Origin of the sequence: Streptomyces achromogenes subsp. achromogenes, from assembly GCF_000720835.1 — a bacterium.
Lineage (GTDB): Bacteria > Actinomycetota > Actinomycetes > Streptomycetales > Streptomycetaceae > Streptomyces > Streptomyces achromogenes.
Window position 1 is genome coordinate 169,142 of record NZ_JODT01000005.1, and the last position, 56,436, is coordinate 225,577.

54 protein-coding genes and 2 pseudogenes (2 of these 56 only partly in view) are annotated in these 56,436 nt (G+C 72.3%); 21 read left to right on the forward strand and 35 right to left on the reverse strand.

Annotation, left to right across the window (positions count from 1 at the left end; translation table 11 throughout):
• Positions 1-151: the end of an MFS transporter gene (locus IH25_RS0107120; RefSeq protein WP_030604824.1), read on the forward strand. The gene continues 1,304 nt to the left of window position 1, outside the view; the window shows 151 of its 1,455 coding nt (coding positions 1,305-1,455); its start codon lies beyond the left edge, outside the window; its stop codon occupies positions 149-151.
• Between the two features lie 9 nt (positions 152-160).
• Here IH25_RS0107120 and IH25_RS0107125 read toward each other — a convergent pair whose 3' ends face one another.
• Both IH25_RS0107125 and IH25_RS37410 read right to left on the reverse strand, forming a co-directional pair.
• Positions 161-787, reverse strand: a complete 627-nt coding sequence (locus tag IH25_RS0107125) for a DUF2690 domain-containing protein (protein ID WP_030604827.1) — start codon at positions 785-787, stop codon at positions 161-163.
• 126 nt (positions 788-913) lie between these two features.
• Positions 914-1,376: pseudogene (locus IH25_RS37410) on the reverse strand (GNAT family N-acetyltransferase).
• 71 nt (positions 1,377-1,447) lie between these two features.
• Between IH25_RS37410 and IH25_RS0107135 the strand changes: the two are divergent.
• The 3 genes from IH25_RS0107135 (at position 1,448) to IH25_RS43285 (ending at position 3,322) form a co-directional block, all read left to right on the forward strand.
• Positions 1,448-2,662: a helix-turn-helix domain-containing protein gene (locus tag IH25_RS0107135; RefSeq protein WP_030604830.1), complete on the forward strand. Its 1,215-nt coding sequence runs from the start codon at positions 1,448-1,450 to the stop codon at positions 2,660-2,662.
• Positions 2,663-2,792: 130 nt separating this feature from the next.
• Positions 2,793-3,122 (forward strand): hypothetical protein, encoded by a 330-nt coding sequence (locus IH25_RS0107140; protein ID WP_245172721.1) that lies wholly within the window; start codon positions 2,793-2,795, stop codon positions 3,120-3,122.
• A 65-nt stretch (positions 3,123-3,187) separates the two neighbouring features.
• The gene (locus IH25_RS43285; protein ID WP_457852762.1) at positions 3,188-3,322 is read left to right on the forward strand and encodes a DUF7848 domain-containing protein; all 135 of its coding nucleotides are present in this window, start codon (positions 3,188-3,190) and stop codon (positions 3,320-3,322) included.
• 61 nt (positions 3,323-3,383) lie between these two features.
• On the opposite strand, the gene IH25_RS0107145 is transcribed toward IH25_RS43285, so the two are convergent.
• On the reverse strand, positions 3,384-3,980 hold the full coding sequence (locus tag IH25_RS0107145) for a TetR family transcriptional regulator (protein WP_030604833.1): 597 nt from the start codon (positions 3,978-3,980) through the stop codon (positions 3,384-3,386).
• 25 nt (positions 3,981-4,005) lie between these two features.
• Positions 4,006-5,016 (reverse strand): aldo/keto reductase, encoded by a 1,011-nt coding sequence (locus IH25_RS0107150; RefSeq protein ID WP_030604836.1) that lies wholly within the window; start codon positions 5,014-5,016, stop codon positions 4,006-4,008.
• 183 nt (positions 5,017-5,199) lie between these two features.
• On the opposite strand from IH25_RS0107150, the gene IH25_RS0107155 reads away from it, so the two are divergent.
• Complete coding sequence (locus IH25_RS0107155; protein ID WP_030604838.1) at positions 5,200-6,261, forward strand: chitinase; 1,062 nt, start codon at positions 5,200-5,202, stop codon at positions 6,259-6,261.
• A gap of 83 nt (positions 6,262-6,344) precedes the next feature.
• Here the strand turns inward: IH25_RS0107155 and IH25_RS0107160 are convergent, their stop codons facing one another.
• A complete protein-coding gene (locus tag IH25_RS0107160) occupies positions 6,345-7,727 on the reverse strand; it encodes a glycine--tRNA ligase (RefSeq protein WP_030604840.1) in 1,383 nt (460 codons plus the stop codon).
• Between the two features lie 161 nt (positions 7,728-7,888).
• On the opposite strand from IH25_RS0107160, the gene IH25_RS0107165 reads away from it, so the two are divergent.
• The 4 genes from IH25_RS0107165 to IH25_RS0107180 all read left to right on the forward strand — a co-directional run bounded on the left by IH25_RS0107165 (position 7,889) and on the right by IH25_RS0107180 (position 11,017).
• Entirely contained in the window at positions 7,889-8,848 is a 960-nt protein-coding gene (locus tag IH25_RS0107165; RefSeq protein WP_030604843.1) for a metal ABC transporter substrate-binding protein, read from the forward strand.
• 17 nt (positions 8,849-8,865) lie between these two features.
• On the forward strand, positions 8,866-9,639 hold the full coding sequence (locus tag IH25_RS0107170) for a metal ABC transporter ATP-binding protein (RefSeq protein WP_030604846.1): 774 nt from the start codon (positions 8,866-8,868) through the stop codon (positions 9,637-9,639).
• The gene (locus IH25_RS0107175; protein ID WP_030604850.1) at positions 9,639-10,541 is read left to right on the forward strand and encodes a metal ABC transporter permease; all 903 of its coding nucleotides are present in this window, start codon (positions 9,639-9,641) and stop codon (positions 10,539-10,541) included. Before IH25_RS0107170 ends, IH25_RS0107175 begins: the two co-directional genes overlap by 1 nt.
• Before the next feature lie 62 nt (positions 10,542-10,603).
• A complete protein-coding gene (locus tag IH25_RS0107180) occupies positions 10,604-11,017 on the forward strand; it encodes a Fur family transcriptional regulator (protein ID WP_030604852.1) in 414 nt (137 codons plus the stop codon).
• Between the two features lie 82 nt (positions 11,018-11,099).
• Here the strand turns inward: IH25_RS0107180 and IH25_RS0107185 are convergent, their stop codons facing one another.
• The 4 genes from IH25_RS0107185 to IH25_RS0107200 are packed head-to-tail and all read right to left on the reverse strand — an operon-like array spanning position 11,100 to position 13,162.
• Complete coding sequence (locus tag IH25_RS0107185) at positions 11,100-11,942, reverse strand: isoprenyl transferase (protein WP_030604854.1); 843 nt, start codon at positions 11,940-11,942, stop codon at positions 11,100-11,102.
• A gap of 31 nt (positions 11,943-11,973) precedes the next feature.
• On the reverse strand, positions 11,974-12,720 hold the full coding sequence (gene recO, locus IH25_RS0107190) for a DNA repair protein RecO (RefSeq protein ID WP_030604856.1): 747 nt from the start codon (positions 12,718-12,720) through the stop codon (positions 11,974-11,976).
• Positions 12,721-12,749: 29 nt separating this feature from the next.
• Positions 12,750-12,965, reverse strand: a complete 216-nt coding sequence (locus tag IH25_RS0107195; RefSeq protein ID WP_030604859.1) for a hypothetical protein — start codon at positions 12,963-12,965, stop codon at positions 12,750-12,752.
• A complete protein-coding gene (locus IH25_RS0107200) occupies positions 12,962-13,162 on the reverse strand; it encodes a hypothetical protein (protein WP_030604862.1) in 201 nt (66 codons plus the stop codon). The genes IH25_RS0107195 and IH25_RS0107200 overlap by 4 nt, the downstream gene beginning before the upstream one ends.
• A gap of 360 nt (positions 13,163-13,522) precedes the next feature.
• Between IH25_RS0107200 and IH25_RS0107205 the strand changes: the two genes are divergently transcribed.
• Genes IH25_RS0107205 through IH25_RS0107225 form a run of 5 tightly spaced genes read left to right on the forward strand, consistent with a single transcriptional unit; the run spans position 13,523 to position 20,030 of the window.
• Complete coding sequence (locus IH25_RS0107205) at positions 13,523-15,145, forward strand: ABC transporter substrate-binding protein (RefSeq protein WP_030604865.1); 1,623 nt, start codon at positions 13,523-13,525, stop codon at positions 15,143-15,145.
• Positions 15,146-15,148: 3 nt separating this feature from the next.
• Positions 15,149-16,105: an ABC transporter permease gene (locus IH25_RS0107210; protein ID WP_030604868.1), complete on the forward strand. Its 957-nt coding sequence runs from the start codon at positions 15,149-15,151 to the stop codon at positions 16,103-16,105.
• Positions 16,105-18,081, forward strand: coding sequence for a dipeptide/oligopeptide/nickel ABC transporter permease/ATP-binding protein (locus tag IH25_RS0107215; RefSeq protein WP_030604871.1), 1,977 nt, complete (start codon positions 16,105-16,107; stop codon positions 18,079-18,081). The genes IH25_RS0107210 and IH25_RS0107215 overlap by 1 nt, the downstream gene beginning before the upstream one ends.
• On the forward strand, positions 18,078-19,082 hold the full coding sequence (locus IH25_RS0107220; RefSeq protein ID WP_030604874.1) for an oligopeptide/dipeptide ABC transporter ATP-binding protein: 1,005 nt from the start codon (positions 18,078-18,080) through the stop codon (positions 19,080-19,082). The genes IH25_RS0107215 and IH25_RS0107220 overlap by 4 nt, the downstream gene beginning before the upstream one ends.
• Positions 19,083-20,030, forward strand: a complete 948-nt coding sequence (locus tag IH25_RS0107225) for a dihydrodipicolinate synthase family protein (protein WP_030604876.1) — start codon at positions 19,083-19,085, stop codon at positions 20,028-20,030. It begins immediately after the preceding gene.
• Between the two features lie 43 nt (positions 20,031-20,073).
• Here IH25_RS0107225 and IH25_RS0107230 read toward each other — a convergent pair whose 3' ends face one another.
• The 4 genes from IH25_RS0107230 to leuA all read right to left on the reverse strand — a co-directional run bounded on the left by IH25_RS0107230 (position 20,074) and on the right by leuA (position 24,912).
• Positions 20,074-21,021, reverse strand: coding sequence for an RNA polymerase sigma-70 factor (locus IH25_RS0107230; RefSeq protein ID WP_030604879.1), 948 nt, complete (start codon positions 21,019-21,021; stop codon positions 20,074-20,076).
• Between the two features lie 46 nt (positions 21,022-21,067).
• Entirely contained in the window at positions 21,068-22,267 is a 1,200-nt protein-coding gene (locus IH25_RS0107235) for a sialidase family protein (RefSeq protein ID WP_030604882.1), read from the reverse strand.
• Between the two features lie 50 nt (positions 22,268-22,317).
• Positions 22,318-23,013 carry a TerB family tellurite resistance protein gene (locus IH25_RS0107240; protein ID WP_030604884.1) on the reverse strand — a complete coding sequence of 232 codons (696 nt, stop codon included), beginning with the start codon at positions 23,011-23,013 and terminating at the stop codon, positions 22,318-22,320.
• A gap of 177 nt (positions 23,014-23,190) precedes the next feature.
• Positions 23,191-24,912: a 2-isopropylmalate synthase gene (leuA, locus tag IH25_RS0107245; protein ID WP_030604888.1), complete on the reverse strand. Its 1,722-nt coding sequence runs from the start codon at positions 24,910-24,912 to the stop codon at positions 23,191-23,193.
• 342 nt (positions 24,913-25,254) lie between these two features.
• Between leuA and IH25_RS0107250 the strand changes: the two genes are divergently transcribed.
• Genes IH25_RS0107250 through IH25_RS0107260 form a run of 3 tightly spaced genes read left to right on the forward strand, consistent with a single transcriptional unit; the run spans position 25,255 to position 27,974 of the window.
• Positions 25,255-26,325, forward strand: coding sequence for a M4 family metallopeptidase (locus IH25_RS0107250; RefSeq protein WP_030604891.1), 1,071 nt, complete (start codon positions 25,255-25,257; stop codon positions 26,323-26,325).
• A 21-nt stretch (positions 26,326-26,346) separates the two neighbouring features.
• Positions 26,347-26,613 (forward strand): protealysin inhibitor emfourin, encoded by a 267-nt coding sequence (locus tag IH25_RS0107255; protein ID WP_030604894.1) that lies wholly within the window; start codon positions 26,347-26,349, stop codon positions 26,611-26,613.
• Between the two features lie 44 nt (positions 26,614-26,657).
• Positions 26,658-27,974 (forward strand): GH1 family beta-glucosidase, encoded by a 1,317-nt coding sequence (locus IH25_RS0107260; RefSeq protein WP_030604899.1) that lies wholly within the window; start codon positions 26,658-26,660, stop codon positions 27,972-27,974.
• A gap of 4 nt (positions 27,975-27,978) precedes the next feature.
• Here the strand turns inward: IH25_RS0107260 and era are convergent, their stop codons facing one another.
• Positions 27,979-28,932: a GTPase Era gene (gene era / locus IH25_RS0107265; RefSeq protein WP_030604902.1), complete on the reverse strand. Its 954-nt coding sequence runs from the start codon at positions 28,930-28,932 to the stop codon at positions 27,979-27,981.
• A gap of 175 nt (positions 28,933-29,107) precedes the next feature.
• Here era and IH25_RS0107270 point away from each other — a divergent pair, with 175 nt between their 5' ends.
• The gene (locus IH25_RS0107270; protein WP_030604905.1) at positions 29,108-30,418 is read left to right on the forward strand and encodes an ammonium transporter; all 1,311 of its coding nucleotides are present in this window, start codon (positions 29,108-29,110) and stop codon (positions 30,416-30,418) included.
• Entirely contained in the window at positions 30,415-30,753 is a 339-nt protein-coding gene (locus IH25_RS0107275) for a P-II family nitrogen regulator (RefSeq protein WP_030604907.1), read from the forward strand. The genes IH25_RS0107270 and IH25_RS0107275 overlap by 4 nt, the downstream gene beginning before the upstream one ends.
• A gap of 16 nt (positions 30,754-30,769) precedes the next feature.
• Here the strand turns inward: IH25_RS0107275 and IH25_RS42165 are convergent.
• The 16 genes and pseudogenes from IH25_RS42165 to hrcA form a co-directional block, all read right to left on the reverse strand.
• A pseudogene (locus IH25_RS42165) lies at positions 30,770-31,111 on the reverse strand (cytidine deaminase); the annotation flags it as partial.
• 47 nt (positions 31,112-31,158) lie between these two features.
• Positions 31,159-31,518 (reverse strand): MmcQ/YjbR family DNA-binding protein, encoded by a 360-nt coding sequence (locus tag IH25_RS0107280; protein ID WP_030604909.1) that lies wholly within the window; start codon positions 31,516-31,518, stop codon positions 31,159-31,161.
• Complete coding sequence (locus IH25_RS0107285; protein ID WP_030604912.1) at positions 31,515-32,816, reverse strand: hemolysin family protein; 1,302 nt, start codon at positions 32,814-32,816, stop codon at positions 31,515-31,517. The genes IH25_RS0107280 and IH25_RS0107285 overlap by 4 nt, the downstream gene beginning before the upstream one ends.
• 9 nt (positions 32,817-32,825) lie before the next feature.
• Positions 32,826-33,323, reverse strand: coding sequence for an rRNA maturation RNase YbeY (gene ybeY, locus IH25_RS0107290; RefSeq protein ID WP_030604915.1), 498 nt, complete (start codon positions 33,321-33,323; stop codon positions 32,826-32,828).
• A gap of 12 nt (positions 33,324-33,335) precedes the next feature.
• Positions 33,336-34,415: a PhoH family protein gene (locus IH25_RS0107295; RefSeq protein WP_078844162.1), complete on the reverse strand. Its 1,080-nt coding sequence runs from the start codon at positions 34,413-34,415 to the stop codon at positions 33,336-33,338.
• A 157-nt stretch (positions 34,416-34,572) separates the two neighbouring features.
• Positions 34,573-35,730, reverse strand: a complete 1,158-nt coding sequence (locus IH25_RS0107300; protein WP_030604921.1) for a carbohydrate kinase family protein — start codon at positions 35,728-35,730, stop codon at positions 34,573-34,575.
• Positions 35,731-35,821: 91 nt separating this feature from the next.
• Positions 35,822-37,111 carry a glucarate dehydratase family protein gene (locus IH25_RS0107305; RefSeq protein ID WP_030604924.1) on the reverse strand — a complete coding sequence of 430 codons (1,290 nt, stop codon included), beginning with the start codon at positions 37,109-37,111 and terminating at the stop codon, positions 35,822-35,824.
• A gap of 140 nt (positions 37,112-37,251) precedes the next feature.
• Positions 37,252-38,256 (reverse strand): adenosine deaminase, encoded by a 1,005-nt coding sequence (locus IH25_RS0107310; protein ID WP_030604928.1) that lies wholly within the window; start codon positions 38,254-38,256, stop codon positions 37,252-37,254.
• A 20-nt stretch (positions 38,257-38,276) separates the two neighbouring features.
• On the reverse strand, positions 38,277-39,182 hold the full coding sequence (locus IH25_RS0107315) for a ribonuclease Z (protein ID WP_030604932.1): 906 nt from the start codon (positions 39,180-39,182) through the stop codon (positions 38,277-38,279).
• Between the two features lie 6 nt (positions 39,183-39,188).
• Positions 39,189-39,542 carry a histidine triad nucleotide-binding protein gene (locus IH25_RS0107320; protein WP_030604935.1) on the reverse strand — a complete coding sequence of 118 codons (354 nt, stop codon included), beginning with the start codon at positions 39,540-39,542 and terminating at the stop codon, positions 39,189-39,191.
• 113 nt (positions 39,543-39,655) lie between these two features.
• Positions 39,656-42,886, reverse strand: a complete 3,231-nt coding sequence (locus IH25_RS0107325) for a S41 family peptidase (protein ID WP_209445280.1) — start codon at positions 42,884-42,886, stop codon at positions 39,656-39,658.
• Positions 42,887-42,943: 57 nt separating this feature from the next.
• Positions 42,944-43,336, reverse strand: a complete 393-nt coding sequence (locus IH25_RS0107330) for a VOC family protein (protein ID WP_030604941.1) — start codon at positions 43,334-43,336, stop codon at positions 42,944-42,946.
• Positions 43,337-43,356: 20 nt separating this feature from the next.
• A complete protein-coding gene (locus IH25_RS0107335) occupies positions 43,357-44,094 on the reverse strand; it encodes a 16S rRNA (uracil(1498)-N(3))-methyltransferase (RefSeq protein WP_030604943.1) in 738 nt (245 codons plus the stop codon).
• Positions 44,091-45,179, reverse strand: coding sequence for a nitronate monooxygenase (locus IH25_RS0107340; protein ID WP_030604946.1), 1,089 nt, complete (start codon positions 45,177-45,179; stop codon positions 44,091-44,093). Before IH25_RS0107340 ends, IH25_RS0107335 begins: the two co-directional genes overlap by 4 nt.
• 99 nt (positions 45,180-45,278) lie before the next feature.
• Complete coding sequence (dnaJ, locus tag IH25_RS0107345; RefSeq protein ID WP_030604949.1) at positions 45,279-46,415, reverse strand: molecular chaperone DnaJ; 1,137 nt, start codon at positions 46,413-46,415, stop codon at positions 45,279-45,281.
• On the reverse strand, positions 46,416-47,432 hold the full coding sequence (hrcA, locus tag IH25_RS0107350; protein WP_030604953.1) for a heat-inducible transcriptional repressor HrcA: 1,017 nt from the start codon (positions 47,430-47,432) through the stop codon (positions 46,416-46,418).
• 161 nt (positions 47,433-47,593) lie between these two features.
• Between hrcA and IH25_RS0107355 the strand changes: the two genes are divergently transcribed.
• Positions 47,594-48,316, forward strand: a complete 723-nt coding sequence (locus tag IH25_RS0107355) for an MBL fold metallo-hydrolase (RefSeq protein WP_030604956.1) — start codon at positions 47,594-47,596, stop codon at positions 48,314-48,316.
• Between the two features lie 68 nt (positions 48,317-48,384).
• Positions 48,385-49,200, forward strand: coding sequence for a DUF3097 domain-containing protein (locus IH25_RS0107360; protein WP_030604958.1), 816 nt, complete (start codon positions 48,385-48,387; stop codon positions 49,198-49,200).
• Here IH25_RS0107360 and IH25_RS0107365 read toward each other — a convergent pair.
• The 5 genes from IH25_RS0107365 to lepA form a co-directional block, all read right to left on the reverse strand.
• Positions 49,178-49,756: a Uma2 family endonuclease gene (locus IH25_RS0107365; protein WP_030604962.1), complete on the reverse strand. Its 579-nt coding sequence runs from the start codon at positions 49,754-49,756 to the stop codon at positions 49,178-49,180. The genes IH25_RS0107360 and IH25_RS0107365 overlap by 23 nt on opposite strands.
• 99 nt (positions 49,757-49,855) lie before the next feature.
• Positions 49,856-51,088 (reverse strand): radical SAM family heme chaperone HemW, encoded by a 1,233-nt coding sequence (hemW, locus tag IH25_RS0107370; RefSeq protein ID WP_030604965.1) that lies wholly within the window; start codon positions 51,086-51,088, stop codon positions 49,856-49,858.
• 56 nt (positions 51,089-51,144) lie between these two features.
• A complete protein-coding gene (locus tag IH25_RS0107375) occupies positions 51,145-52,965 on the reverse strand; it encodes a SpoIIE family protein phosphatase (RefSeq protein ID WP_030604967.1) in 1,821 nt (606 codons plus the stop codon).
• Between the two features lie 196 nt (positions 52,966-53,161).
• Entirely contained in the window at positions 53,162-55,036 is a 1,875-nt protein-coding gene (locus tag IH25_RS0107380) for an AMP-dependent synthetase/ligase (protein ID WP_030604970.1), read from the reverse strand.
• Between the two features lie 264 nt (positions 55,037-55,300).
• Positions 55,301-56,436: the 3' portion of a translation elongation factor 4 gene (gene lepA / locus IH25_RS0107385; RefSeq protein WP_030604973.1), read on the reverse strand. 739 nt of this gene lie beyond the right edge of the window; the window shows 1,136 of its 1,875 coding nt (coding positions 740-1,875); the start codon falls outside the window, past its right edge; it ends in the stop codon at positions 55,301-55,303.

A 56,436-nucleotide genomic window follows, 5' to 3' on the forward strand; every position in this document is an offset into this window, starting at 1 on the left:
GTGGATCCTCGCCGGCTGCGGCCTGGCCGTCCTGGTCCTCGGCCTGCTGTCCAGCGGCCGCTGGGCCCGCCGGACGGCCGAGCGGACGGCGGCGAGCCTGGAGACGGCGGAGATACGGCCGGTGGTGGAAACGGCGTCGAAGGGGGCGTGACCGGCGCGGTCACCGCCAGGCGGTGGCCTCGGTCGCCTGGATGCAGTACCGCTCGAAGGTGCTCTTGCCGCCGGGCTTCGGCACCGCGCATGCGGTGACCTGGAACTCGCCGTCGGGGACCGCCACCATGTGGGTGAACTGGTCGTTGCCGTAAGCGATCTCGGCGGTCCGCGTCTTACCGCCCGTGACACTGACGGTCACCTGGTCTCCGGGGCTCCCCTTCTCGATCTTCGCCCAGACCGCCTCGCAGTCCTCGCTGTAGCGGATCTGGAGATGCGCGGGATTGCCCGCGGTGGGCTTGAAGGTGCCCGCGTCCTCGGCACACCCCTGGTTCTGCGGGTTCTTGCCGTCGCAGGCCGCTCCGTCGCCTGGGCAGGACGGCTCGTCGAACAGCGAGTTCAGCACGTGGTCCCCGACCGGGGTCACCACGGCGGTGACCACCGCCCCCACGATGGCGACCGCGTAGGCGAGCGCCGCCGGCCCACTGAGCCATTTCTTCCACCAAGGGGGCCGCGCCGGGGAGTTCGGCGGGTCACCCGGTGTTGGGGAGTTGTCGCCGGGGTCGGCTGGTGCCGGGGAGTTGCCACTCGGACCGGCCGGTGCCGTGGAGTTGTCGTCAGGGTTGGCCGTAGTCATGAGAACACTCACCTTGATGTGCCGCTCCTGACGGCCAGGATCGCCCTGCCCCCGCCGAGGCCGTAAGGCGCACACGGGAGCAAGGGAGCGCGACGGCCCCCACCACATGCGCCCCTGTGCGCGCGGTCAGCGGATCGTCAGCTGCCATCCGACCTCTCCGTCGTGCCACCGGTCGGTGGGGGCGAGGCCGGCCGCGGTGGCGACGGCGGCGGATGCCCCGTGCTCCGGGTGGACGTGGGCGACGACCGTGTGCACCGGGTGCTCCCGGAGCCAGGCGACGAGACTCCGGGCGGCTTCGGAGGCGATACCGCGCCGCTGCCAGGGGATCCCCACCACCCAGGCGATCTCCGCGACGGCTCCGCGTTCGTCGGCGGTGACCGTCGCCTGGACATAGCCGGTCAGGCAGGCCGCGTCGCGGAGCCGGACGACCCAGTTGCACCGGCTCCTGGACGGTGCTCGGCGTGCCGCCGACGAAGGCGTGCAGCTCGCGATCGGACAGCGCCACGGCCATCTCCTCGGCGTAGCCGACCCGCAGGGGAAGCAAGTCCAGCCGGCCGGTACGGATGGTCTCGGGCGCGAGGGCGATCACACTGCCTGCTGGTCGGGACGTCCGAGGAGTATTCCCTTCTCGAAGAGGGCGCCGGCGGTAGCTTGGTCGGCATGGTGAGTGAACACCTGGGGGACCGGATCGCCCGCTTACGACGGCTCGCCGACCTCACCCAGGAGGCGCTGGCGGAACGGTCCGGAGTATCCGTGGATCTGGTGCGGAAGCTGGAGCAGAAGCGGAAGCACAGTGCCCGGCTGCCGACACTGCACGCCCTGTCCGGGGGCCTGGGAGTGGAACTGACCGCGCTCTTGGGAGACCCTCCCGCCATACCGTCGACGGGCGAGCCCGACCCACCGCAGATGGTCGCTCTGCGTCGCGCGATCATGCCTCCGCTGTTCGTTCCTCCTCAGGAGCCGAAGGGGGTCGAAAGGCTGTCCCTGCCCCTCCTGCGGCGTGAGATCGCCGACGGCTGGACGCTGTACCACGACGCGCAGTTCGGGCGCCTCATGGAGGTGCTGCCCGGCATGATCGATGACGCCCGGTTCGCCGCCGCGGTCGGCACCGCCGACGAGAGGGCGGCCGGTGAATCCGCCCTGGGCAAGACCCTCCAGCTGGCGGGGCACCTTGCCATCCGCCTCGGCAAGACCGACCTCGCGTTGAGCGCCCTGGAACGCGCCATGAACGCCGCCCAGAGGTCCTCCGACCCGCTGCTGGCCCGCATGATCAGCAACTCTGTCGCCTGGAACTACCAGCGCCAGAACCGCTTGGACGACGCCGAGCACCTTGCCGTCCGCACGGCCGACGGCCTGGAACGCGAACGCGGCAGGAGTGCCGAGCACTTGCGCGTCTGGGGCGGCTTGATCATGTCGGCCGCCACGTCCGCCGCCCGCTCCGGCGACTACGACACCGCCAGCGACATGATGCGCACCGCCGAGGACGCCACCCGCCGGCTCACGGCGCTCGCGCCCCCGGCGGACGGCAGGATGGTCTCCGTCTTCAGCGGATCGTCCGTCCGCATCGAACGCGTCCGCCTCGCCGTCCAGCACGCGCGCCCGGAAGAGGCGTTGAGCCTCGCGAAGGGGATGCGGCTCGGTGCGGACATCCCGCCGTCGTGGCGTACATGGCTGCTCCTGGACGTGGCTCGGGCCCACACGGACATGGGGGACGCCGAGGGCGCCGTCAAGACACTTGAGAAGCTGCGGCGGACCGCCCCCACATGGATGCGGCACCATACGCACGCCGTGGCCATCGTGACCGACCTCTGGGCCGTCCCGCACCGGCCACCAGGGCTGCGAAAGCTCGCCGAGTTTCTGGGAGTCGCGACTTAGCGTGACAAAAGTGGGACGCTCCGTCCCTGTTGTCGGCCGACGCCCGGCGGGAGGGTCTTCCTGCAAGGACCCCCCGCGACCGGACGACCGGCCGGGGGTATGGCCACCAACCCCGTGGAGGTTGCTGACAGTGCCCAAAGCCACAGCGAACCGCCCCCGTTTGCTGCCCTGGTCCGAGAACGGCAAGCGTGTGTATCTGCACGCCGGTGATCCCAAGGGCGTCATCAGCCGGCTCGCCGACGAGATGGAGGAAGCCCAACTCGGCGCCGGGCGGGAGGTTCTGGGAGCGGCCCGGACGCTGCTGGACGACCCGGACGCGTCCCGGCCGGAGCTGCGCTTCACCGCGACACGGCTGACGGAGTGCCTCTTCGACGCCCTCCGCATCGCCGAGTCACGCGGCGAACGCCTCGCCGACGACGAAGACGACGACGAAGGCGAGGGCGAGGCGGGGGGCCGGTGAGCCGCGCGGTGCTCCGCTTCGGCCCGCACACGCTACGAAGTCTTCTGCGCGGCCAAGCCGAGCGAGTGCGCGGAGACGTCAGGTCCGGAGGACGACCGGACGCCGTCCAGGACTGGTGCCTGCGCCACACCGGCCGTACCGGGCACGGCCTGTTCCGCCGCGTCGTCACGGATCACGCGCGGGTGACACGCGACGCGTGACGCTCGGCTCACCGGACAACCCCGTGCCGGTCCGGCGCCCCCGCGGCGGATAGCCAGGGACCTACCCCGCCGCCCTCAATCCCCGCACCAGCAACCCCACCACCGCCTCGAACTCCTCCTCGATGCCCGGCTCCGTCCACTCGCGGGCGTACCCCGGGTCGTGGAAGCGGCCCGTCGCGTGGAAGACGGCGCGGGCCGCCGTGGCCGGGTCGGGGACGGTGAAGTCGCCCGACTCCGCGCCCGCCGCGATGATGCGGGTCAGCTGGCCGGTGAGGTCGGCGATGTGGTCGTGGACCACGCCCCCGAGGCCGTCGACGAGCACGGTGTACGTGGCGAACAGCTCGGGGTCGTCGCCCGCCTTGTGCCGCTTGGCCTCGAAGAGGGCGGCGAGCCAGTCCCGCAGCCGCTGCTCGGGGGAGCGGTCCTCGGCCGTGACGATCCCGGCCAGCCGCTCCGAGGTGCGGTCCAGCCAGCGCTTGGTCACCGCCTCGCGCAGCGCCGCCTTGGTGCGGAAGTGCCGGTAGACGCTGCCATGGCTGACGCCGAGCGCGCGGGCCACGTCGACCACGGTGGCCTTGGCCGGGCCGTGGCGGCGCAGCACCTCCTCGGTGGCTTCGAGGATGCGCTCGGCGGTCAGGGTCTCGGTGGTCGAAGGCATGCCTAGACGGTACCCGGCACGACTGTCAGCGTTCGCTGTCGAGCATCGCCATCTGCTCCGCCGCGTACCGCTCGCCGGCCGCCGCGTCCGCCGGCACCGCGGCCTCGATGGCGGCGAGGTCGGCCTCCTCCAGGGTCACGTCCAGCGCGCCGAGCGCCTCACCGAGCCGCTGCCGGGTGCGCGCGCCGACCAGCGGCACGATGTCCTCGCCCCGGGAGAGCACCCAGGCGATGGCGATCTGCGCGACGGAGACGCCCTTCTCCTCCGCGATCTTGCGCAGGGACTCGACCAGGGTGAGGTTGTGCCGGAGGTTGTCGCCCTGGAAGCGGGGCGAGTGGGCGCGGAAGTCGTTCGCGGCGAATCCCTGGTCGGGCGTGACGTGGCCGGAGATCAGGCCGCGCGAGAGCACGCCGTACGCGGTGACGGCGATGCCCAGCTCCCGCAGGATGGGCAGGATCTCCCGCTCGGGGCCCCGGGAGATGAGCGCGTACTCGATCTGGAGGTCCGCGATGGGCGCGGTGGCGGCGGCCCGGCGGATGGTGTCCGCGCCGACCTCGCTCAGCCCGATGTGCCGCACCCAGCCCTTCTCGACCAGTTCGGCGATGGCGCCGACGGTCTCCTCGATGGGCACGTCCGGGTCGAGCCGGGACGGGCGGTAGACGTCGATGTGGTCGACGCCGAGGCGCTGGAGGGAGTAGGCGGCGAAGTTCTTCACGGCGGCCGGGCGGCCGTCGAAGCCGTACCAGTCGCCGTCCGGGCCGCGCAGGGCGCCGAACTTCACGCTGACCAGCGCGTTCTCGCGCAGCGCGGCGGGGGCGGTGCGCAGCGCCTCGTTGATCAGCAGTTCGTTGTGGCCCATGCCGTAGAAGTCGCCGGTGTCGAGCAGGGTGACGCCGGCTTCCAGGGCCGCGTGGATGGTCGCGATGGACTCGGCGCGGTCCGCCTCGCCGTACATGCCGGACATGCCCATGCAGCCGAGGCCGAGGGCGGAGACCTGGGGGCCGGTGGTGCCGAGCTTTCGGGTTCGCATCGTCATGCCACTACTGTGACATGACAGCTGACAGATTTCAATATCTGTCACTCCAATCCTGTTCCGTGGACCTCTTTCGCGTGGTCCAGACCTCTTGACGAATGGTCTGGACCAGCGCACTGTCATGTCTGCGACATCCCGCTCCTGAGAACGACCCGACCCGTCACCGAACCCCCGCCGGGAGGCCCGATGCTCCGCCGCACCCTGCGCCTGCTCACCGCCGCCCTGACCGGCGCCGTCCTCGCCCCGCTCGCCCTCGCCAGCGCGCCCTCCGCCTCCGCGACCGCCGCCGCCGACACCTGCGCGGTGAAGTCGAGGCCGGCGGGCAAGGTGCTCCAGGGCTACTGGGAGAACTGGGACGGCTCCGCCAACGGGGTCCACCCGCCCTTCGGCTGGACCCCGATCACCGACTCCCGCATCCCCGCCCACGGCTACAACGTGATCAACGCGGCCTTCCCGGTGATCCGCTCCGACGGCACCGCGCTGTGGGAGGACGGCATGGACGCCGGCGTGAAGGTGGCCACGCCCGCCGAGATGTGCCAGGCCAAGGCGTCCGGCCAGACGATCCTGCTGTCCATCGGCGGTGCGGCGGCCGGGATCGACCTGTCGTCCCAGACCGTCGCCGACCGCTTCGTGGCGACGATCGTGCCGATCCTGAAGAAGTACAACTTCGACGGCATCGACATCGACATCGAGACCGGCCTCGTCGGCAGCGGCACCATCAACCAGCTGTCCGCGTCCCAGGCCAACCTGATCCGGATCATCGACGGAATCCTCGCCCAGATGCCCTCGAACTTCGGGCTGACGATGGCCCCGGAGACGGCGTACGTCACCGGCGGCAGCGTCACCTACGGCTCGATCTGGGGCGCGTACCTGCCGGTCATCAAGAAGTACGCGGACAACGGCCGGCTGTGGTGGCTGAACATGCAGTACTACAACGGCAGCATGTACGGCTGCTCCGGCGACTCCTACTCGGCGGGCACCGTACAGGGCTTCACCGCGCAGACCGACTGTCTGAACAAGGGCCTGGTGGTACAGGGCACGACGGTCAAGGTGCCCTACGACAAGCAGGTCCCGGGGCTGCCCGCCCAGCCCGGCGCGGGCGGCGGCTACATGTCCCCGTCCCTGGTCGCCCAGGCCTGGCGGAACTACGGCACCTCGCTCAAGGGCCTGATGACCTGGTCCGTCAACTGGGACGGCGCGAAGAACTGGACGTTCGGCGACAACGTCAAGGCGCTCCAGGGCCGTTGAGCGGGCGCGGGCACACGAATGCCCGCGGACACACGAATGCCGGGCGGGCCGACAACGGCCCGCCCGGCATCACGCGGTCGTGACTAGGCGCCCAGCAGACGCGAGGCCAGGTAGCCCTCGATCTGGTCGAGCGACACCCGCTCCTGCTTCATCGAGTCGCGCTCACGCACGGTGACGGCGTTGTCCTCGAGGGTGTCGAAGTCGACGGTCACGCAGTACGGCGTGCCGATCTCGTCCTGACGGCGGTAGCGGCGGCCGATGGCGCCGGCGTCGTCGAACTCGATGTTCCAGTGCTGGCGCAGCGCCTGGGCGAGACCCTTGGCCTTCGGGGACAGCTCCGGGTTGCGGGACAGCGGGAGCACCGCGACCTTCACCGGGGCGAGGCGGTGGTCGAGCCGCAGCACGGTCCGCTTCTCCATCTTGCCCTTGGCGTTGGGCGCCTCGTCCTCGACGTAGGCGTCCAGGAGGAAGGCCAGCATGGTGCGGCCGACACCCGCCGCCGGCTCGATGACGTACGGCGTCCAGCGCTCGCCGGCCTCCTGGTCGAAGTAGGAGAGGTCCTGGCCGGAGGCCTTGGCGTGCGCGGAGAGGTCGTAGTCGGTGCGGTTGGCGACGCCCTCCAGCTCGCCCCACTCGCTGCCGCCGAACTGGAAGCGGTACTCGATGTCGGCGGTGCGCTTGGAGTAGTGGGAGAGCTTCTCCTTCGGGTGCTCGTACCAGCGCATGTTCTCCTCACGGAGACCCAGGCCGGTGTACCAGTTCCAGCGCTGCTCCATCCAGTATTCCTGCCACTGCTCGTCCTCGCCGGGCTTGACGAAGAACTCCATCTCCATCTGCTCGAACTCGCGGGTGCGGAAGATGAAGTTGCCCGGCGTGATCTCGTTGCGGAACGACTTGCCCATCTGGGCGATGCCGAACGGCGGCTTGCGGCGCGAGGTGGTCTGCACCTGGGCGAAGTTGGTGAAGATGCCCTGGGCGGTCTCGGGGCGCAGGTAGGCGACGGAGCCGGAGTCCTGGGTCGGGCCGAGGTGGGTGGACAGCAGGCCGGAGAACTGCTTGGGCTCGGTGAACTGGCCCTTGTTGCCGCAGTTCGGGCAGTTGACGTCCGCGAGGCCGTTGGCCGGGGCGTGGCCCTTCTTCTCCTCGTACGCCTCCTCCAGGTGGTCGGCGCGGAACCGCTTGTGACACGAGGTGCACTCGGTCAGCGGGTCCGTGAAGGTGGCGACGTGGCCGGAGGCCACCCAGACCTCGGACGCCAGGATGACGGACGAGTCGATACCGACGACGTCCTCGCGCGACGTCACCATGTAGCGCCACCACTGGCGCTTGATGTTCTCCTTGAGCTCGACACCCAGCGGTCCGTAGTCCCAGGCGGCACGCTGGCCGCCGTAGATCTCACTGCAGGGGAAAACGAAGCCACGGCGCTTGCTCAGGCTGACGATGGTGTCGATCTTGTCGGCGGCCACGGTGCTCTCTTCATTAACGACGACGGGCGTTGAAGCGAGATGCTTCCAGCGAATGATTCAGGTTACCGGCGCAGGCTCCCCCACGACCAAATCGGCCCCTGTCCAGACCGTATGACGAGCGTTGTTGACAACGGTTTCCATATTTGTTGAAAATGACTGTCATGAACGTACGACGACGCCTCATACCCACCGCCGCCCTCGCGGCGGTCACCGCCCTCGGCACCGCCACCCTCGCCGGCTGCTCCGGCGACGCGGCGGGAGCGGGCAACACGTCCAAGTTCGACGTCGTCGCGTCGTTCTACCCGATGGCCTTCCTCGCCGAGCGGATCGGCGGGGACCACGTCCACGTCACCACCCTCACCTCCCCCGGCCAGGAACCGCACGACCTGGAGCTGAGCACCCGGCAGATCGCCTCCCTGGAGGAGTCCGACGCGGTGCTGTACCTGAAGAACCTCCAGCCCTCCGTCGACAAGGCGGTGGACCAGTCCCCGGTCGACACCAAGATCGACGCGGCCTCCCTGACCACGCTGGAGGAGCACGGCAACGAGGTCGGCGGCCACGCGGCCGAGCACGACCACCACGAGGACGGCGAGGAGGCGGGCAAGGACCCGCACATCTGGCTCGACCCGGTGCGCTACGCCCAGGTCGCCGAGGGCGTCGGCAAGGCCTTCGAGAAGGCCGACCCCGACCACGCGGCCGACTACAAGAAGAACACCGCCGCCCTGGTCGAGCAGCTGAACGCGCTGAACACCGAGTTCGAGAACGGCCTCGCGCACACCAAGAGCAAGGTCTTCATCACCACCCACGCCGCCTTCGGCTACCTCGCCGAGCGCTACGGACTCACCGAGGAGGCCATCAGCGGCCTCGACCCCGAGTCCGAGCCGAGCGCCGCCCGGGTGAAGGAGCTGGAGAAGACGGCCCGGGCCGACGGCGTCTCCACGGTCTTCTACGAGACCCTCGTCAGCGACAAGACCGCCAGGACCATCGCGCACGACACGGGCCTGAAGACCGACATCCTCGACCCGATCGAGGGCATCACCGACCACTCCCGCGGCCAGGACTACTTCGCGGTCCAGCGGGCCAACCTGAAGGCGCTCCAGCAGGCCCTGGGCGCCAAGTGACCGCCACGGGAGGCACCATGACCACCGGCGAACCCGTCATAGCCCTGCGCCAGGTGACCGCCGAACTCGCCGCCCGGCCCGTGCTGCGCGGCGTCGACCTCACCGTCGGCCGCGGCGAGGTCGTCGCGCTGCTCGGCGCCAACGGCTCCGGCAAGTCCACCGCCATCCGCGCGATCATCGGCCAGGTGCCGGTCAGCGGCGGCACCGTCGAGCTGTTCGGCACCCCGCGCCGGTCCTTCCGCGACTGGGCGCGCGTGGGCTACGTACCGCAGCGCACGACCGCCGCGGGCGGCGTCCCGGCGACGGTCACCGAGATCGTCTCCTCCGGCCGGCTCGCCCGCACCCGCTTCGGGCCCTTCCGCAAGGCCGACCGGGAGGCCGTGCGGCGCGCCCTGGAGCTGGTCGGCATGGCCGACCGCGCCAAGGACTCGGTGACCGCCCTGTCCGGCGGCCAGCACCAGCGGGTGCTGATCGCCCGCGCGCTGGTCTCCGAGCCGGAACTGCTGATCATGGACGAGCCGATGGCCGGCGTCGACCTGGCCAGCCAGGAGGTGCTGGCCGAGACCCTGCGCCGGCAGGTGGCGGCCGGTACGACGGTCCTGCTCGTGCTGCACGAGCTGGGCCCGCTGGAGCCGCTGATCGACCGGGCGGTCGTCCTGCGCGACGGCTGCGTCCTGCACGACGGCCCGCCGCCGCGCGCGGTCGGCCAGCACGCCCTGCCCGGCCACGACCACGTACACCCGCACGCACCGGCGGGCACCGAACCGATCCGCACGGGACTGCTGAGCTGATGGAATTCCTGAACTACGCCTTCATGCAGCGGGCGCTGCTGGCCGCCGTGCTGGTCGGCATCACCGCGCCCGCGGTCGGCATCTACCTGGTCCAGCGCCGCCAGGCCCTGATGGGCGACGGCATCGGACACGTGGCCATGACCGGTGTCGGCCTCGGCTTCCTGCTGTCCACCTCCCCGGTGTGGATGGCGACGGCCGTCTCCGTGGTCGGCGCGGTCCTGATGGAGCTGATCCGCTGGTACGGCCGCACCCGCGGCGACATCGCCCTGGCCATGCTGTTCTACGGCGGCATGGCCGGCGGCGTGATGCTGATCAACCTGGCGCCGGGCGGCTCCAACGCCAACCTGACCTCGTACCTGTTCGGCTCCCTGTCCACGGTCTCCCCGTCCGACGTGACCGCGATCTGCGTGCTGGCCGCCTTCGTGCTGCTGGTCACCCTGGGCCTGCGCCGCCAGCTGTTCGCGGTCAGCCAGGACGAGGAGTTCGCGCGGGTCACGGGCCTGCCGGTGCGCGCCCTGAACCTGCTGACGGCCGTCACCGCGGCCGTCACCGTCACCGTCGCCATGCGGGTGGTCGGACTGCTGCTGGTGTCCGCGCTGATGGTCGTCCCCGTGGCGGCGGCCCAGCAGCTCACCCGCAGCTTCACCGTCACCTTCGTGATCGCCGTCGCCCTCGGCGTGGCCGTGACCGTCAGCGGCACGGTCACCTCGTACTACCAGGACGTCCCGCCCGGCGCCACGATCGTGCTGCTGACCATCGCCGCCTTCCTCGCGCTGACCGCGCTCGCCACCCCGCTGGCCCGGCGGCGCGCCCGCGCGGCGGCCGCGGCACGGCCCGCCCCGGACCCCGCGGAATGCACGATCCCCGCCGCGCGGGAGGCCGCTGACGAGGTCGGCGTCTGACCGCCGACCGCCTGGACTGGCACAATGGCCCGGGCACAAGCGAGCCATCGAAGGAGGCAACGGTGACGACCGCTGGACCGCCCGTGAAGGGGCGCGCTACCCGCCAGCGTGCAGCCGTGGCGGCGGCCCTGGACGAGGTCGACGAGTTCCGCAGCGCCCAGGAGCTGCACGACATGCTCAAGCACAAGGGCGACTCCGTCGGGCTGACCACGGTCTACCGCACCCTCCAGTCCCTCGCCGAGGCCGGCGAGGTCGACGTCCTGCGCACCTCCGACGGCGAGTCCGTCTACCGCCGCTGCTCCACCGGCGAGCACCACCACCACCTGGTCTGCCGCGCCTGCGGCAAGGCCGTGGAGGTGGAGGGCCCGGCCGTCGAGAAGTGGGCGGAGGCCATCGCGGCGGAACACGGCTACGTCAACGTGGCCCACACGGTGGAGATCTTCGGCACGTGCGCGGAGTGTGCGGCCGGCTGCTGAGCGCCGTTGCCGGGTGCGGGTCCGTGGACGGCCGGTCGCGCGGTTCCCCGCGCCCCTTGCGGGGCGCGGGTGAACCCGGTGGCTACGAGTCGCCCTTCATCGCCGCCTCCATCGCCAGCAGCTCCTCGTTCGGGACGGCGCCGCCGAAGCGGCGGTCCCGGGAGGCGAACTCCATGCAGGCCCGCCACAGGTCACGGCGGTCGAAGTCGGGCCACAGCACGTCCTGGAAGACCATCTCGGCGTACGCGCTCTGCCACAGCAGGTAGTTGGAGGTGCGCTGCTCGCCGCTCGGCCGCAGGAACAGGTCGACGTCCGGCATGTCCGGGTAGTACAGGTGCTTCCGCACGGTCTTCTCGGTGATCTTCGACGGGTCGAGCCGGCCCGCCTTGACCTCCTCGGCGATCGCCTGCGCCGCGTCGGTGAGCTCGGCACGGCCGCCGTAGTTCATGCAGAAGTACAGCGTGAGCAGGTCGTTGCCCTTGGTCTGCTCCTGCGCGACCTGGAGCTCCTTCGCCACCGACTTCCACAGCCGGGGCATGCGGCCCACCCAGCGCACCCGGATGCCGAGCGCGTCGAGCTCGTCGCGGGTCTTGCGGATGAAGTCGCGGTTGAAGTTCATCAGGAAGCGGACCTCGTCGGGCGAGCGCTTCCAGTTCTCGGTGGAGAAGGCGTACAGGGAGATGTTGCGCACGCCGATCTCGATCGAGCCCTGGAGCACGTCCAGCACCCGCTCGGCGCCGACCTTGTGCCCCTCCGTGCGCGGCAGCCCGCGCTCCTTGGCCCACCGTCCGTTGCCGTCCATGACGATCGCGACGTGGTTCGGCACCAGCTCACCGGGGAGCTTGGGCGCGCGGGCACCGGACGGATGCGGCTCCGGCGCCTTGTACTCGCGCCGCTGGCGCCCCAGGATCCCGCGTACGACCATGTGCTTCTCGTCTCCTCGACCCGTGCCGTGCTTACTTCTCTACGTAGCGCAGGGAGCGCAGTCCGCGCTCCAGATGCCAGTGCAGGTAGGCGGACACCAGCCCGCTGCCCTCGCGGACGTACCTCGGCTCGCACGCGTCCGCCGTCTCCCAGTCTCCCGTAAGCAGCGCCCCGAGCAGGACGAGGGTCTGCGGGGACGGCACGACGCTGCCGGGCACCCGGCAGTCGGCGCACACCGAGCCGCCGGAGGCCACGGAGAAGAACCGGTTCGGTCCCGGCATCCCGCACTTGGCGCAGTCGCCGAAGCTGGGCGCGTAGCCGTTGACGGCCAGGGACCGCAGCAGAAAGGCGTCGAGGACGAGATGCGGGGCGTGCTCGCCCCGGGCGAGCGTGCGCAGCGCCCCGACGAGCAGCAGGTACTGCTGTACCGCCGGCTCGCCCTCGTGGTCGGTGAACCGCTCGGCGGTCTCCAGCATGGCCGTCCCGGCGGTGTACCGGGCGTAGTCCGTGACGATCCCGCCGCCGTACGGAGCGATGGTCTCGCTCTGCGTGCACAGCGGCAGGCCACGCCCGACCAGCTCGCTCCCCCGGGCGAAGAACTGCACGTCCACGTGGGAGAACGGCTCCAGCCGGGCCCCGAACTTCGACTTCGTCCGCCGCACCCCGCGGGCCACGGCCCGCACCCGTCCGTGCCCGCGCGTGAGCAGGGTGATGATCCGGTCCGCCTCGCCCAGCTTCTGGGTGCGCAGCACGATGCCGTCGTCGCGGAACAGACTCATGAGCCCATTCTCGCCCATGGGCGGGGGCGCTAGAGCACCTCTCCGCGGCTGCGGGCGTTGGCGTAGGCGGTGGCCGCGCTGAGCCGCTCGGCCGGGGTGGCGCAGCGCAGCGCACCCGGCTCGGCGTCCCACTCGCGCCCGCCGCCGTAGGGTCTCACCTGGACGTAGGGGCCCTCGTGCCCCATGACGACGCCGACCTTCCCGGTGCGGGTGTCCATCACATGACTGCCGACGACGGGTTTCACCGGGCCTCCCCCGCCAGCACCGCCGCCAGCCGGCGCGCGGTCTGGACCGAACACCGCCCCAGGTCCACCAGCGGGCTGGGCACCTCCCGCACGACACTCACCGGATCGAGCCCCAGCGACGGGAGAACGACCCCGGCCTTCTCGAGAGCCGACCGCAATTCCCTCAACGCCTCCTCCGCCTCTTCGATGCCGCTCACTCTGCTCCCCTTCCGTAGTTGGAGTTTACGCTTTGTACATCAAGCGTGACGCTCCGCTTCTCCACTCGGAAGGCGTCCCGGACCCGGGTCGGCCGTGGCCGGAGGTCCGCGACAGGCGGTGCGGGACCGCTCGGGCGCGGAACGCGAACGCGCCGGACGGGGCCGGGATTCACCCGGGTGGAGCTGGGACGGGCGGGTTCGTTCGCGTGCGCTGTCTTGACCGCCCCCACGGCCCCTCCTATCGTCGCGCTACCGAGCGGACGTAGGACGTAGGACGTCGTATCTCACTCCTCCCACCACTGCCACCACTCCTCCCCTCACCCCATCCCTCATCGGCCCCACCGACCTGCTGGAGGACCCGTGCGCGACGACGTGACCCCCGACGTACCGGCACCGCGCCGCCGGTCGTTGCTGCTGGGTGCCGGGGTGCTGGGCGCGGGTGCGGCGCTGGCGGGGTGTTCCGCCGGGCCGGAGTCGACCAACGACACCGGCGGCGGGGGCAGCGGCAAGGACCGGACGCTGACCGCCGTCATCGGCTACGGCAACGACGGCAGCTGGGACCCGACGCAGACCGCCTCCGCGTTCGCGATGGCCGCCAACAATCACATCTACGAGGGACTTCTCGACACCGACCCGATCACCCGGGCGCCGTACCCCGCGCTCGCCACCGCGCTCCCCGCCGACCCGAAGGCGACCACCTGGCGGTTCACGCTGCGCGACGGCGCCACGTTCCACGACGGCAGGCCCGTCACCGCCGACGACGTCGTGTTCGTCTTCGACCGGATCCTCGACCCGAAGACGCAGACCCTCGCCAAGGGCTTCTTCGCGTCCTGGCTGGAGTCGGTCCGCGCGGCCGGCGCCCGGACCGTCGAGCTGCGGCTCAGGTTCCCGTTCCCGGACGGCCTCGCCCGGCTCACCCTCGCCAAGATCATGCCCGCGCACGTCTACTCCCGGCCCGGCGCCTGGGACGACGCGGTCAAGGGGCTGGCCGTGGGCTCGGGGCCGTACCGGCAGGCCGCGCACCACCCGAAGTCGAACACCACCTTCGAGGCGTTCGCCGCGTACAACGGCCCGCGCAGGCCCGTCTTCCGGAAGATGAACTGGCTGACCATCGTGGACGCCTCCTCGCGTGTCGCGCGCATCTCCGGCACCGGCGCCGGCGCGCAGATCGCCGACAACATCCCGTACGCCAACATCCCCCGCCTGGAGCAGGGCGGGCTGAAGGTGGCCGGCGGTGCCGGGATGAACAACCTGTTCCTGATGTTCGACACCCGGCACAAGCCGTTCGACGACGTCCGGGTGCGCCAGGCCCTGCACTACGCCATCGACAGCGAGAAGATGGTGCGGGTCGCCCTGAAGGGGCACGGCAGGCCCGCGTCCTCGTTCCTCAACGAGGGCAACCCCAGCCACCGGCGGGCCAGGACCGTCTACGACTACGACCCGGGCAAGGCGAAGGCGCTGCTGAGGGCCGCCGGGGTGAGCGGTCTGAACGTCGAGATCATGGCCGTCAACGTCAGCTGGATCGTGGACTGCCTGCCGACGATCAAGTCCTGCTGGGACGCGGTGGGCGTGCGCACCACCCTGGCGCCGCAGGAGACCACGGCCGTGTTCACCAAGCTGGACCAGCGGCGGGACTACCAGGTGGTGGCCGCCGCCTCCAACCCCAACCAGTTCGGGCTCGACGCCGACCTGATCATGCGCTACAACCACGGCCCCGAGAACCTGTGGATGCGCTACACGCGGTGGGCGGACGACCCGGTCGCCCGGCGGCTCTTCGCGGACATGGACCGGGCCACCCGGGAGCCGGACCCCGCGCGGAAGAAGGCGATGATCCAGGACTACATCGACGTCGTCGCCGAACAGGCCGTGCTGTACCCGGTCGTCCACAACGAGCTGATGACCGCCTGGGACCCGCGCGAGCTCACCGGGATAAGGCCCCAGCCCTACCCCGGCGTCAACCTCCTCCAAGCCCGCTGGATCTGACGCATGACCACGGTCGTACGCATCCTGCTGCGCCGGATCACCCTGCTGGTGCCGCTGCTGCTGGGCATCGTGCTGTTCGTGTTCCTGGTGATGCGGTTCTCCGACGCCGACCCGGCGTCCGCGTTCTTCCAGGGCGCCAACCCCACCCCCGGGCAGCTGCACGACTTCCGGGAGCGCAACGGGCTGCTGGACCCGCTGCCCGTGCGCTACGTCCACTTCGTCGGCGACGTCCTCCACGGCGACCTCGGCACCAGCGCCCTCACCCGCGCCCCCGTGCTCGACCAGGTCACCACCGCGCTGCCGCTCACCCTCCAGCTGACCTTCCTCGGGCTCGCCCTGGCCGTCGTGCTGGCGCTGGCGGGCGGGGTGACGGCGGCGGTGTACCGGGACCGGCTGCCGGACCAGGTCATCCGGGTGGTGTCGCTGGTCGGGGTGGCCGCGCCCGGCTTCTGGCTGGCGCTGCTGATGATCCAGTACCTCGCCGTGGACCGGGGCTGGTTCCCCACCGGCGGCTACATCAACCCGGGCGACTCGGTCACCGGCTGGCTGCGGACCATGGCGCTGCCCGCCGTCGCCCTGTCCCTGCCGGTCGCCGCCCAGCTCACCCGGATCGTGCGGACCTCGGTGGTGGAGGAGCTGGACAAGGACTACGTCCGCACGGCGATCGGGAGCGGGCTGCCGCCGCGTGTCGTGGTCGGCCGGAACGTGCTGCGCAACGCGCTGGTCAACCCGCTCACCGTGCTCGGGCTGCGGGTCGGCTATCTGCTCGGCGGTGCCGTCGTCATCGAGACGATCTTCTCGCTGCCCGGCATGGGCAAGCTGATGATCGACGCGGTGCAGAACGGCGACCCGGCGGTGGTGCAGGGCGTGGTGCTGACCACCGCGACCGGGTTCGTCGTCGTCAACCTCGTCATCGACATCCTGTATCTGCTGGTCAACCCACGACTGAGGGCGGGCTGATGGTCACGCGCGCGAGGCTCACCGAGCGGCTGTCCCGGCCCGGCGTCCGGCTGCGCGGCTGGCGCCGGCTGCCCTGGCCGTCGAAGGCCGCCGTCTGCTTCCTGACCGTGGTCGTCCTCGTCGCCCTCCTCGCGCCGGTGCTGGCGCCGGACGACCCGCTCGACATGCGGGATCCGGCCGGCGGGACGGGGGCGCCGTCCGCCGCGCACTGGATGGGGCAGGACAGCCTGGGCCGGGACATCCTGAGCCGGCTGATGTACGGCGCCCGCTGGTCGCTGGCCATCGGGCTGGGCGCGACCGCGCTGGCGCTGGTGGCCGGGGCCGTGCTCGGGGCCGTGGCCGCCACCTCCCGCAAGGCCGTGGACGAGACGCTGATGCGCTGCCTGGACGTGGTGATGGCGTTCCCCGGCATCGCGCTGGCCGCCGTGCTGGTGGCCGTGTTCGGCGGCGGGATCGGCGTGCTGATCTGCGCCATCGCGTTCCTGTTCACCCCGCCGGTGGCACGGGTGGTACGGGCGAACGTGCTGGACCAGTACGGCGAGGACTACGTCACCGCCGAGCGGGTCATCGGCGCCCGCACCCCGCACATCGTGCTGCGCCACGTGGCCGTCAACTGCGCCGCCCCCGTGCTGGTGTTCTGCACGGTCCAGGTCGCCGAGGCGATCGTCTTCGAGGCGTCCCTGTCCTTCATCGGCGCGGGGGTCAGGCCCCCGGACCCGTCCTGGGGCAGTGTCATCGCCGACGGCAAGAACATGGTGCTGACCGGCGGCTGGTGGGCGACCGTCTTCCCGGGGCTGCTGATCCTTCTCACCGTGCTGGCGCTGAACATCCTCTCCGAGGGCGTGTCGGACGCCTGGGCCGCGCCCGCCCCCAGGGAGGTGCGGACGCCCGCGGACCGGCTCCAGACGCCCGAGCCCGGCACCGGCGCCGTGCTGCCGCTGCCCGGCCTCGCCGAGGCCGCCCGGCGGCTGCGCTCCCGGGCCCGGCCGCTGCCCGACCGCAGCGGACAGCCGGTGCTCGCCGTGGAGAACCTCACCATCGGCTTCCCGGACCGGCACCGGGGCGTGGACATCGTCGCCGGGGTCGGGTTCGAGGTGTACCCCGGCGAGGTGCTGGGCCTGGTCGGCGAGTCGGGCTGCGGCAAGTCGCTGACCGCGCTCACCGTGATGGGGCTCCAGCCGAAGGGGGCCCGGATCGGCGGGCAGGTGCGGTTCAGGCAGCGGGACCTGCTGACCGAGCCGGCCAGGGCCCGGCGCCGGCTGCTCGGCCACGAGATGGCCATGGTCTACCAGGACGCCCTGTCCTCGCTGAACCCGGCCATGACCATCCGCGCCCAGCTCCGCCAGCTCGTCCGGCGCGGCGGCCGGCGCGGCCCCGCCGAGCTGCTGTCGCTGGTCGGGCTGGACCCGGAGCGCACCCTGCGCAGCTATCCGCACGAGCTGTCCGGCGGGCAGCGCCAGCGCGTGCTCATCGCGATGGCGCTGTCCCGCGAACCGAAGCTGATCGTCGCCGACGAGCCGACCACCGCCCTGGACGTCACCGTGCAGGCCCAGGTGATGGAGCTGCTGCTGCGGCTGCGCGAGGAGCTGGGCTTCGCGCTGGTCCTGGTCTCGCACGACCTGGCGCTGATCGCGGACGTCACCGACCGGGTGGCGGTGATGTACGGCGGGCGGATCGTGGAGACCGGGGTGACCGCCGACCTGGTGGGGGCGCCGGCCCACCACTACACGCGCGGCCTGCTCGGCAGCGTGCTGTCGCTGGAGTCCGCCGAGGAGCGGATGACGCAGATCAAGGGGGTCGTGCCGGCCCCGGCCCACTTCCCGGCGGGCTGCCGCTTCGCCGACCGCTGCCCGCTGGCCACCGAGGTGTGCCACACCACCGTGCCGGTCCCGGCCGGCACCGCCACGCACACGGCCGCCTGCCACCACCCGGCGGTGGAGCTGTCGTCCACGGAGAGCGAGGAGGCCCTGCAATGACCGCCGTGGTGGAGGTACGGGACGCGCACGTGGTGCACCGGGCGCGCGGCGGCGGACTCTTCCGGCGGGGCCGGGTGTACGCCCTGACCGGCGCCGAGCTGTCCGTGGCGGCCGGGGAGACGGTCGGCGTGGTCGGCGAGTCGGGGTGCGGGAAGTCGACGCTGGCGAAGGTGCTGGTGGGCATCCAGCGGCCGGTGGCGGGCACGGTGGCGTTCCGCGGCCGGGACCTGTGGGCGATGCCGGCCGCCGAGCGCCGGGCGACCGTGGGGGCGGGCACCGGGCTGGTCTTCCAGGACCCGTCGACCGCGCTGAACCGCCGGCTGACCGTCCGCCGCATCCTGCGCGACCCGCTGGACGTGCACCGGCGCGGCACCCGGCCCGAACGCGAGGCGCGGGTGCGGGAGTTGATGGCGCTGGTGGGGCTGCCCGGGGCGCTCGCCGACGCCCTGCCCGGACAGCTGTCGGGCGGTCAGCGGCAGCGGGTGGCCATCGCCCGCGCGCTCGCCCTGGAACCGGCGCTGGTGGTCGCCGACGAGCCGACCAGCGCCCTGGACGTCTCGGTGCGCGCGCAGATCCTGAACCTGCTGCTGGACCTGAGGGAACGCCTCGGCCTCGCCCTGGTGTTCGTCTCGCACGACATCCAGACGGTACGGCGGATGAGCGACCGGGTGATCACGATGTACCTGGGCCGGATCGTGGAGGAGACCCCGGCCGGCCGGGTCACCGACGCGGCCCGGCACCCGTACACCCGGGCCCTGTTCTCGGCCACGCCGGGCCTGCTGGACCCCATCGACCCGATCCCGCTGACCGGGCCGGTGCCCTCGGCGACCCGCCCGCCGAGCGGCTGCCCGTTCCGCACCCGGTGCTGGAAGGCCGACGAGCTGTGCGCCCGGGTGATGCCGGACTTCTCGGCCGCGTCACACCCCGCTCACCGCTACCGGTGTCACCATCCTGTGGAGGAGGACACGTCGACCAGAGACCTCACGCGCCAGGAGCCCTGAATGACCCTTCCCGCCCCGCTCACCGGTGTCGTCCCGCCCGTCTGCACACCCCTGACACCGGAGCGCGAGGTGGATGAACCATCCCTGCTGCGGCTGGTGGACTTCCTGGTGGAGGCGGGGGTGCACGGGCTGTTCCTGCTGGGCTCGACCTCGGAGGCGGCGTTCCTGACGGACGCGCAGCGCCGGCGGGTGGTGGCGGCCGTGACCGCGCACGTGGGCGGGCAGCTGCCGGTCATCGCCGGCGCGATCGACATGACCACCCCGCGGGTCCTGGAGCACGTCGCGGCGGTCACCTCGGCCGGTGCGCGGGCCGTCGTCGTCACCGCCCCGTTCTACGCCCGCACCCACCCCGCGGAGATCGTCCACCACTACCGCCGGATCGCCGCCGCCAGCCCGGTCCCGGTGATCGCCTACGACATCCCCGTGGCCGTGCACACCAAGCTGCCCCCGGATCTGGTGCTGGGGCTCGCCGGGGACGGCGTACTGGCCGGGATCAAGGACTCCAGCGGGGACCTGGCGGCCTTCCGGGAGCTGGTCACCGGCTCCCGCGCGCACCCGGGGTTCGGGGTGCTGACCGGCTCGGAGCAGATCACCGACGCGGCGCTGGAGCTGGGCGCGGACGGGGCGGTGCCGGGCCTCGCCAACGTCGACCCGCACGGGTACGTCCGGCTGTACCGGCAGTGCCGGGCGGCGGACCGGGAGGGCGCGCGGGCCGAACAGGAGCGGCTGTGCGCCCTGTTCGGAATGGTCGGGGTGGGCGATCCGGCGCGGATGGGCGGCAGTTCGGCGGCGCTCGGCGCGTTCAAGGCGGCCCTGCACCTGCGCGGCGTCATCGACTGCCCGCTGACCGCCGAGCCGCAGGTCCCGCTGTCCGGCGAGGAGGTCGAGCGGGTCGGCAAGTTCCTCGCGGCGGCGGGCCTGCTGGGACAGGACGCGCACGGACGCTGACAGCGGCGTACGGCCCGGAAGCGGCGCGCGCCCGCGTAGGCGCTCAGCGCGCTCCCCTGCGCACCTCCCGCAGCGCGTAGTGCACCGCCCAGGCGTCCGCCACCGGGCCCAGGTGGCCCAGCTTGTCGGGGTTGACCACGATGCGGATGGCCTGGATCCGCCCGTCGAGGATGTCGAGCGCCACGGCGTTGAGCACCCGCCCCTCCGGATCCCGGAAGACCGCGCCGGGCTGTCCGTTGACCTGGTGCGGCGCGCAGGTGACGCCGATCCCGGCGAGCTGGGGGAAGACGGTGGCGAGCAGCCGGGCCACGTTCTCGGCGCCCAGGACGCTCCGAGCCAGCTGGGGTGCCTTGCCGCCGCCGTCGCCGGCCATCGACACATCGGCGGCGAGCAGGTCCCGCAGCCCGAGGACATCGCCCTCGCGCAGGGCGTCGAAGAACCGCGCGGCCAGTGCGTCCCGCTCGGTGCGGTCCGCCTCGAAGCGGGGCCGGCCCTCGGTCATGTGGCGCCGGGCGCGCACCAGGAGCTGGCGGCAGGCCGCCTCCGAGCGGTCGACCGCCTCGGCGATCTCGGGGAAGCCGAAGTCGAACACCTCCCGCAGCACGAAGACCGCGCGCTCCAGCGGGCTGAGCCGCTCCAGGAGCAGCAGGGCGGCCATCGACACCGAGTCGGCCAGCTCCGCCGAGCGCTCCGGGTCCTGGTAGGGGTCGGCGAGCAGCGGCTCGGGGAACCAGGGGCCGACGTAGGCCTCCCGGCGGACCCGGGCCGAGCGCAGTACGTCGATGGACAGCCGGGTCACCGTGGCCGACAGGAACGCCTTGACCGAGCGGGGCCGGACCGGGGAGGCGGTGAAGCGCAGCCAGGTCTCCTGGACGGCGTCCTCGGCCTCGCCGACGCTGCCGAGGATGCGGTAGGCGATGGAGAACAGCAGCGGCCGCAGCTCCTCGAACTCCTCGGTCCTGCCGGTGCTGGTGCTCGTGCTCGTACTCATGCCCAACGCCCCCGTCGTGGTCGGTCACCGCGCCACATCATGGCATTCAGGGCAGCGGGACGCGACGGAACTCCAGGGTCTCGTAGGGGCTGTCGGTGCCGGTCTCGTAGAGGACGCCGATGTGGCGGGCGTCGAGCTGGACGAGGTCGGAGTAGGCGGACGGGCGGTCGGTGAGGGTGCGCAGCGGGAGGAAGCCGCGGCCGGCGTCCGTACCGGCCCACAGGGCGAGGGCGCGGCGGGCGGTGGGCACGGAGGGCGCGGAGAACAGCAGGGGCGCGCCCGGGGTGTCGGGCTGCAGGACGCTGCCCTGGACGACGGGGACGGCGTTCAGGGCGGGCTGGACGGCGTAGGGGCGGTCCAGGGTGAGGCCGCCGTCGCTGGAGTAGCCGTAGAGCCGGTTGCCGGGCGCGGTGCCGTTCTGGTCGCGGGCGGCGAGGTAGACGCGGCCGTCGGGGAGCTGGGCGGCACTGGTCTCGTTGGCGTTGGTGACGCCGTCGTAGCCGGCGTCCGTGAAGCCGAGGTGCCAGGTGTGGCCGACGTCGTCGCTGTAGAGGGCGTGGCCGCCGTAGTACCTGGCCTCCTGGCCGGTGTCGGGGGAGCCGGCGGGCGGGGCCGCGGAGTGGTTGGCGGGGATCAGCAGGCGGCCGGTGTGCGGGCCGCGGGTGAGGGCGAGGGCGTGGCCGGGGCCGGTGGCGTACCAGCGCCAGTCCGGCCGCTTCACCGCGTCGGTGATGTCCCGGGGGGCGGTGAAGTGCCGGCCGTCGTCCGCGCTGCGCTGGACGTAGACCCGGCGGCCCCGCTCCGGGGCGACCTCGCCGCGCATGATCCGCGCCTCGGTCACGCCGCCGCTGTTGCCGCAGGTCACCAGGACGACGGTGCCGGTGCGCGGGTCGACGACGGGGGCCGGGTTGCCCCGGGTGTCGCCGTGGCCGGCGGCGACCACGGTGAGCGGGTCCCAGGTGCAGCCGCCGTCGGCGGAGCGGCGCAGCACGACGTCGATGTCCCCGCTGTCCTGGGCGCCGCCGCGGCGGCCCTCGGCGAAGGCGAGGAGGGTGCCGGGCCGGGTGCGCACCACGGCGGGGATGCGGTAGACGGCGTAGCCGCCCTGTCCGGAGACGTACGGCACCGAGGTCTCGCAGGTGCCGGGCGCCGCGTGCGCGGGCTGCCGGGTGGTGAGCGCGGTGAGGGCGCCGAGTGCGGTGAGGAGGGCGAGGACGGTCGTGTGGGAGCGGCTGCGCGGGGTCACACGCTGATGCTGCCCGCGGCGGCGGCGCCGTCCTTACGCCGGCGGGGTGATCAGGAGGGGGTGCGGGCGGCGGCCAGCAGCCGGGTGACGTCGTCGGCGCGGATGGTGAGGGCGGCGCCCACGGTGGCGAGGGCGTCGCGTTCGGCGGGGGTGTAGGGGCCGTCGGCGAGGGCGATGCGGGCGCCCTGGAGGAGCAGGGCCTCGCGGCCGGGAGGGGCGAGGTGCGGGGCGAGCGGGTCCAGGGCCTCGTGCAGCTCTATGGTCAGCCCGGCCCCGGACGGCTGCTCGAAGTACCGGCCGGTGTCGGCGGCGAGGGCGTCGACCAGCGCGGCGAGCTGTTCCTCGGTGCAGTCGGCGAAGCCGGCCGCGCGGACCGTGGCGGCGGCCGTCTCCAGGGCCGTACGGGAGGAGGTGCCGCCCGCGGCGAGGACGGCGAGGGCGACGGTGTGCACGGCGTCGCGGAGCATCGCGGAGAAGCGGCGGGTGGTGGGGTGGCCCAGGACGTCGGTGCCGAAGTGGTGCCGGCAGGCGGCGCACTCCACGACCGGTCCGGTCTCGCCGCGCGGCAGCAGGGGCACGCCGAGCAGGGTGAGCCTGCGGCGGCCGGTGAGCCGCTGGTAGTTGCGGTCGCCGCCGCAGCCGGGACAGAAGAACTCTCCGTCGCCGACGGGCGTCCACGCGGTGCGGGTGCCCAGGATGCGCAGGGCCCCGGTGGCACGGCCGTCTCGTCCCCGTACTGGCAGCACGTCGCACCTCCGTAACGGCGCGGCAGCATCGCCGCGCTGGCGTGATGTTAGCCACATCCAGGAGGTGGAGTCAGTACCCCGTAGGAGACCTTTCCGTGACCTGGGGGCGCGTTGGCCGGAAACCGGCGTCCCCGCCCGCCGGTTGGGCGGCGGGCGGGGGTGCGGGCGAGGGGGCCGTCAGCGGGTGGCGCGGTTGACGGCGGAGACGACCGCCTTCAGGGAGGCGCGCGTGGTGTTCGCGTCGATGCCGATCCCCCACAGGACCTTGCCGTCGATCGCGCATTCGATGTACGAGGCGGCCTGCGCGGAGGCGCCCTCGCTCATCGTGTGCTCCTGGTAGTCCAGCAGGCGTACGTCGATGCCCAGGGTGTGCAGGGCGTCGAAGAAGGCCGAGATCGGACCGTTGCCGGAGCCGGTCAGGACGGTGTCCCGGCCGTCGACGGTGGCCTCGACGGTGAGGGTGTCCACGCCGTCGGTGTCCGTCGTGGACTGGCCGGTCCTGACCTGGATGCGGCCCCAGGGGTTGTCCGGGTTGGGCAGGTACTCGTCCTGGAAGACGGCCCAGATGTCCTTCGGCGTGATCTCGCCGCCCTCGGCGTCGGTCTTCGCCTGGATGATCCTGGAGAACTCGATCTGCATCCGGCGCGGCAGGTCCAGCTTGTGGTCGTTCTTCAGGACGTAGGCGATGCCGCCCTTGCCGGACTGGGAGTTGACCCGGATGACGGCCTCGTAGGAGCGGCCGACGTCCTTGGGGTCGATGGGCAGGTACGGCACCGCCCACTCGATGTCGTCGACCGTGACGCCCCTGGCCTTCGCCTCGGCCTCCATGGCGTCGAAGCCCTTCTTGATGGCGTCCTGGTGGGAGCCGGAGAAGGACGTGTAGACCAGGTCGCCCACGTACGGGTGGCGCGGGTGGACCTCCATCTGGTTGCAGTACTCCCACGTACGGCGGATCTCGTCGATGTCGGAGAAGTCGATCTGCGGGTCGACGCCCTGGGAGAACAGGTTCATGCCCAGGGTGACCAGGTCGACGTTGCCGGTGCGCTCGCCCTGGCCGAACAGGCAGCCCTCGACGCGGTCGGCGCCGGCCATCAGGGCCAGCTCGGCGGCGGCGACGGCCGTGCCGCGGTCGTTGTGCGGGTGCACGGACAGGCAGACGTACTCGCGGCGGGAGAGGTTGCGGTGCATCCACTCGAAGCGGTCCGCGTGCGTGGAGGGGGTGGAACGCTCCACGGTGGCGGGCAGGTTGAGGATGATCTCGCGGCCCGGGCCGGGCTGCCAGACGTCCATGACCGCCTCGCAGACCTCCAGGGCGAAGTCCAGCTCGGTGTCGGTGAAGATCTCCGGCGAGTACTGGTAGCCGAACTCGGTCTCGGGACCCAGCAGCTTCTCGGCGTACTCCATCACCAGACGGGTGCCGTCGACGGCGATCTGCTTGATGTCGTCCTTGGAGCCGCGGAAGACGACCCGGCGGAAGACCGGCGCGGTGGCGTTGTACAGGTGGACGGTGGCGCGCCGGGCACCCTTGAGGGATTCCACCGTGCGCTCGATCAGGTCCTCGCGGGCCTGGGTCAGCACCGAGATCGTGACGTCGTCCGGGATCGCGCCCTCTTCCTCGATGATCGAGCGCACGAAGTCGAAGTCGGTCTGGCCGGAGGCGGGGAAGCCGACCTCGATCTCCTTGTAGCCCATCTTCACCAGCTGGTCGAACATCCGGCGCTTGCGCTCGGGCGACATCGGGTCGATCAGCGCCTGGTTGCCGTCGCGCAGGTCGGTGGAGAGCCAGCGGGGCGCGGCGGTGATCCGCTTGCCGGGCCAGGTGCGGTCCGGGATGTCGACCTGCTCGTAGCGGCCGTACTTGTGGATCGGCATGGGGCTGGGCTGCTGGCGGTTGGCCATGATGCGTGGGCTCCTCGGGGTGTCCCGGATATCCGGACGGACGGCCGACGACGCAACGCCAGAGCTCCGCGGGGAGGGAGTCGGCCTCGACTACAGACCCTCGCCGCGGCAGCTAAGAAGAAGCAGCCAGGAACGCATGATGCTCCGCAGCCTAGCCGAGCCGTTCCGGACGCGCGGGCCTGTCCCAGTATGCGGGACCCCACGGCGAATCCGGACAAAAAGTGCGCCAGCCCACATCGCCGTACCACAACGTCACGCTGCGTGGCCATCGTTGTCCGGGTATTTCACCAATCATGGTGGCAGGTAGTGACAGTGAGGTCACACAATGCGATGGTTCCAGTTATGACCAGCAACGGGGGCTTCGAGCCCGTCTTCTGCACGATCGTGCCGCCGCACGTCCTCGACCAGCTCGCCCGGAACGACGACCCCGCCCTGTCCGGCCCGGCCCGCCGGTCCCTGGAGCACGACGCCTACCAGCGCACCAAGAGGCGCCTGACCACGGTGATCGGCGCCGCCGCCGTCGCCCCGCCCGAGGGCGCCGCCGACGACCGGCCGCACCGGACGATCTACGACGCCGAGCACACCCAGGACCTGCCCGGCACCAAGGTCCGCGAGGAGGGCTCCGAGCCCGGCTCCGACGCCTCCGTCAACCGGGCCTACGCGGGCCTCGGCGCCACCTTCGACCTGTATCTGAAGGTGTACGGCCGGCGCTCCATCGACGGCAACGGCATGCCGCTGGACGCCACCGTGCACTTCGGCGAGGGCTACGACAACGCCTTCTGGAACGGCGAGCAGATGGTCTTCGGCGACGGGGACAACGAGGTCTTCCTCGACTTCACCATCCCGGTCGACGTCATCGGCCACGAGCTGACCCACGGCGTCACCCAGCACACCGCCAACCTGGACTACCACGGCCAGTCCGGCGCGCTCAACGAGTCGCTCTCCGATGTCTTCGGCTCGCTGATCAAGCAGTACACGCTCGGCCAGACCGCCGCCGAGGCCGACTGGCTGATCGGCGCCGGGCTGCTCGCCCCGCGCGTCACCGGCACCGCCCTGCGCTCGATGAAGGCCCCGGGCACGGCGTACGACGACGACGTCCTCGGCAAGGACCCGCAGCCGGCGCGGATGGAGGACTACGTCCGCACCAGCCGCGACAACGGCGGCGTGCACATCAACTCCGGCATCCCCAACCACGCCTTCTACCTGACCGCCACCGCCCTCGGCGGCCACTCCTGGGAGAAGGCCGGGCAGGTCTGGTACGACGTGCTGACCGGCGGCGACCTCAAGGAGGACGCCCAGTTCACCGACTTCGCCACGCTGACGGTGAAGGCGGCCCGGGAGCGGTACGGCGCCGGGGACGAACTGCGGGCCGTGCAGAAGGCCTGGGAACAGGTGGGGGTGCGCACGCTGTAGTTCCGTACTAGACACGTAGCCATGCGTATTCGAGTACGGCGTACAGGCGGTTTCGCGGGCATCGAGCGCGAGGCCGAGGTGGACACCTGCGACCGGCCCGACGCCGAGGAGTGGCAGGCCCTGGCCGGGCGCGTCCTCGCGTCCGGCCGGAGCGCGCCCCCGGCGGGCGTCCCGGACGGTTTCAGCTACGAGATCACGGTCGACGGCCGCACGGTGTGCACGGCCGATCCCCGGCTCACCGACGACGAGAGGGAGTTGGTCGCACGAGTGCTGAAGGAAGGCGCGTGACGAGGCGTTGACTTCCGTCGCCGGGGATGCGGATGATCCCGCCCATGGCGACTGACGCAGGCACCGAGATACCCCGGTTCCCGGCCGGCTTCCTGTGGGGCGTGTCGACCTCGGCCCATCAGATCGAGGGCGCGGCCGACGTGCGGGAGCCGTCCGTCTGGGACGAGTTCACGGCCGGTCCGGGGCGGGTGCGGGACGGCTCGACGGCGGCGGTGGCCTGCGACCACTACCACCGCTACACCGAGGACGTGGCCCTGCTCGCGGGCCTCGGCGTGGACGCGTACCGCTTCTCCGTCTCCTGGCCCCGGGTGAACTCCGCCGGCGGCCTGGACTTCTACGACCGCCTGGTGGACGAGCTGTGCGCGGCGGGCGTACGGCCCGTGCCCACCCTCTTCCACTGGGACCTGCCCGCCTCACTGGACTGGCTGGACCGGGACACGGCGTACCGGTTCGCCGACTACGCGGCGGTGGTGGCGGACCGGCTCGGCGACCGGGTGGCCACCTGGATCACCCTCAACGAACCGGCCGAGCACACCCTGCTGGGCCATGCGATCGGCGCCCACGCCCCCGGCCGGCGGCTGCTGTTCGACGCCCTGCCCGCCGCCCACCACCAGCTCCTCGCCCACGGCCTCGCCGTGCGGGCGCTGCGCGCGGCCGGCGCGGCGGACATCGGCATCGCCAACTCCCACGGCCCGGTATGGCCCGCGTCCGACGACCCGGCCGACATCGCGGCCGCGGACCTCTACGACACCCTGCTCAACCGGCTGTTCGCCGAGCCGGTGCTCCTGGGCGCGTACCCGGAGGGCCTGGCGGAGCTGATGGGCGACAACGCGGCGGAGGATCTGAAGGTGATCGCCGGACCCGTCGACTGGTACGGCGTCAACTACTACGCGCCGTCCCGGGTGGGTGCGCCCGGGGACGGCAACGGCGAGTACGGCGGCCTGGCACTCCCCGCCGAACTGCCCTTCTCGGTGCGGGAGATCGAGGGCTACCCGGTGACCGACTTCGGCTGGCCGGTGGTCCCCGAGGGCCTGACCGAACTCCTCACCGGCTTCCACGACCGCTACGGCGACCGGCTCCCGCCCGTCCTCATCACCGAGAACGGCTGCTCCTACGAAGGCGTCGACGACCAGGACCGCATCGCCTACCTGGACGCCCACATCCGCGCCGTCCACAGCGCCCGCGCCGCCGGTGTGGACGTCCGCGGCTACTTCGTCTGGTCCCTGCTGGACAACTTCGAATGGGCCGAGGGCTACACCCGCCGCTTCGGCCTGGTGCACGTGGACTACGCGACGCTGACGCGCACCCCGAAGGCGTCGTACCACTGGTACCGGGAGGTGCTGCGGGCCCAGCGCCGGTGAGACCTCAGAAGCCCAGCTTGCGCAGCTGCCTGGGGTCGCGCTGCCAGTCCTTGGCCACCTTGACGTGCAGGTCCAGGAAGACCGGCGTCCCCAGCAGCGCCTCGATGTGCTTGCGGGACTTGATGCCGACCTCCTTCAGCCGCTTGCCCTTGGGGCCGATGATGATGCCCTTCTGGCTGGGGCGCTCGATGTAGACGTTGGCGTGGATGTCCAGCAGCGGCCGGTCGGCGGGGCGGTCCTCGCGCGGGAGCATCTCCTCCACGACCACCGCGATGGAGTGCGGCAGCTCGTCGCGTACGCCTTCCAGCGCGGCCTCGCGGATCAGCTCGGCCACCATCACCTGCTCGGGCTCGTCCGTCAGATCGCCCTCGGGGTAGAGCGCGGGCCCCTCGGGAAGCATCGGGATGAGCAGGTCGGCCAGCAGGTCCACCTGCTTGTCGCCGACCGCCGACACCGGCACGATCTCCGCCCACTCGATGCCCAGCTCCTTGCCCAGCTGGTCGATGGCGATCAGCTGCTCGGCGAGGGTCTTGGGGTCGACCAGGTCGGTCTTGGTGACGATCGCGACCTTCGGCGTCTTCTTGATGCCGGCCAGTTCCTTGGCGATGAACCGGTCACCGGGGCCGAGCTTCTGGTCCGCCGGCAGGCAGAAGCCGATCACGTCGACCTCGGCCCACGTCGTGCGGACCACGTCGTTCAGCCGCTCGCCGAGCAGCGTGCGCGGCTTGTGCAGCCCGGGGGTGTCGACCAGGATCAGCTGGGCGTCCGGCCGGTGCACGATGCCCCGCACCGTGTGCCGGGTGGTCTGCGGGCGGTTGGAGGTGATCGCCACCTTCTGCCCGACCAGAGCGTTCGTCAGGGTGGACTTGCCCGCGTTGGGGCGGCCCACGAAGCAGGCGAAGCCGGCGCGGTGGACGGACTCGGCCGGCTGCTCGGAAGTCTGGGTGCGAACGCTCATGCCGCCCATTGTCCCTGATCCACGAAGCGGCGCCGTACCACCGCCGCCCACCGCCCCCGCCGGTGAGCTTCCGGAAACCCGGCGGCAACGAAACGTCACGGAAACACACCCGTACGCGACCGGAAACGCACACCGGTGACCCTCGTGCGCAGCCCCACGCCCGTTGGAGACGCCCGTGATCCTCGCCGCACCCCACGCCGACACCGGCGACACCGCCTGGCTGCTCGCCGCGACCGCCCTCGTCCTGCTGATGACCCCGGGCCTGGCCCTGTTCTACGGCGGCATGGTCCGCACGAAGAGCGTCCTCAACATGCTGATGATGAGTTTCGTGTCGATCGCCCTGGTCACGGTGGTCTGGCTGGCGGCCGGCTACTCCCTGGCCTTCGGTGACGACCTCGGCGGCGGCCTGCTCGGCGGTCTGGAGCACGCCGGGATGCGCGGCCTCGGCCCGGACAGCGTCCACGGCACGGTCCCCACCGTGCTGTTCGCCACCTTCCAGCTCACCTTCGCGATCATCACGGCCGCGCTGATCAGCGGCGCGGTGGCGGACCGCACGAAATTCTCGGCGTGGCTGGTCTTCGTCCCGGTGTGGACGCTGCTGGTATACGTTCCGGTCACCCACTGGGTGTGGGGTCCCGGCGGCTGGGTCACGGACCGGCTCGGCGCCCTCGACTTCGCCGGCGGGCTGCCGGTCGAGATCACCTCCGGTGCCTCCGGGCTCGCCCTGTGCCTGGTCCTCGGGCCCCGGCTGGGCTTCAAACGCGACGCCATGCGCCCTCACAACCTGCCCATGGTGGTCCTGGGCGCCGGGCTGCTGTGGTTCGGCTGGTTCGGCTTCAACGCCGGTTCCGCGCTCGGCGCGAACGGCCTCGCCGCCGCCGCGTTCCTCAACACGCTCGCCGCCGGCTGCACCGGCCTGCTCGGCTGGCTCTTCGTCGAGCAGCGGCGCGACGGCCACCCGACCACCCTGGGCGCCGCCTCCGGCGCGGTGGCCGGCCTGGTCGCGATCACCCCGTCCTGCGGCACGGTCTCCCTGCTCGGCGCGCTGGTCGTGGGGCTGGCCGCCGGTGTCGTCTGCTCCTACGCGGTGAGCTGGAAGTTCAAGCTGGGCTACGACGACTCCCTGGACGTGGTCGGTGTCCACCTGGTCGGCGGGATCATCGGCACCGTGCTGATCGGCCTGTTCGCCGAGAAGGCCATGACCGGCGGCGCGCAGGGCCTGTTCCACGGCGGCGGGCTCGCCCCGCTCGGCCGGCAGCTGCTGGCGGTGGCGGCCGTGGCGGCGTACGCGTTCTCGGTGACGTACGGGCTGGGCAAGCTGCTCGACAAGGCGCTGGGCCTCCGGGCGAGCGAGGAGCAGGAGTACACCGGTCTGGACCTTACGGTGCACGCCGAGACCGCATACGATCACGGCGTCCTGGGCCACGGCGCCCCGGTCTCCCACTCCGCCCCGCTCACCGTCCAGAAGGTCGAGTCCCAGGCATGAAGCTCATCACCGCGATCGTCAAGCCGTACCGTCTGGACGAGGTCAAGACCGCCCTGCGGGAGCTCGGGGTGCACGGGATGACCGTGACCGAGGCCAGCGGCTACGGCCGGCAGCGCGGGCACACCGAGGTCTACCGGGGGGCCGAGTACCGGGTCGACCTGGTGCCGAAGGCGCGGATCGAGGTGGTCGTGGAGGACGCGGTCGCCGACGACGTGATCGACGCGGTGGTCGGCGCCGCCCGGACCGGGAAGATCGGCGACGGAAAGGTGTGGGCCGTGCCCGTCGAGACGGTCGTCCGGGTGCGGACCGGCGAGCGCGGGCCCGACGCGCTCTGACCGGCAGCGCCCCGGGGACGGTGACCCGTACCGTGCCGTCGGGGGCGGCGAGCAGGACCGGGGTGCCGGTGCCGCCGAGGTCGGCCACGGCGGACAGGTCCTCGGCCGGCACCGACTCCGCGTCGCTCACCACGGCCGCCGCCTCCAGGGACCGCGCCCCCGAGGCCACGGCCATCGCGACGGCGGTCCGCAGCGCGCTCAGCTTCAGCGAGGGCAGCTCCACCGTCCCGGCGACATACGTGCGCCCGGTCTCGTCCCGTACGGCGGCGCCCTCGGGCACGACGTTGCGGGCCCGCGCGGAACGGGCCAGGGTGACGATCTTGCGGTCCTCGGGGTCAAGCCCGGTGCTCTCGGTCATGCCCCGAGCATACGAAGCCGCGCCGGGCCCGCCCCGCCACGGGTGCGTCACGGCCGGTCGAGCCGCAGCCGCTCCGCGCGCGGCAGCCCCGCCACGACCAGGTCGTAGGAGTCCTCGATCAGCTCCCTGACCAGCCGGTCCGGCAGCGCCCCGTCGACGGTCACCGTGTTCCAATGCCGTTTGTTCATGTGCCAGCCGGGCACGATCAGCCCCTCGTGCTCGGCGCGCAGCCGGATCGCGTCCTCCGGGTCGCACTTGAGGTTGACCGTCAGGGGCCGCGCGTCCAGCGTCGTCAGGGCGAACATCTTGCCCAGCACCTTGAAGACCGAGAACTCCGGGCCGAACGGGAAGTCCTCCACCGCCGCGTTGAACGACAGGCAGAAGGCGCGCAGCTCCTCGGGGGTCACTCGGCCTTCTCCTCCTCGGCGGCCGGCACGGGGACCGGCTCGACCAGCACCGTGACGATCTTGTTGCGGCGGCCGGCCGCGGCCTCCGCCGTCAGCCGCAGCACCCGCTCGTCCGGCAGCCGCACCTCGGCGGACGCGCCGGCGATGGGCACCCGGCCGAGCGCCTTGGCGAGCAGCCCGCCGACGGTCTCCACGTCCTCGTCGTCGTACTCCTCCAGGCCGTACAGCTCACCGAGGTCGGTGATGTCCAGGCGGGCGGTGACCCGGAAGCGGTCGTCGCCGAGGTCCTCCACGGGCGGCAGTTCCCGGTCGTACTCGTCGGTGATCTCGCCGACGATCTCCTCCAGGATGTCCTCGATGGTGACGATGCCGGCGGTGCCGCCGTACTCGTCGATGACGACGGCGACGTGGTTGCGTTCCTTCTGCATCTCGCGCAGCAGGTCGCCGGCGTTCTTGGTGTCGGGCACGAACACGGCCGGGCGCATCGCCGTGGACACCAGGTCGCCCTCCGCCTCCCGGCTGATGTGCGTCTTGCGGACCAGGTCCTTCAGGTACACGATCCCGATGATGTCGTCCTCGCTCTCACCGGTGACCGGTATCCGTGAGAAGCCGGACCTGAGGGCCAGGGTGAGGGCCTGGCGGATGGTCTTGAAGCGCTCGATGGTGACCAGGTCGGTGCGCGGCACCATGACCTCGCGCACCAGGGTGTCGCCCAGTTCGAACACCGAGTGCACCATCCGGCGCTCCTCGTCCTCGATCAGCGACTCCTTCTCGGCGAGGTCGACCAGCGCGCGCAGCTCCGCCTCGGAGGCGAAGGGACCGTGCCGGAAGCCCTTGCCGGGCGTGAGCGCGTTGCCGATGAGGATCAGCAGGGAGGGCACCGGGCCCATGATCCGGGCCAGCGGCAGCAGCACATAGGCCGCCGCGGTCGCGGTGTGGATCGGGTGCTGGCGGCCGATGGTGCGCGGCGAGACGCCGACGGCGACGTACGACACGAGGACCATCACGCCGAGGGCGACCAGCAGGGCCTGCCAGGTGGCGGAGAACTCCCGGAGGCAGGCGTAGGTGACCAGGGTCGCGGCGGCCATCTCGCAGGCCACCCTGACCAGCAGGGCCACGTTCAGATAGCGGGTGGGGTCGGCGGCGACCTGGGCGAGCCGGGCACTGCCGCGCCGGCCGGACTTCACGGCCTCCTCGGCGCGGAAGCTGGAGACACGGGCGAGGCCCGCCTCCGCACAGGCGGCGAGCCAGGCCACGACGACGAGCGCGATCGCGCCGAGCACGAGCTGGAGGGACATGCGGCCCGCTTACGAGACGGTCGGCGCGGGCGACGGGCCGGTCAGGCCGCGCTCGGCCCGCCAGCCGTCCACGATGGCCGCCTGGAGCCCGAACATCTCGGCCTTCTCGTCGGGCTCCTCGTGGTCGTACCCGAGCAGGTGCAGCACGCCGTGGACGGTGAGCAGCTGGAGCTCCTCGTCCATGGAGTGCCGGGTGGGCGCTTCGGCGCCCTGCCGGGCGGCGACCTCCGGGCACAGCACGATGTCGCCGAGCAGCCCCTGCGGCGGCTCGTCGTCGTCCTTGGACGGCGGCCGGAGCTCGTCCATGGGGAAGGACATGACATCGGTGGGGCCCGGCAGGTCCATCCACTGGATGTGCAGCTGCTCCATGGCGTCGGTGTCCACGACGATCACCGAGAGCTCGGAGAGCGGGTGGATGCGCATCCGCGCGAGCGCGTAGCGGGCGATGTCCAGGATCGCCTGCTCGTCTACCTCGGTGCCGGACTCGTTGTTGACGTCGATCGACATGGTCGTGCTGGTCTACTTCCCCTTGGAGCCTTTGGCACCGGTGCCCCGGCCGCCCTTGGGCGAGCCGCCGTTCTCGGTGCCGTGCCGGCTGTCGTACTGCTCGTACGCGTCGACGATACGGCCCACCAGCTTGTGCCGTACGACATCGTGGGACGACAGCCGGGAGAAGTGGACGTCCTCGACGCCTTCGAGGATCTCCTGCACCTGGCGCAGGCCGGACTTCTGCCCGCCGGGCAGGTCGACCTGCGTCACGTCACCCGTGATCACGATCTTGGAGTCGAAGCCGAGGCGGGTGAGGAACATCTTCATCTGCTCGGGGCTGGTGTTCTGGGCCTCGTCCAGGATGATGAAGGCGTCGTTGAGCGTGCGGCCGCGCATGTACGCGAGCGGCGCGACCTCGATCGTCCCGGCGGCCATCAGCCGGGGGATGGAGTCCGGGTCGATCATGTCGTGCAGCGCGTCGTACAGCGGGCGCAGATACGGGTCGATCTTCTCGTAGAGGGTGCCGGGCAGGAAGCCGAGGCGCTCGCCCGCCTCCACCGCCGGGCGGGTCAGGATGATCCGGTTGACCTGCTTGGACTGCAGGGCCTGCACGGCCTTGGCCATGGCCAGGTAGGTCTTGCCGGTGCCGGCGGGGCCGATGCCGAAGACGATCGTGTGCTTGTCGATCGCGTCGACGTACCGCTTCTGGTTGAGGGTCTTGGGGCGGATGGTGCGGCCACGCGAGGACAGGATGTTCTGCGTGAGCACCTGCGCCGGGGTCTCGGGCCCGTCGTTCGTGCCGTTCTCGCTCGCCTTGAGCATGGCGATCGAGCGTTCCACTGCGTCCTCCGTCATCGGCTGCCCGGTGCGGAGCACCAGCATCATCTCGTCGAACACGCGCGAGATCAGGGCGACGTCGACGGGGTCGCCGACCGCGCTGATCTCATTGCCCCGGACATGGATGTCGGCCGCCGGGAAGGCCCTCTCGATCACGCGCAGGAGGGAGTCGCCGGAACCCAGCACGGTCACCATGGGGTGCTGGGCGGGGACGGTGAACTGCGCTCTCGCCTGCTCCTGCGCGGGGGTGTGAGCTGTCGGTGTCTGTGTCATGGGCCGGCGCTGAAGGCCTGCGCTTCCTCCTCGTCACGGCCGCACGGCTGACGGCGGCCTCGCACAGTCCAGGGTACGACGGGGGACTGACAACGCCGTAGGGCTTTTCCTACGACCGTTTTTCCGGCCCGCCGTGCTCCCGTCCCGTGCGCTCCGCTCAGGCCGAGCGGCCGAACCCGATGGTGGGCACGGCCCGGCGCAGCGGCCAGGGCCGGTCCAGCCGCCGGGGGACGAGGTCCTCCAGGAAGGCGTACCGCTCCAGGGCCATCGGATCCTGCCCGGGCAGGGACCGCACCTCGCGCCACCACGCCCCGATCTCCGACCAGCCGGGCGCGGACAGCGAGCCGCCGAACTCCTGCACCGACAGCGCGGCCGTGAGCCCGGCGAAGGCCAGCCGGTCGGCCAGCGGCCAGCCGGCCAGGGAGCCGGTCACGAACCCGGCGACGAACACGTCCCCGGCCCCGGTGGGGTCCAGCGCCCGCACGGCGATCGCGGGGACCTCGGCGGCCTCCCCGGTACGCCGGTCCACCGCGTAGGCGCCCTCCTCTCCGAGGGTCACCACGGCCACCGGCACGCACTCGGTCAGCGCGTGCGCGGCGGCCCGGGGGCAGTCGGCGCCGGTGTAGCGGCGCGCCTCCTCCGCGTTGGGCAGGAACGCCTCGCAGTACCTGAGGTCGGGCAGGCCGGCCAGATCCCAGGCGCCCGTCTCGTCCCAGCCGACGTCGGCGAAGATCCGGGTGCCCGCGCGGGCGGCCTCGGCGATCCACGGGTCGCCGCGGCCCGGGGTGAGGGAGGCCACGGCGGCCCGCGCGCGGGGCGGCCGGGCGGGACCCCCGTCGGGGCCGAAAACGGCCTCGGGCGGCGGCTCGTGGCCGTGCGAGACCATGGTCCGCTCGCCCTCGTAGGCCATGGAGACGGTGACCGGGGAGTGCCAGCCGGGCACGGTCCGCGAGGCCGAGAGGTCGATGCCCTCGCCCTGTTCCAGCGCGTCCCAGCAGTACTCGCCGTAGTGGTCGTCGCCGAACGCGGCGGCGAGCGCGGTGCGCAGGCCGAGCCGGGCCAGGGCGGCGGCCATGTTGGCGACGCCGCCGGGACTGGAGCCCATGCCCCGGGCCCAGGACTCGGTGCCGCGTACCGGCGCCGAGTCCAGGCCGGTGAAGATGATGTCGAGGAAGACCGTGCCGGTGAGGTAGACGTCCCAGGGCGGGTCGCCGGGGGCGCGCAGCGCGGCGAGCGGGTCGACCTGGACCTGGCGGCGCGCTGCCTGGGTGAGGTGTTCCGGTTCCTCTCGGGCGAAGGTGTGCGACGACGTCACGGTGCGCTCCCTGGCGTGGTGCGGTTCCGGCCAGTGTGCACCAGCACGGGCACCGGAATGCCAGGGGCCGGTCACCGGCGGGCCGCGCCGGTCACCAGCGGGGCATCGCCGGGGTGTGCCAGGCGGGGTCGGCGGCGCGCATCGCCGCCGCGTCGTCGCGGTCGCGCAGCGCGCCGTCGTCGTCCGTCCAGCGCCGGTGCAGCCGGGCCAGTTCGTCCCGGTCCAGCTCGACGCCGAGGCCGGGCGCGTCGGACACGGCGACCCGGCCGCCTTCGAAGGCGATGCGCTCGGTGAGGACGTCCTCGGACTGCCAGGGGTAGTGGGAGTCGCAGGCGTGGTGCAGACCGGGGACCGTGGCCGCCACCTGGGTCATCGCGGCGAGGCTGATGCCGAGGTGGGTGTTGGAGTGCATGGAGACGCCGACCCCGAAGGCGGCGCAGATCGCGGCGAGCCGCTGGGTGTTGCGCAGCCCGCCCCAGTAGTGGTGGTCGGACAGGACGACCTGGACGGCGTCCTTGGTGAACGCCTCCTTGATCTCGCCGAAGGTGGTCACGCACATGTTGGTGGCCAGCGGCACGTCGGTGCGGGCGGCCACCTCGGCCATGGCGGGCGTGCCCAGCGTCGGGTCCTCCAGGTACTCCAGGACGTCGCCCAGCTCCCTCGCGACCTTCAGGGAGGTGGCGACCGACCAGGCGCCGTTGGGGTCGAGCCGCAGCGGGTGCCCGGGGAAGGCCTCGGCGAGGGCGCGGACGGCGGCCGTCTCCTGCTCGGGCGGGAAGACGCCGCCCTTGAGCTTGAACGAGCCGAAGCCGTGCCGCCGCTGGAACAGGCGGGCCTGCTCGACCACGCCGGCCGGGTCGAGCGCGGCGCCCCACTCGTCGGGCTCGGCGGCAACGCCCGCCGGGTGCGCGTCCCACTTGTAGAAGAGGTAGGCGCTGTACTCGACGGCGTCGCGGACCTTCCCGCCGAGCAGCGCGTGCACGGGCAGGCCGAGCGCCCGGCCCTGGGCGTCGAGGCAGGCGACCTCGAAGGCGGACAGCACCGACAGCCGCAGCTTGTCGGCGGTCTGCGCCCCGCGCAGACCGCCCGCGTCCGTCCCGCCCTCGACCCGGGAGGCGTCCACGGCCAGGTCGATCCCGAACAGGCCGTTCACGTCCATGACCGAGCGCCCGACGAGCCGTTCGGCCAGCGACCGGGCCGGCTCCAGGTACTTGGTGTCGCCGTAGGTCTCGCCGAGCCCGGTGACCCCGTCGGCGGTGACGATCTCCACGATCAGCCGGGGGGTGTACGGCTGGTGCACGCCCTGGGTGTTGAGCAGCGGGGGGTCGGCCACCAGGATCGGCGTCAGCCACACCTCGGCGATGGTCAGGTCACGGGTCACAGGAAGGCCCCCACCATCTCTCCTCATGAATAACGTCTATATATGAGAACGCAGGCTAGACGATTCTCCCCAGGGCCACCACCCGCAAACGACACCGTGGCCGGGATCACACACCCCGGCCACGGCAGCGGCACGCGGTCCTACGACACGTCGTCCCCGAACTCGTACGCGTCCACCTCGGCGAGGTAGCGGGCCCGGCGCTCCTCGTCGTCCTCCAGGAAGGAGGCGAGGAAGGAGTTGCGGGCCAGCTCGCGCAGCCGGTCCCGGGTCAGGCCCAGGCTCTCGTGCACGGCCGCGAAGTTGTCGCCCGCGTACCCGCCGAAGTACGCCGGGTCGTCGGAGTTGACCGTGCACAGCAGCCCGGCGTCGAGCATGGCCGGCAATGGGTGGTCGGCGAGGGTGTCGACGGCCCGCAGGCGCACGTTGGACAGCGGGCACAGGGTGAGCGGGATCCGCTCCCGGACCAGCCGCTCGACCAGCGCCGGGTCCTCCACGCAGCGCAGCCCGTGGTCGACGCGCTCCACGCCCAGCACGTCCAGCGCCTGGGTGATGTACTCCGGCGGCCCCTCCTCACCGGCGTGCGCGACCCGGCGCAGCCCGAGCGCGGCGGCGGCCTCGTACACCTCGCGGAACTTCGCCGGGGGATGCCCGACCTCGGCGGAGTCCAGGCCGATACCGGTGATCCGGTCCAGGTACGGCCGCGCGGCCTCCAGCGTGAGCAGGGCCGACTCGGCGGACTCGTCCCGCAGGAAGCACATGATCAGCCTGGTGGAGACGCCGTGGTTCGCCTCGCTCTCCCCCAGCGCCCGCCACAGCCCCTCCACGACCGTGCCCATCGACACGCCCCGGGCCACATGGGCCTGCGGGTCGAAGAAGATCTCCGCGTGCCGCACGCCCTGCGCGGCGGCCCGGGCGAGGTAGGCGTTCGCCAGGTCGGCGAAGTCGTCCTCGGTGCGCAGGACGGCCATCAGCTCGTAGTACAGGTTCAGGAAGGACTGGAGGTCCGCGAAGCGGTAGGCCTCGCGGAGGGCGTCGGTGTCCGCGTACGGCAGGCGCACGCCGTTGCGGGCGGCCAGCTCGAACGCCAGCTCCGGCTCCAGGGTGCCTTCGATATGGAGGTGCAGTTCAGCTTTGGGGAGAGGCATCAAAGCATCGTACGGGTGTTTTACCGCCGTTTCGGAAGCGGCACCCGCAGCAGGTCGTGGGCCACGGTCAGCTCCCCGGTGAACCCGGCCGCCCGCGCCTGCCGCCCGAACTCCTCGGGGTCGGTGTAGCGCTGGCTGAAGTGCGTGAGCACCAGGTGCCGCACCCCGGCGTCCCGGGCCACGGCGGCGGCCTGCCCGGCCGTCAGGTGCCCGTGCTCGGCGGCGAGGTCCGCGTCCTCGTCCAGGAACGTGGACTCGATGACGAGCAGGTCGCAGTCCTCCGCGAGCGCGTGCACGCCGTCGCAGAGCCGGGTGTCCATGATGAACGCGAACCGCTGTCCGCGCCGCACCTCGCTGACGTCCTCCAGGGCCACGTCCCCGAGCCGCCCCTCCCGCTGGAGCCGGCCCACGTCCGGGCCCTGGACGCCGTGCGCGGCGAGCCGGCCGGGCAGCATGCGGCGGCCGTCGGGCTCGACGAGCCGGTAGCCGTAGGACTCCACGGGGTGCGAGAGCCGGCGCGCCTCCAGGGTGTACGACCGGGTGACCGCGAGGAGGCCGTCGGCGGCGACCGGGGCCTCGGTCAGGGAGACGGTCTCGCGGTAGGCGGTCGCGTAGCGCAGGCGCTCGAAGAAGCGACGGCCGGAGCGCGGGTAGTGCGCGGTGATCTCGTGCGGCACCCGGTCCAGGTTGATCCGCTGGATGACTCCGGCCAGGCCCAGGGAGTGGTCGCCGTGGAAATGCGTGACGCAGATCCGGTGCAGGTCGTGGGCGGCGACCCCGGCGCGCAGCATCTGCCGCTGCGTGCCCTCGCCGGGGTCGAAGAGGATGCCCTCGCCGTCCCACCTCAGCAGATAGCCGTTGTGGTTGCGGTGCCGGGTCGGGACCTGGCTCGCGGTGCCGAGGACCACCAGTTCACGTACGGACACGGGCGCTTATCCCGGGGGCCACTGGAGGCCGCGGCCGCCGAGGACGTGCGCGTGGGCGTGCCAGACGGTCTGGCCGGCGCCGGACCCGGTGTTGAAGACGAGGCGGTAGCTGTCGAGCCCCTCCGCGTCGGCCACGGCCTTGGTCTCGGCGAGCACGTCCGCGGCCGCCTGCGGCGCTTCGGCGGCCAGGGCGGCCGCGTTCTCGTAGTGGGCTTTGGGGATGACAAGAATGTGGGTGGGGGCTTGGGGATTTATGTCCCGGAAAGCCACGGTTGTCTCTGTTTCGCGAACGATTGTCGCCGGGATCTCGCCCGCGACGATTCGGCAGAACAGGCAGTCGTTCTGCGGCTCTCCGGACATGCGTGTGCCTCCTGTGATCACTACGGTGGGCATCGTAGTCGTTCGGGTGCGGGTCGTATGTGGTTGCTCGCGCCCACGCGGCGGAGCCGCAGATCGGTACCGCCCCGCGCCCCTTAGGTCGGCAAGCCGGGCGGAGTTTTCGCGGGCTGTTCCTCCAGCGCCTCCAGCGCGAGCGCGATCGCCGCGTCCAGCTGGGCGTCCGTGCCCGATGCCCAGTCCTGGGGCCGCTGGACGACCTCCACGTCGGGGTCCACGCCGTGGTTCTCCACGTCCCAGCCGAGGCCCTCCAGCCAGATCGCGTACTTGGGCTGGGTGACCAGGGTGCCGTCGACCAGGCGGTAGCGGCTGTCGATGCCGATGACCCCGCCCCAGGTGCGGGTGCCGACGACCGGGCCGATGCCCAGGGCCTTGATCGCCGCGTTGACGATGTCGCCGTCCGAGCCGGAGAACTCGTTGGCGACGGCGACGACCGGGCCGCGCGGCGCGTCGAGCGGGTAGCTGGTGGGACGCATGCCGCGGGCGAGGTCCCAGCCGATGATCCGGCGGGCCAGCTTCTCCACCACCAGCTGGGAGGTGTGGCCGCCGCGGTTCTCCCGGACGTCCACCACGAGTCCCTCGCGGGCGACCTCCACGCGCAGGTCCCGGTGGATCTGGGCCCAGCCGGGGGCCTGCATGTCGGGGACGTGGAGGTAGCCGAGGCGGCCGGCGGAGGCCGCGTGGACGTGGGCGCGGCGGTCGGCGACCCAGGCGTGGTAGCGCAGGGGTTCCTCGTCGGCGACGGGGACGACGACGGTGTGCCGGGGCTCGCCGCCGCCGGCCGGGGAGACGGTCAGCTCCACCGGGTGGCCCGCCGTGCCGGCCAGCAGCGGCCCCGGGCCCGTCACCGGGTCGACCGGGTGCCCGGCCACCGCGATGATCGCGTCTCCGGGGCGGACCGCGACGCCCGGCGCGGCGAGCGGGGAGCGGGCGTCCGGGTCGGAGGTCTCCGCCGGCAGGATCCGGTCGATGCGCCAGCTGCCGTCCTCGTGCCGGGAGATGTCGGCGCCCAGCAGGCCGTGCCGGGCACGTCCCGAGCCGCCGCGCGGGGTGACGTAGGCGTGCGAGGTGCCGAGTTCGCCGTGCACCTCCCACAGCAGGTCGACCAGGTCGCTGTGGGTGGCGAGACGGGCCAGCAGCGGGCGGTAGCGGTCGAGGATCCCGGGCCAGTCGGCGCCGCCGAGGTCGGGACGCCAGAAGTGGTCGCGCATCAGGCGGCCCGTCTCGTCGTACATCTGCCGCCACTCGGCGGCCGGGTCGACGGTCTGCCGGACCCGGGCGAGATCGACGGTGACGCTGGTGTCGCCGTCGTCGTCGCTGCCGGTGCGGCGGTCGCTGGGCACGACCCGCAGCCGGCCGTCGCTCCACAGCAGCAGGCGTTTGCCGTCGCCGCTGGCCTCGAAGTGGTCGGCGTCGGCGGCGAGGTGTTCCAGGCGGCGCTGGGCGAGGTCGTAGCGCTCCAGCTCGGTGTGCGGGTCGGGGTCCTCGGGGTGGGCGCGGGAGGCGCCGAGGACGCCCCGCACGGGGTGGCGCAGCCACAGGACGCCGTCCTTGGCGGCGCGCAGCGTGGAGTAGCGGCCGGCCTCCACCGGGAAGGGGACTATCCGGTCGGCGAGCCCTTCGAGGTCGACGCGGGTGGCCGGGGTGCCCTCGCTGTCGGGGGTCTCGTCCTTGTCGGGGGTCTCGAAGGGGCGGCCGTGGCGCTGCGGGCCGAACGGCGAGGGGGTGGTGGCGGCCAGGGTGATCAGGTGCGGCCGGGCGCCCACCACGAAGGCGAGGTCGAAGACGTGTTCGTCGTAGACCGGGTCGAAGGCGCGGTTGGAGAGGAACGCGAGGTGTTTGCCGTCGAGGGTGAAGGCGGGCGCGTAGTCCTGGAAGCGCAGCGGGGTCGCCTCGGTGACCGACAGGTCGGTGGTGTGGGCGATGCGCAGCTGGGACAGCGGGCGCGGCCCGGGGTGGGACCAGGCCAGCCAGGCGGAGTCCGGGGAGAAGGCGAGGCCGGAGACCTCGCCGTCGTCGCTGCGGTCGACCTCGCGGACCTCGCCGGTCTCGCGTTCGACCAGCAGCAGCCGGCCGTCGTGCGCGGCGACGGCGGCCCGGCTGCCGTCGGGCGCCATGGCCAGCTCCAGGACCCGGCCGAGCTGTCCGGCGGCCAGCCGCCGCGGCGGGGCGCCGGGGACGGTCCCGGTCGCCGGCGCGAACTCCAGGGCGTCCTCGCCCTCGGCGTCCGTCACCCACACCACCCACTCCTCGCCGTCGGCGCGGAAGGCGCGCGGCAGCCGGGCGCGGACGCCGGGGGTGGCGGCCAGGGCGCGGGCGGGGCCGGAGCGGTGGGTGACCCAGTGGACGCCGCCGCGCACGCAGACGGCGCTGCCGCGCGCGGTGTGGTCGGGGGACGCCTCGCCGAACCAGCGGGAGGCGTTGACCTGGTACGGCCTGAGGTCCACGCGGGGCCCGCCGAGCCGTATCTCCAGCCGGCGCGGCTCGGCGCCCTCCAGGTCGTCCAGCAGCCACAGTTCACCGGCCGAGCTGTAGACGATCCGGGTGCCGTCGCCGGCCGCGTGCCGGGCGTAGAAAGTGTCGAGAGGTGTGTGCCGGCGCAGGTCGGAGCCGTCGGCGAGGGAGGAGTAGAGCGCGCCGGTGCCCTCGTGGTCGGACAGGAACGCGATGCGGTCTCCCGCCCACACCGGGCACTCGATGTTCCCGTCGAGGTCCGCGTGCAGCCGTACGAACTCCCCGGCGCCGTCCTCGCCCCGGGCGGCCCGGTCGATCCACAGCTTGCCCGCCGTGCCGCCCCGGTAGCGCTTCCAGTAGGCGGCCTCGCGGCCCATCGGCGCGGACAGCAGCACGGTGGCCGGGCCGAGGGCGACGCCGCCGACCGGGCCGTAGGGCAGGGTCTCGGCCGGGCCGCCGTCCAGCGGGACGGCGTGCGCCCAGGTGTGCCGGAAGCTGTGCCGGCCGTGCGCGCCGAGCGCGAGCACCCGCCCGTCCGGGGTCCAGCCGCACACCTCCGTACGGGAGTTGCCCCAGTACGTCAGCCGCTTGGCGGGCCCGCCGTCGACCGGGGCGACATGCACCTCGGGGGCGCCGTCCCGGGTGGAGGTCCAGGCGAGGTGCCGTCCGTCCGGGGACAGGCGGGGCCGGGTCACCGGCATGTTGTCGGCGCTGACCCGCCAGGCCCGGCCGCCGTCCAGCGGGGCGAGCCATACGTCGTCCTCGGCGACGAAGGTCACCAAGTCGCCGTGCAGATGGGGGAACCGGAGGTAGCCGGAGCCGTGCGTGTTTCCCGTCGAAGCACCCTGAGTCACCCCGTCACTCTACGCAGCGACGGGCCCGCCCCGCCCCCGGTTTCCGGTCACTCGCGGTCAGCCGCGCAGCAGCAGCCACTCCTGGAGTTCCACCAAGTTGCCCTCCGGGTCCTTCAGATGGGCCACGCGCATGCGGTCGGTCAGGGGCGCCGGGCCGTGCAGCAGGGTCCCGCCCCGGGCCGTGACCCCGGCGCAGTAGGCGTCGAGGTCGTCGACGCGCAGCACGACCATGGAGCGGTGCCCGGTGGCGGTGTCGCCCAGCTCGGCCAGGACCTCGGCCATCATCGAACGGTCCTGGAGGGCGATCCCGGCGGACCCGGTGTGCGGGCTGAACTTCTCGTACGGTCCCCCGGTCGCACCGGACTGCGGCTTCAGACCGAGGACATCGGCGTAGAAGCGGTAGCAGGCGGCGAAGTCGCTGACCAGCAGCCGTACTTGGGCGAGTTCCACGGGTGCCTCCGGGTGGGGTGCTAGGACCAGCGGCCGGTGCGGGCCAGCAGCAGGGCCGTGGCGGCGGTGCCGGCGGTGGAGGTGCGCAGGACGGTCGGGCCGAGGACGTACGGCGTGGCACCGGCCTCGGCGAAGAGCGCCAGCTCCTCCGGGGAGACGCCCCCCTCGGGGCCGACGACCAGCACGATCTCGCCCTCGGTGGGCAGCGGGGCGGTGGCCAGCCGCTCGGTGCCGCTCTCGTGCAGCACGGCGGCGAAGTCGGCGCGGGCGAGCAGCGCGGCCACCTGCTTGGTCGTCGCCGCGTCCGCGACCTCGGGGAAGCGGACCCGGCGGGACTGCTTGCCGGCCTCGCGGGCGGTGGCCCGCCACTTGCCGAGGGCCTTCAGCCCGCGGTCGCCCTTCCACTGGGTGATGCAGCGGGACGCCTGCCAGGGCACGATCGCGTCGACGCCGACCTCGGTCATGGTCTCCACGGCGACCTCCCCGCGGTCGCCCTTGGGCAGGGCCTGGACGACGGTGATCCGGGGGCTCGGCGCCGGTTCCTCGGCCACCGGCTCCCCGCGGACGATCAGCCGGTCCTTGCCCTCGGTGCCCGTCACCTCGCACCGCGCGTAGCGCCCGGCGCCGTCGGTGAGGACGACCTCCTCGCCGGGCCGCAGCCGCTTCACGGACACCGCGTGGCGGCCCTCGGCGCCCTCCAGGACGTACCGGTCGCCGTCCGGCTCGAAGCGCTCCACCACGAAGACGGGGGCGGTCACGCGCCCTCACCCCCCTTACGGGACTCGTCCGACAACGCTGTCCGGGCCTCGGCGAGTTCCGCCGCCAGCACCTCCACCAGCCGCCCGGCCGGCAGCTCCCGGACCATCCGGTGGCCCTGTCCCGCCCACAGCGCCATGCCCTGCGCGTCACCGGCCTGCGCGGCGGCCTTGCGCAGCGGCGCGGTGAGGTGGTGGACGTCCGGGTAGGCGGCGGGCGCGTACGGGCCGTGCTCGCGCAGGAAGCGGTTGACCAGGGAGCGGGCCGGGCGGCCGGTGAACGCGCGGGTCAGCCGGGTGCGCGTGAAGAGGGGGTCGGTCAGCGCCCGTTTGTGCGGGTCGGGCGCGCCGGACTCGTCGGTGGCGAGGAAGGCGGTGCCGAGCTGGGCCGCGTCGGCGCCGGCCGCGAGGACGGCGGCGATCTGGCCACCGCGCATGATGCCGCCGGCGGCGACGACCGGGATGTCCACGGCCTCGCGGACCTGCGGGAGGAGCGACAGCAGTCCGAGGCCGGCGCCGTCGTTCTCGGGCGAGTCGCGGTGGGTGCCCTGGTGGCCGCCGGCCTCCACGCCCTGCGCGATGACCGCGTCCGCCCCGGCCGCCTCGACCGCGCGGGCCTCCTCCGCGGTGGTGGCGGTGACCAGGGTGAGGGTGCCGGCCCGGCGCAGCCGGGCGATGACCTCGCGGTCCGGCACGCCGAAGTGGAAGGAGACCACCGGGACCGGGTCGTCGAGCAGGACGGCGAGCTTGGCGTCGTAGCCGTCGTCCCGGCCGCGGTCCGGGTCGCCCAGCTCCGTCTCGTACCAGGCGGCCTCGCCGGCCAGCTGGTGGGCGTAGACCTCGACGGCGCCGGACTCGGCGAGCTCGGGCTGCGGCATGAACACGTTGACGCCGAACGGGCGGCTCGTGAGCCCGCGCAGCCGCTTGATCTCCTGGTACATCCCGTCGGCGGTCTTGTACCCGGCGGCGAGGAACCCGAGGCCGCCGGCCTCGCAGACGGCGGCGGCGAGCTGCGGGACGGAGACTCCGCCCGCCATGGGTGCCTGCACGATCGGGAGGGGGAAGAGATCGGTCAGCGCGGAGGACATGACCGCATGGTGTCACGTCCCTCGGACCGGCCGGAATCGGGGCATCCCCCGGAACGACCCTGAGACGCCCCCGGCACATCCCGGAGGCGCCCACATGGTTCAGCGGCCGTTGAACGCGTCCTTCAGCCGCGAGAACAGGCCCTGCTGCCCCGGCTGGAACTGGCCCTGGGGCCGTTCCTCGCCGCGGAGCTTGGCCAGTTCGCGCAGCAGGCGCTCCTGCTCGGGGTCCAGCTTGGTCGGGGTCTGGACCTCGACGTGCACGATCAGGTCGCCCCGGCCGCCGCCGCGCAAGTGCGTGACACCGCGGTCGTGCAGCGGGATCGACTGGCCGGACTGGGTGCCGGGCCGGATGTCGACCTCCTCCATGCCGTCCAGGGTCTCCAGCGGGACCTTGGTGCCGAGCGCCGCCGCCGTCATCGGGATGGTGACCGTGCAGTGCAGGTCGTCGCCGCGCCGCTGGAACGTGGGGTGCGGCAGCTCGTGGATCTCCACGTACAGGTCGCCGGCCGGGCCGCCGCCGGGGCCGACCTCGCCCTCGCCCGCGAGCTGGATCCGGGTGCCGTTGTCGACACCGGCGGGGATCTTCACGGTGAGCGTGCGGCGGGAGCGGACGCGGCCGTCGCCGGCGCACTCCGGGCACGGGGTCGGCACGACCGTGCCGAAGCCCTGGCACTGCGGGCACGGCCGGGAGGTCATGACCTGGCCCAGGAAGGACCGGGTGACCTGCGAGACCTCGCCCCGGCCGCGGCACATGTCACACGTCTGCGCGGACGTGCCGGGCGCCGCGCCCTCGCCGTTGCAGGTGTTGCAGACGATGGCGGTGTCGACCTGGATGTCCTTGGTCGTCCCGAAGGCCGCCTCGTCCAGCTCGACCTCGATCCGGATCATCGCGTCCTGGCCGCGCCGGGTGCGCGAGCGCGGCCCGCGCTGCGACGCCGTACCGAAGAACGCGTCCATGATGTCGGAGAAGTTGCCGAAGCCGCCGGCCCCGAAGCCGCCCGCGCCGGCGCCGCCGGACTGCGAGAGCGGGTCGCCGCCGAGGTCGTAGACCTGCTTCTTCTGCGGGTCCGACAGCACCTCGTAAGCGGCGTTGATCTCCTTGAACCGCTCCTGGGTCTTCGGATCCGGGTTGACGTCCGGGTGCAGCTCGCGCGCGAGCCGCCGGAACGCCTTCTTGATCTCATCCTGCGACGCGTCGCGGCGCACGCCGAGAACGGCGTAGTAGTCCGTGGCCACTTACGACTCCGCCAGGATCTGTCCGACGTACCGTGCCACTGCGCGTACCGCTCCCATCGTTCCCGGGTAGTCCATGCGGGTCGGTCCGACCACGCCGAGCTTGGCAACCGCCTCGCCGCCCGAACCGTAACCGACCGACACGACGGACGTGGAGTTGAGTCCCTCGTGGGCGTTCTCGTGGCCGATGCGCACGGTCACGCCCGGGTCCTTGGCCTCGCCGAGGAGCTTGAGGAGCACGACCTGCTCCTCCAGTGCCTCCAGGACGGGCCTGATCGTGAGGGGGAAGTCGTGCCCGAAGCGGGTGAGATTGGCGGTACCGCCGATCATCAGCCGCTCCTCGTTCTCCTCCACGAGTGTCTCCAGCAGAGTGGAGAGCACCGTGGAGACCGTACCTCGGTCCTCTGGCTCGAAGGCGTCCGGCAGGTCCTCGACCAGCATCGGCACATCGGTGAACCGGCGGCCCGCGACCCTGCTGTTCAGCCGGGCCCGCAGGTCCGCCAGCGAGGCCTCGCCGAACGGGGCCGGACAGTCGACCATACGCTGCTCGACCCGGCCGGTGTCGGTGATCAGCACGAGCATCACGCGCGCCGGGGCGAGCGAGAGCAGCTCGACGTGCCGGACCGTGGACCGGGTCAGCGACGGGTACTGCACGACGGCGACCTGCCGGGTCAGCTGCGCGAGCAGCCGCACCGTGCGGGCCACGACGTCGTCGAGGTCGACGGCGCCCTCCAGGAAGTTCTGGATCGCCCGCCGCTCGGGCGCGGTCATCGGCTTCACGCCCGCGAGCTTGTCCACGAACAGGCGGTAGCCCTTGTCGGTGGGGATGCGCCCCGCGCTGGTGTGCGGCTGCGCGATGTACCCCTCGTCCTCCAGGGCCGCCATGTCGTTGCGGACGGTGGCCGGGGAGACGCCGAGGTTGTGCCGCTCGGTGAGCGCCTTGGAACCGACCGGCTCCTCGGTGCCCACGTAGTCCTGGACGATGGCGCGCAGTACCTGAAGCCTGCGTTCACTCAGCATTCGCGCGCACCTCCAGCACGTCGTCCCTCGTCCCATCGGGTCGTCCGCCTGGCACTCTTCCCACGCGAGTGCCAGCATTCCCCGGCCCAGTGTACGGCCGTCGGGTACACCCTGGGCAAGGTCGGGCCGTGCCACCGGGTCGTAGCGCTAGCGTCGCGGGTATGACCGTGACTTGGGAAGAGCTGGGGTGGGAACGGCTGGCGGCCGGGGTGGGGCGGTGCCGGCTGCCGGGCTGGGACTGCACGGCAGGGCTGGTCGTGGGCGAGGGGACGGCGCTGCTCGTGGACGCGGGGTCCAGCCTGGCGGAGGGGGTCCGGCTGCGCACGGCGGCCGAGGACCTGGCGGGCGGCCGTGTGACCCATCTCGCGCTCACCCACCCCCACTTCGACCATGTCTTCGGCGCGGCGGTGTTCGCCGGGGCCGAGGTGTACGGGGCGGTCGGCCTGGACGCGGTGTTCGCGTTCGAGCGGGCGGAGCTGCGGCTGGACGCGGTGCGCAACGGGCTGCCGGTCGCCGACGCCGACGAGGCGGTGGACGCGCTGGTCACGCCCCGCCACCTGGTGTCCGGCGAGTGGACGCTGGACCTCGGCTGCGGCCGCCAGGCGCTGCTGGCCAACGTGGGTCCGGGCCACACCGCCCACGACCTCGCGGTGCTGGTCCCCGGCTCCCCGGAGGTCGTCTTCTGCGGCGACCTGGTGGAGGAGTCCGGCGAGCCCCAGGCCGGCCCGGACGCGGTCCCCGCCCGCTGGCCGGACGCCCTGGACCGGCTGCTGGCACTGGGCGGCGAGGACGCGGTGTACGTACCCGGACACGGGGCGGCGGTGGACGCGGCGTTCGTACGGCGTCAACGGGACGAGCTGGCGGCGCGGTTCGGCGTGATCTGAACGGCGGTTCTCTTCGCATTCCGGCGTGTCGCGCTGGTCACGGCACGGCTTCTCCTATCGTCATCCGAATGCGCCAGTACTCCGCCGACCTCACCCCTCCGTGGAAGAAGAAACCGAAACCGGCGCCGGAGGTCCCGGCCGACCCGGGGTTGGTGGTGGAGGAGGCGGGCACCGGGTTCTGCGGGGCGGTGATCCGCTGCGAGGCGGGCACGGTGACCCTGGAGGACCGCTTCGGCAAGCACCGCGTCTTCCCCCTGGAACCGCGCGGCTTCCTGCTGGAGGGCAGGGTCGTCACCCTGGTCCGCCCGGCCGCCTCCCCCGTACGTCCCACCCGTACGGCGTCCGGCTCGATCGCCGTCCCCCAGGCACGCGCGCGCGTGGCCCGCGCCGGCCGGATCTACGTGGAGGGCCGGCACGACGCCGAGCTGGTCGAGAAGGTCTGGGGCGACGACCTCCGCGTCGAGGGCGTGGTGGTGGAGTACCTGGAGGGCGTGGACGACCTGCCGGCCGTCGTGGAGTCCTTCGCCCCGGGCCCCGACGCCCGCCTGGGCGTCTTGGTGGACCACCTGGTGCCGGGCACCAAGGAATGGCGGATCGCGCAGTCGGTCACCAGCGAGCACGCCCTGGTCGTCGGTCATCCGTTCATCGACATCTGGCAGGCGGTGAAACCGGCCGCACTGGGCATCGAGGCGTGGCCGGCGGTGCCGAAGGGCCAGGACTGGAAGACGGGGGTGTGCCGGGCACTGGGCTGGCCGGCGGAGAACACCGGCGCGGTGTGGCAGGCGATCCTGAAGCGGGTGGGCTCCTACAAGGACCTGGAACCGGAACTGCTGGGCCGCGTGGAGGAACTGATCGATTTCGTCACGGGTAGCGGTGGGGCCTGACGTCGGGAAGGGTTCCGAAGTCGCTGGTGTCGAGTTCGAGCCCGAGATCGTCCATCCGGACCGGCTCGCCGAACTTGATGATTTCCTGAGTGAAGTAGTCGGCATCCTCCCTTTGGCCCTCGGGCCTCGTCAGCAGGACACAGTGCGCCATGATCGGGTCGATGACGAGGTAGGTGGGAATCCCGCCCGCCGCGTAGATCGAGCGCTTGACCACGTAGTCCTGGTGGACGCTGGATTTGGAGACGACCTCCACCACGGCCGTGACCAGCTGTGACGGCAACAGACGGCCCGCGGCAGGCAGAGCGTCCGGCGCCGCGACCACCAGATCCGGGACAGGCATGCTCTCCTCGCCGACGATGCCCACGTCCTGGGTCTGGAGGGGATACCACCGCTCCAGCGGAATCTGCCTCTGTGTGTGCAGCACGATCAGGTTGTGCACCAGATCGGGGCTGGCCGTCATCACGATTACCCCCCGGAGAAGCTCTGCCTTGACGCCCTCGGGAGGCTCGATCTCGTCGAGGTATCTGGCCATTCCACGCTCGTCCACAGCGGTCATCTCCGTGGCCTCCACATCCGCCGCGTCCTTTTGGCGGCAGCCTACGAACCAGGTTAGGGACCGAACCGGCGCTCCGGGGGGATTCACTCACCCGAGTGATCAGTCCACCAGGTCCCGGACCACCGCGTCCGCCAGCAGGCGTCCGCGCAGGGTCAGTACGGCCCGGCCCTCCTCGTACGGCTGCTCCTGGAGGAGGCCGGCCGTCAGGGCGCGGCGGGAAGCCGCGAGGCCCTGTTCCTTCAGCAGGGACAGGGGGACGCCCTCGCGCAGCCGCAGTTCCAGGAGGATGCGTTCCACGCGGCGGTCCTCGTCCGACAGGAGCTCGCGGCCGGCGCCCGGGGAGCGGCCGTCCGCCAGCGCCGCCGCGTACGCGCCGGGGTGCTTCACGTTCCACCAGCGCACGCCGCCCACGTGCGAGTGCGCCCCCGGTCCGGCGCCCCACCAGTCGGCGCCGCGCCAGTACAGCTCGTTGTGCAGGCAGCGGCCCGCCTCGGAGGTGGCCCAGTTGGAGACCTCGTACCACTCGAAGCCCGCCCGGCTCAGCGTCTCCTCGGCGATCAGGTACCGGTCGGCGTGCACGTCGTCGTCGGTCATCGGGACCTCGCCCCGGCGGATCCGGCGGGCCAGCTGGGTGCCCTCCTCCACGATGAGCGCGTAGGCGCTGACATGGTCGGGCCCGGCGCCCAGGGCGGCCTCCAGCGAGGCCCGCCAGTCGTCGTCGCTCTCCCCCGGCGTGCCGTAGATCAGGTCCAGGTTCACGTGCTCGAAGCCCGCCGCCCTGGCCTCCGCCACGCACGCCTCGGGGCGGCCGGGGGTGTGGGTGCGGTCCAGGACCTTCAGCACGTGCTGCCGGGCGCTCTGCATGCCGAAGGAGATCCGGTTGAAGCCGCCCTCGCGGAGGGTGGCCAGGTAGGCGGGGTCGACGGAGTCCGGGTTCGCCTCCGTGGTGATCTCCGCGTCCGGCGCGAGACCGAACTCCTCGCGGATCACCCCCAGCATCCGTACCAGGTCCCCGGCGGCCAGCAGCGTCGGCGTACCGCCCCCGACGAACACCGTACGGACCTCGCGGGGGTCGTCGCCCAGCACCTTCCGCGCGAGCCGGATCTCCTGGACGAGGGTGTCGGCGTAGTTGTCCCGGGAGGCGAGCACTCCCCCGGTGCCGCGCAGCTCGGTCGCGGTGTAGGTGTTGAAGTCGCAGTAGCCGCAGCGGGTCGCGCAGTACGGGACGTGCAGGTAGAAGCCGAGCGGGCGGGCGGCGGCCCCGGCGAGCGCGGAGCCGGGCAGCGCGCCGTCGGCGGGGACGGGCTCGCCGTCGGGGAGTGCGGAAGGCATGCCTTCCATTGTCCAGCACCGCGCGCGTTGCCCCGGCGGTGCGCGGACCGGGGGCGTCACTCGGCCTGGAGCACCAGCAGGGCCAGGTCGTCCCCGGGCAGGTCGGTGCCGAAGTCGTGGACCAGGCGCCGGATGCGCTCCGCGATCAGCTCGGCGCCGAGCCCGGCGCAGCCGGACAGGGCGTGGGCGAGGCCGTCGCCGTCGTCGAACTGGCGGCTGCCGGAGCGCCGCTCGGTCACCCCGTCGGTGACGCACAGCAGGCTGTCACCGGACCGCAGCTCCACGGTCTCGCTGGTGTACGTCTCGTCCTCCACCACACCGAGCAGGGTCTGCGGGCGGGCGACCGTGCGTACGGTGCCGTCCGGGGCGAGGACCAGCGGCAGCGGGTGACCGGCGGAGGCGAGGGTGCAGCGGACCCCGTCGGCGTGCGGGGTCAGTTCGCCGTACAGGAGGGAGAGGAAGCGCGTCTGCGGGCCGTCCCCGAGGCCCGGCGGCCGGCCCCCGGCGGCGACCAGGGCGCGGGCCGCGGCGTCGGCGGCCTCGGTGGCGTCGTCCAGCAGCAGCTGGTTGAGGCGGTCCAGGACGTCGGCGACGCCGTAGCCCTCGCGGGCGAGCAGCCGCAGCCAGGGGCGGGCGAGGCCGATCACCACGGCCGCCTCGGGGCCCTTGCCCTGGACGTCGCCGATGGCGAAGCACCAGCGTCCGTCGCCCGCCGGGAACAGGTCGTAGAAGTCGCCGCTGGGGCCGCCCTGGTCGCAGGGTTCGTAGACGAGCGCGCTGCGCACGCCGGGGATCTCGGCGACCGCGCCGGGCAGCAGACCGCGCTGGAGCACGGCGCTGATGGTGGCCTGGCGGGCGTACTGGCGGGCCGCGCCGATGGCCAGGGCGACCCGTCGGCTCAGGTCCTCCACCAGGCCGGTGATCTCGTCGGGGAAGCCGGCCGGACCGCACCGGCCGATGACCAGCGTGCCGAGCGGCCGGCCGCCCGCCAGCAGCCGGTAGGCCAGCGCCGTGCCGTCGGTGCCGTGCGGGCCGAGCGCGTGGCCCGGCCAGGGGTAGGGCTCGGGACCGGAGCGCGTTGCGTCCGGCGGGCGCGGCGGCTCCTTCTCCAGCGCGGCGCGCAGTTCCTCGATGCGGGCCTCGCTGGCGTGCCAGACCCGGGCGGGTCCGTCGCGGGCGCCGCCGCGGACGGTCGCCTCGTCCTCAAGCCAGACCGCGCACCAGTCGGCGAGCCGGGGCACGATCAGCTGGCCGGTGAGCGCGGCGACCAGGTTCTCGTCGAGCTGTCCGGCGAGCAGGTCGGAGGCCTCGGCGAGGAAGGACAGGGCGCCCCGGCCGAGCCAGTCCCGGTCGCCGTCGGCGCGGTGCGGCTGCGGGGCGAGGTCCTCGGCGACCTCCAGGGCGGGCCCGGGGGCGGGGCCGTCCAGGGCGTCGCTGCCGCCCGGGGGCAGCCGGGCCCAGACGGTCTTGGCTCCGGCGCGGTAGGTGACGCCCCAGGATTCGGCGAGCGTGGCGACGAGGCGCAGCCCGCGCCCGTACTCGGGGGTGTCGTACGGCGCCTCGCCGCCGCCGGCGTCCCGTGGGGCGCGGGAGGGGTGCCGGTCGGACACCTCGATCACGAACGCGCCGGTCTCCTCCAGCCGCCACTCGACGTGCACGTCCGTGCCGGCGTGCACGACGGCGTTGGTGACCAGCTCGCTGACGACCGCCATCGCGTCGTCGGCGAGCCGCGCCGGAACGCCGGGCGCCTCGGCCAGCGCGGCCCGCACCAGCGCGCGGGCCGACCCCGGCGCGAGGGGGCTGCCGGGCAGCGTGGCCCGCCCCCGCGCCGCGTCTGGCTGGGACTCGCTGTCCCGCTGTGCGGGTATGGCCGCCATGTCCATGCGGCCAGGGTGACAGACCGGACCCGCCTATAAGCGCCGAGTCACGGAACTGACCGGAAGACGGAACCTTTCGAGCGCCGGTGAGCGTTAACTTCGAGCGTCGGTGGCGTGGAAGGGCGTGGGGCCGCGCTGCCGTACGGCCGCGCCGGCCGGCGTGAAACCGTGGCCGGCCCGCCCTCGCCCCGGCGGTCTACGCCTCTCTGGCGCCGGCGTACATCTCGTCGATGAGGTCCTTGTACGTCCGCTCCACCACCGGCCGCTTCAGCTTCAGGCTCGGCGTGATCTCACCGTGTTCCACATCGAGGTCGCGCGGCAGCAGCCGGAACTTCTTGATGGTCTGCCAGCGCTGGAGCCCGGCGTTGAGCTGCCGCACGTACCCGTCGACCATCTCCACCGTCTGCGGCGCGGCGACGACCTCGGCGTACGACCTGCCCTCCAGGCCGTTCTCCTTCGCCCACTGGAGGATCGCGGGCTCGTCCAGGGCGATCAGCGCGGTGCAGTAGTTCCGGTCGGCGCCGTGCACGAGGATGTTGGACACGTACGGGCACACCGCCTTGAACTGGCCCTCGACCTCGGCCGGCGCGACGTACTTGCCGCCGGAGGTCTTGATGAGGTCCTTCTTGCGGTCGGTGATCCGCAGATAGCCGTCGGGCGACAGCTCGCCGATGTCGCCGGTGTGGAACCAGCCGTCGGACTCCAGCACCTCGGCGGTCTTCTCGGGCTGCTGGTGGTAGCCCTGCATGATGCCGGGGCCGCGCAGCAGGATCTCGCCGTCGTCGGCGATGCGGACCTCGGTGCCGGGCAGCGGCTTGCCGACCGTGCCGGTGCGGTAGGCCTCGCCTGGATTGACGAAGGAGGCGGCGGAGGTCTCGGTGAGGCCGTAGCCCTCCAGGATGTGGATACCGGCGCCGGCAAAGAAGTAGCCGATCTCGGGCGCGAGCGCGGAGGCGCCGGAGACACAGGCGCGCAGCCGGCCGCCGAAGGCGTCGCGCAGCTTGGCGTACACGAGGGTGTCGGCCACCTTGTGCTTCGCGGCGAGCCCGAACGGCGCCGAGGCGACACCGGTGCGGCGGAAGTTGTCCTGGGTGACCTTGGCGTACTCGCGGGCGACCTCGGCGGCCCACTGGAAGACCTTGTACTTGGCCGCGCCGCCCTCGCGGGCCTTGGCCGCCACGCCGTTGTACACCTTTTCGAAGATGCGCGGCACGGCCGCCATGTACGTCGGCCGCACCACCGGAAGGTTTTCGATGATCTTGTCGGCGCGGCCGTCGACCGCGGTGACGTGCCCGACCTCGATCTGGCCGGAGGTGAGCACCTTGCCGAAGACGTGCGCGAGCGGCAGCCACAGGTACTGGACGTCGTCGATGGTGACCAGGCCGGTCGCGGCGATCGCCTTGGCCATGTACGACCAGTTGTCGTGCGGCAGGCGCACGCCCTTGGGGCGGCCGGTGGTGCCGGAGGTGTAGATGAGGGTGGCGAGCTGCTCCCTGGTGATCGCGCCGACCCGCTCCTTGATCAGCTGCGGGTGCTGCTCCAGGTAGGCGGCGCCGCGCTTCTCCAGCTCGGCGAGGCTGATCACCCAGTCGCCGGGCTCCACGCCGGCCGGGTCGATCACCACGACCTTGGCGAGCGCGGGCAGCTCGGGGCGCTTCGCCACGGCCTTGGCCAGCTGTGCCGCGTCCTCGGCGACCAGTACGCGGCTCTCGGAGTCGGAGAGGATGAACGCGGACTCGTCGGCGTTGGTCTGCGGGTAGATGGTCGTGGTGGCACCGCCGGCGCACATGATGCCGAGGTCGGCGAGGATCCACTCGACCCGGGTGGAGGAGGCGAGCGCCACCCGCTGCTCGGGCTCGATGCCCAGCTCGATGAGCCCGGCCGCGATCGCGTACACCCGCTCGGCCGCCTGAGCCCAGCTGAGCGACGCCCAGTCGTCGGGGCCCTCACCCGCGGCCGGCGGAACGGGGTAGCGGTAGGCCTCGGCGTCCGGTGTGGCCGCCACGCGCTCCAGGAAGAGGGCCGCCACGGACGGCGGACGGTTCTCGATCAGGGTCTGTGTGTCGCTCACGACATCCTCCGGGGGCCCGCGACGGTGCGGCTGGCTCGGTGCGGCTGGGTTGACTCACGGTGGGGTGGGGGGACTGTTGTTTAACTCGCGAGTAACTAACGAGCAGGGATCAGGGTAAGGCGCGGCCGCCCGCCGCGTAAGGGGCATCGGCCTGACACTTTCCGACACGGGGCCGCGCCCGCTACGCACGGGGGCCCGCCGCGCTTTCGCACGACGGGCCCCCCGCATGCCCGCTTCGCGGGCGTAACCGGCCGTAACCGCCGGTTACTTCTTGCCCTTGGCCGACCCCGCACCGTCATCGCTGGACAGGACGGCGATGAAGGCTTCCTGCGGAACCTCCACGGAACCCACCATCTTCATCCGCTTCTTGCCTTCCTTCTGCTTCTCCAGCAGCTTCCGCTTACGGGAGATGTCACCGCCGTAGCACTTGGCGAGGACGTCCTTGCGGATGGCGCGGATGGTCTCGCGGGCGATGACCCGGGAGCCGATGGCGGCCTGCACCGGCACCTCGAAGGCCTGCCGGGGGATCAGCTCCTTGAGCTTGGCGACGAGCCGCACGCCGTACGCGTACGCCTGGTCCTTGTGGGTGATCGCGGAGAAGGCGTCCACCTTGTCGCCGTGCAGCAGGATGTCGACCTTGACCAGGGAGCTGGTCTGCTCGCCGGTGGGCTCGTAGTCCAGCGAGGCGTAGCCGCGGGTCTTGGACTTCAGCTGGTCGAAGAAGTCGAAGACGATCTCCGCGAGCGGCAGGGTGTAGCGGATCTCGACGCGGTCCTCGGAGAGGTAGTCCATGCCCAGCAGCGTGCCGCGCCGGGTCTGGCACAGCTCCATGATCGAGCCGATGAACTCGGTCGGCGCGAGGATCGTGGCCCGCACGACCGGCTCGAAGACCTCGTTGATCTTGCCCTCGGGGAACTCGCTCGGGTTGGTGACCGTGTGCTCGCTGCCGTCCTCCATGACCACGCGGTAGACCACGTTGGGGGCGGTGGCGATCAGGTCGAGGCCGAACTCGCGCTCCAGCCGCTCCCGGATCACGTCCAGGTGCAGCAGGCCGAGGAAGCCGACGCGGAAACCGAAGCCGAGGGCGGCGGAGGTCTCCGGCTCGTAGACCAGCGCGGCGTCGTTCAGCTGGAGCTTGTCCAGGGCCTCGCGCAGCTCCGGGTAGTCGGAGCCGTCCAGCGGGTACAGACCGGAGAAGACCATCGGCTTCGGGTCCTTGTAACCGCCGAGCGCCTCGGTGGCGCCCTTGCTCTGGCTGGTGACCGTGTCGCCGACCTTGGACTGCCGGACGTCCTTCACGCCGGTGATGAGGTACCCCACCTCACCGACGCCGAGGCCGTCGGCCGGCAGCATCTCCGGCGAGCTGACACCGATCTCCAGCAGCTCGTGCGTGGCGCCGG

Excerpts from the sequence above, each read along its gene's own strand:
- IH25_RS0107125 (WP_030604827.1), bottom strand. The coding sequence starts at position 787 with ATGACTACGGCCAACCCTGACGACAACTCCACGGCACCGGCCGGTCCG.
- IH25_RS0107135 (WP_030604830.1), top strand. The coding sequence starts at position 1,448 with ATGGTGAGTGAACACCTGGGGGACCGGATCGCCCGCTTACGACGGCTC.
- IH25_RS0107145 (WP_030604833.1), bottom strand. The coding sequence starts at position 3,980 with ATGCCTTCGACCACCGAGACCCTGACCGCCGAGCGCATCCTCGAAGCC.
- IH25_RS0107150 (WP_030604836.1), bottom strand. The coding sequence starts at position 5,016 with ATGACGATGCGAACCCGAAAGCTCGGCACCACCGGCCCCCAGGTCTCC.
- IH25_RS0107155 (WP_030604838.1), top strand. The coding sequence starts at position 5,200 with ATGCTCCGCCGCACCCTGCGCCTGCTCACCGCCGCCCTGACCGGCGCC.
- IH25_RS0107165 (WP_030604843.1), top strand. The coding sequence starts at position 7,889 with ATGAACGTACGACGACGCCTCATACCCACCGCCGCCCTCGCGGCGGTC.
- IH25_RS0107170 (WP_030604846.1), top strand. The coding sequence starts at position 8,866 with ATGACCACCGGCGAACCCGTCATAGCCCTGCGCCAGGTGACCGCCGAA.
- IH25_RS0107175 (WP_030604850.1), top strand. The coding sequence starts at position 9,639 with ATGGAATTCCTGAACTACGCCTTCATGCAGCGGGCGCTGCTGGCCGCC.
- IH25_RS0107185 (WP_030604854.1), bottom strand. The coding sequence starts at position 11,942 with ATGGTCGTACGCGGGATCCTGGGGCGCCAGCGGCGCGAGTACAAGGCG.
- recO (WP_030604856.1), bottom strand. The coding sequence starts at position 12,720 with ATGAGTCTGTTCCGCGACGACGGCATCGTGCTGCGCACCCAGAAGCTG.
- IH25_RS0107210 (WP_030604868.1), top strand. The coding sequence starts at position 15,149 with ATGACCACGGTCGTACGCATCCTGCTGCGCCGGATCACCCTGCTGGTG.
- IH25_RS0107215 (WP_030604871.1), top strand. The coding sequence starts at position 16,105 with ATGGTCACGCGCGCGAGGCTCACCGAGCGGCTGTCCCGGCCCGGCGTC.
- IH25_RS0107220 (WP_030604874.1), top strand. The coding sequence starts at position 18,078 with ATGACCGCCGTGGTGGAGGTACGGGACGCGCACGTGGTGCACCGGGCG.
- IH25_RS0107225 (WP_030604876.1), top strand. The coding sequence starts at position 19,083 with ATGACCCTTCCCGCCCCGCTCACCGGTGTCGTCCCGCCCGTCTGCACA.
- IH25_RS0107230 (WP_030604879.1), bottom strand. The coding sequence starts at position 21,021 with ATGAGTACGAGCACGAGCACCAGCACCGGCAGGACCGAGGAGTTCGAG.
- leuA (WP_030604888.1), bottom strand. The coding sequence starts at position 24,912 with ATGGCCAACCGCCAGCAGCCCAGCCCCATGCCGATCCACAAGTACGGC.
- IH25_RS0107250 (WP_030604891.1), top strand. The coding sequence starts at position 25,255 with ATGACCAGCAACGGGGGCTTCGAGCCCGTCTTCTGCACGATCGTGCCG.
- IH25_RS0107255 (WP_030604894.1), top strand. The coding sequence starts at position 26,347 with ATGCGTATTCGAGTACGGCGTACAGGCGGTTTCGCGGGCATCGAGCGC.
- IH25_RS0107260 (WP_030604899.1), top strand. The coding sequence starts at position 26,658 with ATGGCGACTGACGCAGGCACCGAGATACCCCGGTTCCCGGCCGGCTTC.
- era (WP_030604902.1), bottom strand. The coding sequence starts at position 28,932 with ATGAGCGTTCGCACCCAGACTTCCGAGCAGCCGGCCGAGTCCGTCCAC.
- IH25_RS0107275 (WP_030604907.1), top strand. The coding sequence starts at position 30,415 with ATGAAGCTCATCACCGCGATCGTCAAGCCGTACCGTCTGGACGAGGTC.
- IH25_RS0107285 (WP_030604912.1), bottom strand. The coding sequence starts at position 32,816 with ATGTCCCTCCAGCTCGTGCTCGGCGCGATCGCGCTCGTCGTCGTGGCC.
- ybeY (WP_030604915.1), bottom strand. The coding sequence starts at position 33,323 with ATGTCGATCGACGTCAACAACGAGTCCGGCACCGAGGTAGACGAGCAG.
- IH25_RS0107295 (WP_078844162.1), bottom strand. The coding sequence starts at position 34,415 with ATGACACAGACACCGACAGCTCACACCCCCGCGCAGGAGCAGGCGAGA.
- IH25_RS0107310 (WP_030604928.1), bottom strand. The coding sequence starts at position 38,256 with ATGCCTCTCCCCAAAGCTGAACTGCACCTCCATATCGAAGGCACCCTG.
- IH25_RS0107320 (WP_030604935.1), bottom strand. The coding sequence starts at position 39,542 with ATGTCCGGAGAGCCGCAGAACGACTGCCTGTTCTGCCGAATCGTCGCG.
- IH25_RS0107340 (WP_030604946.1), bottom strand. The coding sequence starts at position 45,179 with ATGTCCTCCGCGCTGACCGATCTCTTCCCCCTCCCGATCGTGCAGGCA.
- hrcA (WP_030604953.1), bottom strand. The coding sequence starts at position 47,432 with ATGCTGAGTGAACGCAGGCTTCAGGTACTGCGCGCCATCGTCCAGGAC.
- IH25_RS0107355 (WP_030604956.1), top strand. The coding sequence starts at position 47,594 with ATGACCGTGACTTGGGAAGAGCTGGGGTGGGAACGGCTGGCGGCCGGG.
- IH25_RS0107360 (WP_030604958.1), top strand. The coding sequence starts at position 48,385 with ATGCGCCAGTACTCCGCCGACCTCACCCCTCCGTGGAAGAAGAAACCG.
- IH25_RS0107365 (WP_030604962.1), bottom strand. The coding sequence starts at position 49,756 with ATGACCGCTGTGGACGAGCGTGGAATGGCCAGATACCTCGACGAGATC.
- hemW (WP_030604965.1), bottom strand. The coding sequence starts at position 51,088 with ATGCCTTCCGCACTCCCCGACGGCGAGCCCGTCCCCGCCGACGGCGCG.
- IH25_RS0107375 (WP_030604967.1), bottom strand. The coding sequence starts at position 52,965 with ATGGCGGCCATACCCGCACAGCGGGACAGCGAGTCCCAGCCAGACGCG.